Origin of the sequence: Lentzea flaviverrucosa, from assembly GCF_003350445.1 — a bacterium.
GTDB lineage: Bacteria > Actinomycetota > Actinomycetes > Mycobacteriales > Pseudonocardiaceae > Lentzea > Lentzea californiensis.
Window position 1 is genome coordinate 57,672 of sequence record NZ_QQAU01000007.1, and the last position, 57,671, is coordinate 115,342.

Genomic DNA, 57,671 nt, shown 5'->3' on the forward strand with positions numbered 1-57,671 from the left:
ACCGTGCGGCGCATCGCGGCGTCGTACTGCTCGAACAACGGCTCGGAGCAGCGGAACGTGCTGACCCGCGGCACGTCCGAGTGCACCAGGCGGCCGACCAGCTTCGGCGCCGCCGTCAGGCCGGTCACCTCGACGTAGCGGAAGCCCTTGTAGGAGAACTTCGGCTCCCACGTCTCCGTGCCCCCGGCACAGACGTACTCGTCGAGCTGACTCCGGCCACCGCTGACGAGACCATTCTCCATGCGGACGCTGCCGTCGGAGTTCAGCGTTTCTCCGTGCTTGAGCCGCACGGTCGTGCCCGCGGGAGCGGTGACGGTGAGCTGGGTCCAGCCGGACATCGTGCGGCCCATGTCGGCCACGAACACACCGGGCCTGAGCACGTTCACAGTCGGTGTGACCGACTCGATCACGCGGATCGCTTCGTGTTCCTGGGCTTTCAGCGTGCCCTTCGGTGCGGGCCTGACCGAGGTGCGCTGCCACGCGCCGTCGTCGAAGCCGGGTTTCGTCCAGTCGCGCGGGGCGAGGCGGGCGTCGTAGGTCTCGCCGGTGTAGAGCGAGTTCGACACCGTGGGACCGTCGGTCAGGCGCCACTGGTCGTCCGACGTGATGGTCGTGCGCGTGCCGTCCGGGTGGTCGATCTCCAGCTGTGCCAGCAGTTTCGGCTCGTCGTGCCACGGTGGGCGCTCCCACCGCCACGCGTTCGGCGTCTTCATGCCGTAGAAACCGCGGCCCAGCGTCACGCCGATCGCGTTGCGACCACTGCGAACCAGGCTCGTGACGTCGTGCGTCGCGTAGAGAACCGTGTTGTCGTAGTCGGTGAAGCCGGGGTCGAGCACTCGGTCGCCGACGCGGCGGCCGTTGATCTCGGTCTCGTGGTACGCGAGGCCGCTGACGTACAGCCGGGCCCGCCTGACCGGCTTGGTCAGCGCGAACTCCCTGCGCAGCAACGGTGCCGGCTGCTCCTCCACCGTGACGTTCGCACCCCACGGTCCCTGTCCGTACGGGTCGAGCACGGTCGCCGGAGTCCACGCCGAGTCGTCGAAGTCCGGTGTCTGCCAGCCGGGCTGCTCGCTCTCGGCGACCTTCCAGCCGGGACCGGTGACGACCTCGCGCTGACCGTCGGGGAGATCGACCAGCAGGCGCAGCAGGAATCCGGCCGGTCCCTCCGACCTGTTGGTGGCACGAGCCGCCAGCACGATCCGGCGTCCGGCCAGGCGGGTCACGTCGGCGCGTTGCCCGACCTTCCAGACGTCGACCTGCTCGGGCACGTGCACGACCTCGGACCCGTTGACGTGCAGGGTGAAGTCGTCGTCCGCCGTCGCGACGAGCCTGGCCCCGACCGCGTCCGCGGGAAGGTCGACCGACGTGCGGAACCACCGGCTCTCGGCCGGTGTCGTGGCCGACCAGATCCACCTCGCGCCGGCGAAACCGATCGACGTGTCCTCGGCGCCGATCCACCGCGCCTGCCACGGCGTGCCGAGCAGCGCGGTCTCCCACCAGTTCGTGGTGCTCCAGGCCGACGGCCGGTTCGCGCCGTCCCACACCCGCACGCGCCAGTGGTAGCGGGTGCGCGGCTTCAGCTCCTTGCCCGCGTAGGCGACTCCTGTGGTGCGGTCGGAGCCGACCTTGCCGGACTGCCACACGTCCGCACGTCCGGGGGCGGTGCCGACCTCGACCTGGTAGGCGGTCTGCCGGGCACCGGTGCCGTCTGCCGCGAGCACCCAGCCGAGCCGGGGAGCGGTGACGTCCGTGCCCAGCAACGTTTCCGCGTACTCCACGGTCGTGCGCACGACGCGCACCCCACCGGCTCGCTCCGGCGGTGCGGCGTTCGCCACCCCGACCGGTAGCGCGGTGGCGGTCAGCCCGACCGCCGACGTCCTGAGGAACACCCGTCTGCGCACGTCGCCTCCACCTTCGTCGCTGGATGAAACGTTTCAATCGCGGCAGCGGGCCCAGCGTGTTGGGTGCGCGGAGGCGTGTCAAGGCAGACGACAACAGGCTGTCCGCAATCGGACAGCCTGTTGAATCGTTTAAAAGCGAGGTCAGGCGACCGTGCAGGTGCTCCCGTTCAGTGTGAACGACGACGGCGCCGGGTTGGTCCCGCTGAACGTGCCGTTGAACCCGATGGTCGTGGACGCGTTCGGCGCGAGGGCACCGTTCCACGCCAGGTTGGTCGCGGTGACGGCGGCGCCGGACTGGGCGAACGTCGCACCCCACCCCGGCAGGGTCACGCGCTGGCCGTTCGCGTAGCTGAAGGCCAGCGTCCAGCCGTTGAGCGCACTCGTGCCGGTGTTGGTGATGGCGATGCTGGCGGTGAAGCCGTTGCCGCCGCCCCAGTTCTGACCCGAGTAACCGACCTTGCAGGCACCGGTGCCGCCACCCGCGCCGGTCGTCGCCGACACGATGCCGGAACTCGCCGACACGTTGCCGGCCGCGTCCTTCGCCCGCACCTGGTACCGGTAGGTGGTCGAGGGGGTCAGGCCGCTGTCGGTGAACGAGGTCGTGGCCGCCGAGCCCACCTGTGCGAAGGAACCACTGCCCACGGCACGGAGCACGTCGTACCCGGTGACGCCGACGTTGTCCGTCGAGGCCGTCCAGTTCAGCGTCAGGCCCGTGGACGTCACGCCCGACGACGTCGGGGTGCCCGGCGTCGACGGCGCCTGGGTGTCACCCGGATCGCCGCCGCCGTAGATCGTGGCCTCCTTCGAGGTCTGCCGGATTCCGTTGGCGCCGTTGAGGATCCGCTGACCCCACGAGGTCAGGCTCGCCGGGTCGAAGGAGTTGACCATGTCGAGGTACGCGACGTCGCTGCTGTTGCCGCTCCACGACCAGCCGAGGTAACCGAGGCCGCGGGCCTGCGCCTGGGCCAGGATCGTGTCCTCGTCAGGGTCACCGTCGCTGTGGTTGTGCCCGAACTCCCCCACCACCAGGGGCAGTCCCGCCGCCTTGAACGAGTCGAAGTAGGCGTTGACCTTGTCCGCGGTGTTGTAGACGCCGTACATGTGGATGGAGAACACGGTGTTGCGCTGCGGATCGGCGTTGAGCACCGACGCCGCGTTGTCGCGCATGATGTTGCCCCAGTCCTGGCCCCACATCGGTGCGTCCGCCATCAGCAGGTGCTGCAAGCCCGCTCCGCGCAGCCGGCTGATCGCGCTGCTCGTCGCACTTGCCCACGTGGCACTGACCTGGGCGTTGTTGCCGAACGGCTCGTTGCCCAGGTTGATGACGACGTAGTTCTCCTGCCCCTTGAGCGCGCTGGCCACGCTGATCCAGTAGCTGGCCGCCTGGTCGAGGGTTGCGGCGCCGCTCTGCTCGCCGTACCCGGTGGTGTCGTGGACCTCCAGCACGCAGATCAGCTTCGACTGCTTGCACAGCCCGATGACGCTCCCGACTTCCGCCGCCGGGGTCGGGCCCCACCGCTGACCGCTGCCGAGCACGACGCGCACCGTGTTGGCACCGAAGGACTTGATGTCCGCGAACGCCCTCGTCTGCGACTGGTACCAGACGTGGGCGTGGTTCACGCCCCGCATGACGAACGGGGTGCCGTTGCCCTCGACGACCCGTGCGCCCTCGACGTGCAGGCCCACGGCGGCCGGGGGTTCGGCTCCCAGCGCGGACACGAGCGCCGGGTACCAGCGGCTCTCGATCTTCTGGATGCCGGTGGAGGAGTTGGGGTGCACGCCGTCGGTGGTGTCGGCCGCGGTGCTGAACCCGGTCCACTGGTCCACCACCGTGACCGGCGAGGCCGTCGTGCTGTTCGCCCGCGCCCAGCCGGGGATCGCGGCGTTCAGGTCGGTCACCCGCTGCCCGCACGCGGAACAGTTCGACGGGTTCATCGGGATGATCTGGGCGACGATCAGCTTGATCGCCGGGTTGCTCGCCCGCATCTGGCCGAGCAAAGTGCTGTAGGCGTTCAGGATCGTGCTCGCCGGGATGTTGTTCCAGACGTCGTTGGTGCCCAGGTGCATGAGCACGACGTCCGGCCGTGCCGAGGAGAGCCAGCCGGGGAGCTGGTTGTCCCGCGCGATGCCCGTCGCGAGGTACCCGCCGTGGCCCTCGTTCTCGCCGTCGTGGGCGAAGCCGCAACCCTGCGACGGCAGTGAGCCGACGAAGTCGACGTCGGTGTACCCGGTGTCCTGCAGGTGTTTCCAGAGCAGCGCCCGCCAGCACCCCGGGGAGCCGGTGATCGAGTCACCGAGCGCCATCACTCGTGCGGGAGCGGCGGCGTTCGCCGCGGTGGGAGCGATGACCACACAGGCCGCCAGTAGCAGACCTGTCACCACCGCTCGGAGAAATCGCAAGGTCACGACGACCTCCTGGGGGAAAATGTCGGCTGTCACAAGGGTTCTGGGAGCGCTCCCGGAATTCGGACACTAGCCAGCCGATCACCGGAGGACACCGCCGAGTGGCCCACCGCCGGAGCCTGTCCGGTGCGGACAGGCGGCTGACGTCGGGTTTGTCCTGCCGACAACCTCTGTCACACCGTCGAAGGCGTCCGTCGAATCTTTCGCGAACATCCGCCAGGTGGTTGACGGCCATACGCCGTCCCCTCAGTATGTCAGCGCTCACATCATTATCAGAACGCCGTTCCCTCGAAAACACCCTGCAAAGCGGAAAGTGAGCCTGCAACAACGATGTTAACGTTCACACGCTTTCTCGTCCTAGTAGTCACCCTGAGCACCGTTACCGCATTCGGCGGCACCTCGGCCTCGGCCGGTCCCGCCCTCACGCAGAACCAGGTCCGGGTGCCTGCCGCACCGATGGGCTGGGCCTCCTGGAACACCTTCTTCGAGAACATCGACCACAGCGTGATCAAGGCACAGGCCGACGCACTGGTGTCGTCCGGGCTCGCGGCCGCCGGCTACCGGTACGTCAACATCGACTCCGGCTGGTGGAAGGGGACCCGCGACAGCGCGGGCGACATCACCGTCGACGAGAGCCAGTGGCCCGGTGGCATGAAGGCGATCGCCGACTACATCCACGGCAAAGGGCTCAAGGCGGGGATCTACACCGACGCGGGCAAGAACGGTTGTGGCTACTACTTCCCCACGCCCGGCCCTCCGCACGCCGGCACCGGCAGCGAGGGGCACTACGAGCAGGACATGCTGCGGTTCTCCCAGTGGGGCTTCGACTACGTCAAGGTCGACTGGTGCGGCGCCGACGTCGAGGAGCTCGACGCGCCCAGCACCTACCGGGCGCTCAGCGACGCGACCGCGAAGGCGAGCGCCGCCACCGGACGTGAGCTGGTGCTGTCGATCTGCGAGTGGGGCAAGAACGACCCGTGGAACTGGGCGCCGGGCATGGCCCCGTTGTGGCGCACCGGAACGGACATCGTCTTCGCGCACGAGACACCGTCGATCGACATGGTCCACGAGAACTTCGACAAGAACCAGCGGCCGACCGCTCAGCACACCGGCTACTACAACGACCCGGACATGATGATGGTCGGCATGCCCGGCCTGTCCGCCGCGGCGAGCCGGGTGCACATGAGCCTGTGGGCGGTCGGTGGTTCGCCGATGCTGCTCGGCAACGACCTGACGAAGGTGAACGACAGCACGATCTCGGTGCTGACGAACCGCGAGGTGCTCGCCGTGGGCCAGGACCCGCGCGGCCTGCCCGCCGTCGAGGTCGCGGAGGACGTCCGCGACCGGCAGGTCTACGCGAAGGTGCTGTCCGGCAACGGGCGCAGGGCGGTGGCCCTGCTCAACCGGACGTCCTCGGCGGCCACCATGACGCTCAGGCTGGCCGATCTAGGCCTCGCGGGCCGGACGGCGGCCGTGCGCGACCTGTGGAGCGGCGTCGCGACACCGGTCACCAACGGCAGCCACAGCGTCACGGTCCCCGCGGGTGACGCGGTGATGCTGTCCGTCGCCGGTGTGGAGGCGAGCGCCGCCACGTACCCCGTCGTGAACTCCCGCGCCACCGGCATCACCGCCACAACCGGCGGGCTGGCGGTCGCCACGTTCGAGTACACCAACGGCGACCGCGTCGCCCACCAGAGCACCCTGCAGGTCAACGGGAGCCAGATCCCCACCACGCTCGCACTTCCGCCGACCGCCAGGGGCACCGTGTCCGCGATCGTGTCACTGGCGAAGGGGACCAACTCCCTGACGGTGTCCGGAACCGGGGTGACGGCCGTCGAGGTGCGCGAACTCCCTGGCACGGCCGGCACCGAGGTGGTCGGTTCGCCGTCCGGCCGGTGCGCCGACATCAACGGCAACACGATCACCAACGGCACGCAGGCCCAGTTGTGGGACTGCAACGGCGGCGAGCAGCAGACGTTCACGCACACCGCACGCAAGGAGCTAGTGGTCTACGGCAACAAGTGCCTCGACGCGTGGGACCACGGCACCACCAACGGCACGAAGGTCGCCATCTACGACTGCACCGGTGGCACCAACCAGCAGTGGAACGTCAACCCCGACGGCACCATCACCGGTGTGCAGTCCGGTCTCTGCCTCGACGCCTACAACGCGGCGACGACCAACGGCACGAAGCTCGTGCTGTGGACGTGCAACGGCGCCGCCAACCAGAAGTGGACGCGCAACTGATGATCAGACCCCTGCTCCTGATCCCCGTGGTGCTGGCAGCGCTCGCCACGCCGGCACACGCCACCACCGGTGGCAGCTTCGAGGTGCTGACCTACAACGTGGCGGGCCTGCCGGAGCCGCTGTCGTCCGGCGACCCCGCCGTGAACACGCCGTTGCTCAGCCCGCGTCTCGCGCCCTACGACGTCGTCAACGTCCAGGAGGACTTCAACTACCACGCGGCCCTGTACGCGGGCGACAACCACGCCCACCGCACGCCCACCAGCGGCGGGGTTCCGTTCGGCAGCGGCCTGAACACGCTGTCGCACCGGCCCTACGGCGACCTCGAACGCACGAAGTGGTCGTCCTGCAACGGCACGGACTGCCTCACGCCCAAGGGGTTCACCTACAAGCGGATCACGCTGGCGCCCGGGGTGAGCGTCGACCTGTACAACCTGCACCCCAACGCGGGCACCGAGACCGCCGACCTCGCGGCGCGCAGGTCGAACATCACCCAGCTGTCCCGGTACATCGCCGCGAACTCGGCGGGCAACGCCGTCATCGTCATGGGCGACACCAACACCCGCTACACCCGCGAGGCCGACAACATCCGCGAGCTCGTCACCACCAACGGCCTGACCGACGCGTGGGTCCAGCTCGAACGCGGCGGCCAGGCACCCGCGGCGGGCGCCCCGGCACTCGTGTGCGACCCGGCCGCGGTCACCGACTCCTGCGAGGTCGTCGACAAGATCCTCTACCGGGGCAACCGGCAGATCACGCTGACCGCACGGGACTACCGCAACGACAACGCGGCGTTCCTCGACTCCCAGGGCAGGCCGCTGTCCGACCACTACCCGATCGCCACCCGGTTCGACTGGACGGCGGACGACGACATCCAGCTCAGCGCCGAGGCCGGCGGTCCGCACGGAAGCCCGTTCACCGACGTCGCGGCGGTCGACCTGGGGGCCGTGCGCACGCTCACATTGCGCGGTGGCAGCAGGCTGGACCAGATCTCGGCCACGCTCACGAACGGCACGACGCTCACCCACGGCGGCTCTGGCGGCACGGCCACGTCGCTCACGCTCGAGCCGGGTGAGCACTTCGTGTCCGCGACACTGAGCCAGAGCAAGTACAACGGCCGCACGCGGGTGTTCTCGGCCGCCTTCACCACCAACCGGGGGCGCACGCTCTCGGCGGGGCAGCCGACCGGGGAGACGCTCACCGCCACCGCACCCGCGGGCTGGCGCATCGCCGGGTTCACCGGCCGGTCGGGTACCGAGGTCGACCGGCTCGGCGCGATCTTCGTGCCCGCCTGAACGACCAGCTGACCGGAGACGTCGACGACGTCCGCGCCCCGTGCAGGGCGCGGACGTTCGTCACCGCGGGATGAGCTTCTCACCGAGCATCAGCTGAACGTCCTGCCGGACAGTCACCTCCGCCGCGTGTCCCTGGCACGTCACCACAACCGTCTTCTCACCGCGGAGACCTCGCAACGCGACAGCTTTCAGCTCCCCTCCGTCCCACCACAGGTCGACCACCACGCCGCCCCGCGCCCGCAGTCCGCGCACCACCCCGGTCGGCCACGCCGAGGGCAGCGCGGGCAGCAGGCGCAGCTCGCCGGTGTGGCTCTGCAACAGCATCTCCGCGATCGCGGCGGTGGCGCCGAAGTTGCCGTCGATCTGGAAGGGAGGGTGTGCGCACAGCAGGTTCCGGTACACCCCTCCCCCGTGCGGGCTGCCGTCCGTCGCCTCCGTCAGCAACATCGACATCAACGCGTGCGCCCGGTCGCCGTCGCCGAGCCGTGCCCACAGCGCGGCCTTCCAGGCCAGTGACCAGCCCGTGCCCGCGTCTCCCCTGGCGACGAGCGCGCGCCGGGCGGCCTCGGCCAGTTCCGGGGTGCGCACGGGATCGATCTGGTCACCGGGGTAGAGGCCGTACAGGTGCGACACGTGCCGGTGGTCCGGTTCCGCGTCGGGCACCTCGTCGGCCCACTCCAGCAGGCCGCCGTGCGATCCGACCGGAGGTGGCGGCAGCTCGACCTTCCGCACCTGGTCCACCACGTCGTCGTGCAACCCCAGCACCTCGGCGACCTCGACCAGACCGGAGAAGAGGTCCGCCGTCAGCGCCAGGTCCATCGTCGACCCGATGCCGGCCCCGACCGGTTCTCCCCCGGCCAGGTAGTGGTTCTCGGGGGACGTCGACGGCGCCGTCGTGAGCACGCCGTCGCGCGGGACCAGCCAGTGCAGGCAGAACTCGGCCGCGCCGCGCAGCACCGGCCAGGCGTGCTCGCGCAACCAGTCGACGTCACCGGTGAACGCGTAGTGCTCCCGCAGGTGCCGGCACAGCCACGCCGCGGCCATCGGCCAGTTCGCCCACGCCGGGTCGCCGCCGCCGTCGCCGACCGGGGTGGTGAGGCACCACGGGTCGCTGTTGTGGTGCGCCACCCAGCCCGGCGCGCCGTAGAGCGCCTTCGCGGTCGCCGCACCGGGTCCGGACAGCTGTGCGACGAACTCCAGCAGCGGCTCGTGGCACTCGGGCAGCGCGGTGACCTCGGCCGGCCAGTAGTTCATCTGCAGGTTGATGTTGAGCGTGTAGTTGCCGCGCCACGGCGGATCGGTGTGGGGGTTCCAGATGCCCTGCAGGTTCGCGGGCAGCGTGCCCGGCCGGGAGCTGGTGATCAGCAGGTAGCGGCCGTACTGGAACAGCAACGCCGGCAACGCCCGGTCGGGCCGCGCGATCCGCTCGCCGGTCGGCAGGTCCGGCACCGGGCCCAGCTGGAGGCTCACCCGGTCGAACAACGTCCGGTGGGCCTGGACGGCCTGGTCGCGGAACGTCGCCCAGCCCAGCTCGCGGGCCTGTTCGGCCCGCTCGACCGCCACGCGGGAGCATTCGGCGGGATCGTCCACCGGCGCGGCGCCGGGCCCGCGGTAGCCGGTCTCGGTGGTGACGTAGACAGTGTCGCCGTCCACCGCCACGACCGCCGCCCAGGCCATCCCGGACGGCACCACGCCCCGGACTCCCACGACCCCGCCGGACGACGTGAAGTGCTCACCGGGCAGCGACCCGCGCAGCACCGGGCTCACGCCGGTACCGGTCACCCGCAGCGCCAGGACGTGCAGGCCCGCGTGGCACACGGCCTCCCGCCGCACCACCGCGTCCCCGGTCCGGTAGGAGACCGAGTACACGCCGGTGCGCAGGTCGAGCTCGCGCCGGTAGGCCTCGGCGCGGCCGGGGTCACCGACCAGCGAGACGTCGGCCAGCGGCTGGTACTTCGCGGTGTCGGGCCCCTGGACGCGGAGCAACACCTCCTCCGCCGCACGGGGTGAGCCCGCCAGCACGTGCGCACGGGCCTGCTCCACCAGACCCGGATCACCGGACGGCGCCGGCAGCGGCGACCCCGTCCACAGCCGGTCGTCGTTGAGCTGTACCAGTTCGGTGCCGACGCCGCCGAAGCACATCGCGCCGAGCCTGCCGGTGCCCAGCGGCAACGCTTCCTCCCACGCCGCGGCGGGGGCCTCGAACCACAGGCGGGTCATCGCGGCACCACCACCGCGCCGGCGCCCCGCCGACCTCGGTGGTTCACGGAGTCGATGACGTCGATTCGACTCGTTCGACACCTCTTCCGTCGAACGGCGCCCTGAATTCGACGATCGCGCAGGAAAACGCTTTCCGCATTATGCAGCAACACATTCAGACCCTTGCGTCAGGAGCTGGACAAGGTTCATCGTAGCCGTCGTGAATCTGCGACGAGGGGTTCTGCTGCCGTTGGTGTTCACCGCCGTCCTGGCCGGGCAGCTGCCCGCGTCCGCGCACCCCACCCCCGGCGAGCGCCTCGACCGCGGGCTCGTCGCGGCGTCCGTCGACGGCGGCGTGCACCTGAGCTGGCGCCTGCTCGGCCGGGAAGCCACCGGCGCCACCGCCACCGGCCTCTCGGGACCCGGCTTCGCGGTGTACCGGGACGGGAAGCGCATCGCGACCGTCACCGACAGCACCACCTACCTCGACACCGGCGCGACTCCTGGTGCGCGGTACCAGGTCGCTCCCGTGCGACGCGGTGTTCCGCTGGGGCGCAGCAAACCCGTGACGCCGTGGGCGGCGTCCCACCACGACCTGCCGTTGCGCAAGCCCGCGGACGGCGTGACGCCGGCCGGTGAGCGCTACACCTACTCCGCCAACGACGTCAGCGTCGGTGACGTGGACGGCGACGGCCGGTACGAGTACGTCGTCAAGTGGGATCCCAGCAACTCCAAGGACGTCTCGCAGGTCGGCTACACCGGACCGGTGTACCTCGACACGTACCGCCTCGACGGCACGCTGCTGCACCGGATCGACCTCGGCGTGAACATCCGGGCGGGCGCGCACTACACGCAGTTCCTGGTCTACGACTTCGACGGCGACGGCCGCGCGGAGCTGATGACGAAGACCGCGCCGGGCACTCGTGACGGCCGCGAGCGGTTCGTCACGATGCCGCACGAGGACGTGCGCGCCGGGTACCGGCACACCGACGACTACCGGCTCAGCCCGGAGGGTTACCGCGACCACCTCGTCGGAGTGTTCCGCGGCTGGACCTCCCATCCCGAGGTGGTCGCCGGCCGGTGGCCCGCGACGCTGGAGCAGGCGTTCGGCATCGAGCAGCGGTACGCCTACCCCTTGTCCACAGAGGACGCGACCGCGCTGGTCGACCACTTCATCGACGTCTACGCGCCGTCCCGCAGCGCCAACAACAAGCTGCGCCAGTTCGCCGGTTTCATCGTCGACGGCCCGGAGTACCTGACGGTGTTCGACGGCGCCACGGGACGCGAGCTGCAGACCGTGCGCTACGAACCCGGCCGCACCGACGACGGGCTGATGTGGGGCGACTACGCGATGTCCCGCATCGAACCGGGCAACCGCGTCGACCGGTTCCTGTCGGGAGTCGCCTACCTGGACGGCAAGCGCCCGTCCGCGATCTTCGCGCGCGGCTACTACACCCGTTCCACGGTCGCGACCTACGACTGGGACGGGAGGCGGCTCAGGAAGCGCTGGCTCGCCGACAGCGGCTGGGTGCCGATGACGAACCCGTTCCGCGACTCCCCGCACGGCCGCGACGGCACGAACCCGAGTCATGCCAAGCTCACGACGCAGGGTTCGCACTCGTTGAGCGTCGCCGACGTGGACGGTGACGGCAAGCAGGAGATCGTCTACGGCGGCGCGACGCTCGACGACAACGGCTCGTTGTCGTACAGCTCGGTCGGCGTGCTGCCGCCGGGCAGCGTGGAACCAGGAGCCGAAGCGAGAGTCGGGCACGGTGATGCCCTGCACGTCACCGACATCGACCCGAACCGTCCCGGCCTCGAGATCTACATGGTCCACGAGGGCGCCCGCTCCGCCCCGTACGGCTACGCGCTGCGCGACGCCCGCACCGGCGCGACGATCTACGGCGCCTACTCCGGGATGGACACCGGCCGCGGCATGATCGGCGACGTCCGCCCGGACGTGCCCGGCCTCGAGACGTGGTCGTCCATGCCGAACGGCTCGGACTCCGGGGGCACCTGGAGCGCGGACGGCCGGCGGCTCGACACCCGTTCTCCCGGAACGAACATGAGCATCCGCTGGGCCGGTGACCTGACCACCCAGATCGTGACCGGCGCCCAGGACGTGACGCCGGCCGTCGAGGACTGGCGGCGCGGCACGCTGCTCACCGCCACCGGAACGCGCACCAACAACGGCACCAAGGGAAACCCGTCGCTCGTGGCCGACGTGTTCGGCGACTGGCGCGAGGAACTGGTCGTGCGCACGCAGGACAGCACGGCGCTGCGCTTCTACCTCAGCACCGAACCGACGAACCACAAGATGTACACGCTCATGCACGACCGCCAGTACCGCGTCGACGTCGCCCGCCAGCAGACCACCTACAACCAGCCGTCGTACCCGGGCTTCTACCTCGCCTCGGACGTCGACTGGTCGCGCGTTCCCCTGCCCTCCCACCGATTGGCCGGATCATGATCAAAGGACTTCTCGTCTCGGTGGTGGTGCTCCTGAGCACCGCGGTACCGACGGCGTCCGCCGCCACCACGAGCTCGCCCACCGACCCGAGCGTCCGGTACTTCGGCCGCTGGAACACGAGCTCGTCGAGCGCCTACGTCTCCGAGTGGGCGGGCGCCTACCTCGTCGTCGGCTTCACCGGCCGGACGGTGAAGCTCAAGCAACGTCGCGCGATCGACTTCTTCGTGAGCATCGACGGCGGGCCTGACGTGTCCTACGTGAACCGGACCGGCACGGTGGACCTCACCCCGTCACCACTGGCCGCGGGCAACCACACCCTCCGCGTCTCCTACCGCCCCATCGCGGGCTCCTACAAGGGCGACGCGGTGTACCAGGGCATCGAGATCGACACCGGCGCACGCACCTTCGCGCCCACCGTGCCGTCGAAGACCGTCGAGTTCGTCGGCGACTCGATCACGGTCGGCCAGCAGTCGTCGAAGCAGGCGCTCACCGCGTACGGCTGGCTGACCGGCGAGAAGCTCAAGACCGGCCACACGCAGATCGCGGTGGGCGGCGCGTGCCTGCACCCCGCGGCGGACGGGTGCCTGAGCATGCGCGAGGGTTTCCTGCGCACCGGCCTGGCGCTGAACGCGCCCGCGTGGAACTTCGGCCGTTACAAGGCGAACGCCGTCGTGATCAACCTCGGCACCAACGACGTCGGCCACAGCGTCACCAAGGAGGAATTCCGCTCCTCCTACGTCACGCTCCTGCGGCGTGCGCGGGAGAAGTACCCGACCGCGGCGATCTTCGCTCTCGCCACGTTCCGCAAGCGGTACGTCCCGGAGACCCAGGCGGCGGTGAAGGCGCTCACCGACGGCGGCGACCGCAACGTGCACTTCGTCGACACGCTGGGCTGGATCAACGAGGCCACTGACACGACGGACAACGTGCACCCCAACGACCAGGGTCACCGCAAGATCGCCGACAGGCTGGCACCGATCGTGGCCGCCAGGATCTAACCGGCGTTCTGTGCCTCGACCAGGTCGAGGTCGCGGACGCAGAAGCCGTGGTGCTCGAAGGTCTCGTTGAGCACCGTGCGCAGGCACTGCCGCACCGAACGGCCCCGCGCGTACGGCGGCCAGACGTCGCCGTCGGGCACGGGCGCCACCGCTGCGAGCTGCGCGGCGGTGGCCTCGTCGAGCCAGGCCTCGAGCTCGGCGGCCTGTGCGGCACGCACGCCCACGATCTCGTCGAGGGCCGGATCGAGCGACAGGTCGAGCCCGTGCGCTTCACGGTAGGGCTCGACCGTCGGTCCGATGCCCATCGGCGTGAACAGCTCCGTCGAGCCCAGGCAGCAGCGGCGGAACCACGAGTCGTGCACGAAGACCAGATGGCGCAACGTCTGCACCGCCGACCACTCGTCGTTCACGCTGCGGCGCTCGATGCCGGGCGTCCGGCGGATCCGTTCGAACGTGGCGGCCCAGCCTGCATGGAGCCGGCGCGCTGCCTCCCGCAGATCGGCGGGGTCCTCGGAACGGATCAGCACCCGCACCGGGTGACGCCGGTCCAACTCCGCCTCGACGTACGCGCTGACCTCAACGCCGTTCACCACGAGGTTCGTGACGAGCCCGTCGATCACGGCGTCCTGCAGGACGACACCGATCAGGCGCGCCCCGGTCAGATCGCACTCGCGGAACTCCGCGCCGTGCAGGTCCTCGTCCACATATCGAGTCATGCTCCGCATAGTAGGTCCGAGCACCGACAGTCCGGGCTCCGCTGCCGCTCACCAAGCAGGTGCCTTCGCCAGCACCTCGATCTCGCCGAGGGTGAGGTATCCGGACGGACGCGCGGTCAGGACGACTCGCACGGCGGTCGCGGGCGGCGAGGGGTTCAGCACGACCTCCGTCCGCAGCGCGGTGACTTCGACGTCACCACTCGCGTCGACCCACGTGCCGCCGACCGTGCGCACCTGGACCTCGAGGCTCTGGGCGATGCCGCCCTCACCGTCGCGGTGGGAGTGCACGGCCACCCGCGTGAGGTCACGGGTTCCGGGCAGGGTGAAGGTGATCGTGTCGGCGGGGTTCTTGGTGCCGGACCTCCAGTTCGACCACGCCTTCTCCTCCGTGACGCCGTTGCGCAGCCGGTCCGCGGAGTAGCCGGACTCGGTGTACGTCGCCGCGACGGTCGCGTCCAGCGCCGCGTTCACCTCGACGGGCTCGGTCACCTGGACCACCGCCGCCGCGGCCACCGTGCTGCCGTCGACGACCTGGGCGCGTCCGGTGACCGTCACCGTTCCGACGTGGTCGAACACCGCTGAGTCCCACACGACGGGAAGTTCGGCCTTGCCGCCCCGTTTGCCCACCCCCGTGACGGTGGAGGGAAGTTCGGGCCGCCCGCCGACGTAGGTCTTCGCGCGGGCGGGCAGTGTCGAGGCGATCGTGTCGACGGTGACCACGGCCAATGCGGGCAGCTTTCGGCCGAGGACGTCCGTCGCCGTGCCGTGGACGCGCACGGTCCCTGGCTGCTGCCACTGCCAGTCCGGCGGGAGGTTCCAGGCCACGGGTAGCGCGCCTCGCACTCCGTCCGGGTACACCGGCGTCACGGACTGCGGCAGCACGGGCCGAAGCTTGGGAACCGTGAACACAGCGGTGTCCTGCACCCGTTGCGCGGTCTCGTCGACCGGAGTCCAGCGCTGGCTCGCGCCGGAGGTCGGGGTCTTCGCCGACACGGCCTCCCCGGTCGCGTCGATCAACGTGCCGGTGGCGGCGTTGACGAACGTCCAGCTGCCGTCGCCGGTCGTCGACATGATCCACTGAGCCGCGGCGTCCCCGCCCGGCTGGAGCACGACGGCGTCACCCGATGCGGCCAGCCGGGTTCCGGTCACGGCGCTGACGATCTCGTAGCGCTCGCGGTTTCCGCCGCCGAAGCCCAGTTTCCGCACCGCCCACAGCTGTCGCGCACTCGCCGTGTCGGTGGTCCGGAGCACCGCTGCCGCCCAGTCGTCGGACGGCTGCAAGGACTTCCCACCAGAGGCGATTCGGTACACGTGATCGGGCTGGACGAGCGCGGCGTCGCCGGACACCCCCGCCACACCGTCGACGAGGAACGTGGTGACCGACTTCGCCGGCACGGAGAGCGTGGCCGACTTCCCCTTCACCCGCACCGGGTTGCCGCGCACGAGGGCACCGGACGCGTCGGTGACCACCGGCGTCACCTTGGCCAGCGGCGAGACGAGCCCGAACCGCGACAGGTCCAGCGTCACCGCGCGGCCGGCGTTGCCGCTGTTGACGTGCACGACCGTCGCGTCCAGACCGGACCGCTTCACCGCGGCGACGCTCGACGGGTCGTCGGTCTTGACGAACCGGTCTCCCGGCCGGACGAAGTGGGTGAAGTTGCGGATGGTGTGGAACTTGGTGTTGGTCCTGATCGGACAGGACTCCAGCGTGGCGTCCGCGGTGCAGTCGAACGGGATGTGGATGCTGCCCCAGTTCTTGCCGGCGGCCGTCTGCGGGGCGGTGTCCTCGACGGGCTGCCAGAACACCCACGCGGACGGTTCGAGCTCGCGGATGTCCTCGAGCATCCTGGTCGCCATGCCCAGACCGGGCTCCATGCTCGTGTAGTCGGTGGTGCCGTTGCCCCAGGTGCCCTCGACCTCGCTCATCCAGAGCTTCTCGCCAGCGCCCTTGGCGATGTCGCGGACGCTGGTGCGCTGGCCCGTGCCGTAGGTGTGCACGTTGAGCTGGTCGACGACGTCCCGCGCCGGGCCGTAGCGGTTCCAGTTGCGCACGAACGTTCCGGGGTTCGTCTCGTCCATCGCGGACACCTTCACCCGCGACCGCAGCTCGTCGAGCGCGCGCCGCGCGGCGAGCAGAACTTCCTGCTGCAACTCCGGTCCCGCGTGCGCGCCCTCCTGGCGTCCCCCGGCCGGCCGTCCGTCGGGGCCGATCTGCGTGCCCCAGTAGTTCGTGTTGGGCTCGTTCAACGGAGCGAGCGTGTCGAACTTGATGCCGTGCGCGCGTTCGACCTCCTGGGTCACGCGCGCCAGGTAGGTGGCGAAGTCCTCGACGCGGTCGCGGCGGATCTGGTCGATGTTCGGGTCGAACCCGCCCGAGACGTAGCCGCTGACGGTCTGGAACCACGGCGGCGAGTTGCTGAACGCCTCCCACTTGGTGACCTTGCGCTTGACCTGGTCGACCCACCAGCGCTGGTTGGCGTCCGCGGAGAAGTCCCAGTGGTCCGGGTTGTCCGGCTGCCACCAGTCCACGTCCTCGCGCGTGGTGCCGGGAGGGGCTTTCCAGAAGCCCTCCATCGTCGCGCCCTTCTTCATGTAGTCCTTGCGGACGTCGGGCGCGTTGCCGCCGCCGATGTTGTACCGCGCGATGTTCAGGCGCAGTCCGTCCTCGCCGAACAGCAGGTCGACGAGCCGGCGGCGGATCGGCTCCGGATAGCCGCCGGTGATGTTCGCGAACCACACCAGGCTGGTGCCCCAGCCCTCGAACTCCGGTTGCTGGTACGACGGGTCGACGCGCACGGTGACCGCGTTCTGCGGCAACGGGTCCGCGGCCGCGACCGGCGTGGAGAGGCCGGCGGCGACGAGGGTGAGAGCCAGCAGAAGCCTCGTCATGTCAGGCCCCCAGGCGGAAGTCGGCGACGCGGATCGGCGACGGCGTGGTGCCGCTGGAGGTCTGCTGGTACTGCACCGACAGGATGCCCTGGGACGCTAGGCGCGAGGCGTCCACGTTCACCTCGCCGAACGCCTGCAGCGACGGGCGGTCGAACAACGTCGTCCAGTCCGTCCAGCCACTCGCCTTGCTGGCCGCCACGATCTTCCCGCGCGGCAGCACGAGGTACGCGTTGTCGTCCCGGTCGAACACGATCTTCGTGCGCTGGCTGCTGTTCGGCGGGACCGGGACCTCCATCTTGGTCCACCTGCCGTCCGCGCCGCGGAAGACGTGGAACGTGCGGCCGTACTGCGTGCGTTGCTGGGCGTAGTTCGACACGCACTGGGTGAACCGGCCGGGGACGTAGCTGATCACCACGTGCGGCCTGCCCTGGGCGTCCACTGCCTGGCTCTCCTGGTTCATCAGGCCGTGGTTCGGGTCGAGCGGATCGGCGACCAGACCCGGCGAGCCGACGTTCACAGGCGCGCCCCCGGTCGTGCCCACGACGGTTCCGGCACCGTTGCGCCACGTCCGGCCGCGGTCGTCGCTGTAGACGTAGCCGGTGTCGTGGTTGGTCAGCCCGCCCGGGTTGCACAGCACACCGGCATTGCCTTCACGCCAAGTGAAGGCGGCGTGCAACCGTCCATTCCGGTCATAGGTCAAGCCGTGCAGGTACATGTTGCGGGTCGTGGACACCACGCCGTTCGGGCCGGTGTACGAACCGGTGGCGGAGGACCAGCCGCCGAGCTTGCGCCACGTGCCGCCGGAGTACTCGGCCAGCTCGTTGACACCGTTGCCGGAACCACCCGTGCGGTAGCTGAACTGCAGCCTTCCCTCGGGCGTCACCACGAACTGCGGGTACGTCATGGAACCGAGCTCGACGCCGCCGAGCGTGCGCTGCACCGCACCGAACGCGCCAGCGTTCCACTGCTGGGCGCCGGACGCGAGGCCGGGCTGGGACCGGAAGTAGAACAAGCGCGTGTTGTGCGCGTCCAACGCGACGTGGATCGTGTTGTCCTGCGGGGAGATCCCCAGCGAGATCACGTTGTGCGAGTCGTCGGTGCTGAGTTCGTGCGGCAGGACCACGCTCTCCCACCGCGTGCTGCCGACGGTCCGCCGCGCCACCACGGCGTTGCGGCTCGCGGTGTACCAGGTGGCGTACTGACGTCCCTGGTAGGTCAGGATCGCGTCCTGCTGGAACGAGTTGTTGTTCACCACCCCGTCGTAGGACACGAAGTACAGCGCCGAAGGATCGAGCAGCGTGTCGCCCACGAGGCTCACGGCCGGTGCCGCCGCGGGCGCACCCACCGCGGGTCCTGGCGACGCCAGCAGCACCGCGGTCACCAAGCACAGCACTGTCCTCTTCACGGTTCCCCCGGCTGGTCGTGGTTCGGCCTGTTCCCCGGATCGTGAGGTCGAACAAAATCGAACGCAAGCGTCGAGTTGTTCGATAACAGTGGGCACCATGTGAACGGCACGGACCTCGTGGCCTCTTGTCGCCTCTCCAGCTCGACTGTTCACTTGTGTTCAGTTCTGCCTGAACATGGAGGTTCAGCGTGCGGCGCGCGATTGTTCTTGCCACAGTGCTGTTAGTTGCGGTTGGTTCGACGACACCGATCGCCTCCGCTGTCGATCCCCCTCCGGACGTGCACGCCTACCTCGAGGACCCGAGCAGGATCGCCGAGGGACAGGAGCCGCACCACGCGTTGCTGCTGCCGCAGGCGGACCTCGCCTCGGCCGTGCGCCGCGACGAGCGCACACCGTTCACGCAGTCGCTGGACGGCAGGTGGCGGATCTCCATGGCGGACAAGCCCGCCGACGTCCCCGCGCGGTTCTACGCCGACGACCACGACACGTCCGGCTGGCGCACGGTGACCGTGCCGCACACCTGGCAAACCGACGGCCTGGACCACCCGATCTTCCGCAACATCGCCACCGAGGTGCAGCCGGACGACCCGCCCCGCGTGCCGCGCGACGTGAACCCGACCGGTGCGTACGTCCGCGACTTCGACGTGCCGGCCGACTGGACGAGGCGCGCGACGTTCGTGCGCTTCGAGGGCGTGACGTCCGCCTACTTCGTGTGGGTCAACGGCAAGTACGTCGGCTACGACCAGGGCGGCTACACCCCGGCCGAGTTCGACATCTCCTCCGCGCTGCGACCGGGCCGCAACAAGATCGCCGTCCAGGTGCACCGCTGGAGCGCCGGTTCCTACCTCGAGGACTACGACCAGTGGCGGTACTCGGGCATCTTCCGCTCGGTGTCGCTCTACTCGACGCCCGCCACGTTCATCCAGGACGTGACCCTCAAGACCGACCTCGACGCCACCTACACCGACGCGACCCTCACGGCGGACGTCGAGCTCGGCCGCAAATCCGGTGGCACCACCGGCGCGCACCGCGTCACGGCCAGCCTGCGTGACTCTCGTGGCACCGAAGTCGGTTCGGTGAGCCAGGAGACCGACGGCACCACCGCCCGTCTCACGCTGCCGGTGCGCAACCCGGCGAAGTGGACCGACGAGACGCCGAACCTCTACACCGTCGTGCTGACGCTGACCGCACCCGACGGCAAGGTCACGCACATCACCAGTGACACCACGGGTTTCCGCGAGATCGAGATCCGCGACAAGACCCTGCTGGTCAACGGCAAGCGCGTGCTGTTCAAGGGCGTCAACCGCGCGGAGACCGACCCGGACCACGGCCGGCACGTTCCGCGCGCGGCACAGGAACGCGACGTGGCGCTGATGGAGCAACTCAACGTCAACGCCGTGCGCACGTCGCACTACCCGAGCGACCCGTACTTCTACGACCTGGCCGACCAGCACGGCATCTGGGTCGACGACGAGGTCGACATCGAGACCCACAACCACGAGAACTGCGCCCGGTGGTGCCAGGCGAACCAGCCGGAGTGGCGCGACACGTTCCTGGACCGGCTGATCGGCATGGTCGAGCGCGACAAGAACCACCCGAGCGTCTTCCTGTGGGACACCGGCAACGAGGCCGGGCTCGGCGCGCACCACTACGAGATGGCGCGCTGGCTCAAGGCCAACGACCCGTCGCGACCGATCTACCACCAGTCCAACAACCCGGACGGTGACGCGCCGTTCGCCGACGTGTGGGGACCGCGCTACCCGTCGCCGGAGAGGTTCGCCGAGCAGGCGAAGAGCACGACCAAGCCGTTGATCTTCGGTGAGTACGCGCACGCCATGGGCAACAGCCTGGGCAACTTCCGGGAGTTCTGGGACATCATCCGCGCCCACCCGCAGACCCAGGGCGGCTTCATCTGGGACTGGGCCGAGCAGAACATCAAGCAGAAGACCCGCGTCGCGCCGGACAGTTCGGGCAACGACATCACCGCACTGCTCTCCGGTGCGCCGAAGCTCGTCGACGGCCACCGCGGCAAGGCGCTCTCCCTGTCGGGGCTCGACGACTTCGTCGAGGTCTACCGCGACCGCAAGCTCGACATCACCGGTACGGCGCTGACACTGGACGCGTGGGTCAAGCCCGGGAAGTGGACCGGCCAGTTCCCCATCATCGCCAAGGGCGACCACCAGTGGACGCTCAAGATGAAGAACGAGACCACGCTCGAGTTCTTCATCCACAGCGGCACCTGGCGCGCGGTGCAGGCGAAGGTGCCCGCCGACTTCTACGGCAGGTGGCACCGGGTCAGCGGTACGTACGACGGCACCGCGTTGCGGCTGTACATCGACGGCGCCGAGGTCGGCGTCCTGCCGTTCACCGGCGCGATCGACTACTCGGCGGCGGACGTGAACATCGGCCGCGACTTCGAGATGTCGTGGAACGACCCGTCGACCGTCGGCTGGATGGCCCGCGGTGAGGTCGACGACGTCCGCGTCTACGACCGGGCGTTGCCGGCCGCCGAGCTCGGCGTCTCCTCCGCCCCGGCCGGCGGTGCCGTGCTGGCGCTCGACTTCGACAGCGTCCGGGAACGCGGCACGCACCTCGCGTACGGCTCCACGCTGTCCGGTGTGGACGGCCTGATCGGCACGGACCGCAAGCCGCAGCCGGAGACCACGCAGATGGCCTGGGCGCACCAGCCGATCCGGTTCGGCTACTCCGGCGGTGTGCTGTCGGTGACCAACGAACGGCAGTTCACCGGCACCGACGACCTCACCCTGCGCTGGCGGGTCACCGAAGGCTCACGGGTGGTCAAGAGCGGTGAACAGCCGCTGCGGGTCGCCGCCGCCTCGACCGCGCCGATCTCGCTGCCGGTCCCGGTCGACGACGCCGACCGGGAACGGTTCCTCACCGTGGAGACGGTCACGTCGGCCAAGGCGCCACTGCTGCCGGCCGGGCACGTGCTGGCCCACGACCAGTTCTCACTGGGCGGCAGCCGCGTTCCCGGTCTGGACAAGGCACCTCTCGACTGGGCTGTCGTGTTCACCCACGAGGACGCCCAGAAGGTCACCGCCACGGCAGCGGGTGCCGCCTACACCGTCGACAAGAGGTCCGGCGCGCTGACGTCCATGAAGTCGTGGGGCCGCGAACTGCTCACCAGCGGTCCGAAGCTCGACGCGTGGCGTGCGCCGATCAGCAACGAGACCTACACGTGGGGCCGCGCCGAGGGCGAGGACTGGCGCAAGGCCGGCCTGGACCGCCTCGAAACCACGGTGTCCGGCGTACGGGTGGAGAAGGACGGGCACAAGACCACGCGGATCATCGTGGACAGCAAGGTCGCCGCACCCGGTGTGAGCGGGGCGTGGTTCGACCAGACGATGGTCTACGCGGTGGACTCGGCCGGTGTGCTGCGACTCGGGCACCGGGTGACGCCGCAGGGCTCCATGCGGACGCTGCCGTACCTGCCGCGCATCGGTGTCCAGCTGTCCGTGCCCGACCGCTTCTCCGAGTTCTCCTGGTACGGCAGGAAGGCGGAGAGCTACGTCGACCGCAAGGACGGCACGCCGATCGGGGTGCACTCCACCTCGGTGGCCGACCAGTACGTCGAGTACCACCGCCCGCAGGACCACGGCAACCACACCGACACCCGGTGGGCGCTGCTCACCGACGGCCGCACGTCCGGTCTGCTGGTGTCGGGGGCCCGCGAGGTCAGCGTCACGCAGTACGACGACATCGAGCGCGCCGCGTACCCGTTCATGTTGCAGCGCAACAAGGGGTACTTCACGCTGCACGCCGATCATGCCGTGACCGGTGTCGGTGACACGCCGAACCCGGTGCGGCAGCGCAGTCAGGTCCGTCCCGACAGCACCTACGAGTACACGATCACGATGCGACCGCTGACGTCGCAGGAAGCCTGGTCGGGCCTTCCGGCGGGGGCCTGACCGGTGGAGGTGGCCCCGGTGTCCGCCGGGGCCACCTCACCTTCATGCCCGCGTGCGTCCGATGTAGACGTTGCGGGCCCGGTAGTTGGTCTCCGCGGTCGGGCCCGGGCTGCCGGACGAGCCCTCCATCTGCAGGTTGATGATCACCCAGAGCGGTTTGCCGACGAAGTTCCTCGCGGTGTGCTTCGCGATCCACTTTCCGTCGAGGTAGTAGTGGATGTCGACGTCGGTGCCGTTCACCTTGGTCATCCACGCCCGGTAGGTGTGCCAGGAGCCCGGCGAGGACACACCGACGATCGAGCTCGACACGTCGCTGGACGTCCGGAAGGTGTTGAACCAGTTCCGGTTGTCGCCCTTGAACTCGAGGATGTCGCTCTCGGGCGGCCAGCTGTTGACGCCGGTCAGCCAGAACGCGGGCCAGGTGCCGCGGGTGGACGGCGCCTGGAAGTCGCCCTTCACCTCCCAGTTCGGGAACTGGTCGTTCACCACGACGTGTTCCTTCGCGTGGATCGCGCCGGAGTGGTAGCGGATGGGCAGGTGCGGATCGGCGCTGCTGTTGCCCTCGTCCCAGGAGATGCGCGTCGCCTTCACCGTCAGCACGCCGCCGGACAACGACACGTGGTTGTGGTCGCCGGAGCTCGCGTACATCCTGGCCGTGCCGTTGTGGTCGGAGCCCCACGGGTAGCGGTAGTTCCATTCCGACTCCAGCGCGCCGTAGCCGCTGAAGGCCCCCGTCCCGATCACTTCCTCCCACGCCGCCGCGTTCGCGGGGGTCGTGGAGGCGGCGGTGAGGACGATGACGAGTGCGCCCGCTGCGATTCTCATCGCCTCACTGTCCTGGACGAACTCGTTGCCGCACAACAGTTCCGTCGATTCGACGGGCGGTTCGAATCGACAGGGTCAGTCGTGCGGCGAGCCCCCCTCGGCCGGGTCGTGGACGTCGAGCCGGCCGCACATGCCGAACCGCCTCGGGCTTTCCTCGCTCATCACGTGCACGTCGGCGTCGGCGAGGTGGCCGATGTCGCCGTCGCGCAACCGGTCCAGGTGCTCACCGGTGCGTTCGGCCGACGCCAGCGCGCCCGCCCGCCACCGCTTCTCCCAGTCGCCCAGGACGTCCTGCTTCAATCGCACGGCGGAGCGGTAGAAGTCGTCCAGCGCCGCGGCCTCGCCCGCCTCGACGCGACGTCTCAGCTCCAGGAACCCATCGAGGGCCAGGTCTCTGCGCCGCCGGGCGGACTCCTCGTCACCGGCCTGGGCGTGCGCGGGGTAGCTCTCCGCGTCGGCCAGCACCTCGGCGGGGAACGTGAACACCGCGTCGCCCGCCTCGGGCAGGCCGCTGTTCTGCATCACGACGATGATCCGCAGGTCGCCGTCGTTGACCAGGCGGTGGATCGTGCCGGGCGTGAACCAGGCGACGGTGCCCTCGCGCAACGGCGTCTCGGCGAACCCGCGGCGGGTCAGGGTCTGGACGCTGCCCTGCCCGCCGATCACGTAGTAGCACTCCGAGCAGGCGAGGTGGACGTGCGGCGAACCACCGCACACCCCGTCCACCGCCGGCCAGTCGTACACCCTGAGGCCGGAGATGCCCACACCGCCCGGGAACGGCGTCACCACGGATGATCCTCCACATAGGATTCCAGTTGCGCCCTGTCCCACTCGCCGCCGGCCACGACGAGCCGGTAGCGCAGGGTCAGCGCCGCGCCCGGCGCCAGTTCCACGGTGTCGTGGAAGGCGAAGGACGGGTTGACCGCCGCGAACGGCGTGCTGCGCACGAACCAGTGCGTGTTCTTGTTGTCCGGGTGGTCCAGGAACAGCAGCGTCGACCAGCGGTCCACCTCGTCGTGCCGGCCGATGAACGCGAGCCAGCGCGCGGCCTTGCCCATCATCTCCTGCCCGGCTCCCCCGTCGGCGGCGATCACGGTGCCGTCGGTGAACGAACGCGGACCGCGCCAGAAGAACCCGGTGTAGCCGGCGAGCTCCCGCCCGTTGGTCGTCGGGCTGCCGAAGACCAACGGATCGGCACGCAGGTTCGTCATGGTGGTGGCGAAGTCCAGCGTCCACGAGTCGTCCTCGACGTCGCGCACCGTGAACGAACGCGACTCGCCGACCCAGCGCTCTCCCTCCTCGGTGAACCACGACAGGCGCTCGTCGAACCGGGCGCCGTCGACCTCGAACTCCTCGTGCCGCATGGTTCCGATGTTCGACAGCGCCGCGTAGCCCCGGTCGCGCACGTACGTGACGCCGCCCCAGAAGTTCTCCCCCGACACGTCCGTCGCGGTCATCTGCACACCCTTGTGCCAGCGGTGGTCGTGCGGCCGGAACGCCGTCACCACGTCGCCTGCGAGCGTGCGCACCGGGTGCAGGTAGGGCTTGGGCCCTTCGAACGCGGGTGTCGACGGCCGGTGGACGTACCGGAAGAGCTCGACGTCGCCCACCGACACGGCGAGCGCCTCGTCGTCCTGCCGCATGATCACCGGTTGTTCGCCCACGGGGCACCGATTCCTTCCATCGTCGCGTGGAACGGGCTGTCCGGGCCGATCTGGCCCGCCTTCACGACCGTGCCGGTGAACGCGGAGGCGTAGAGCGCCGCGATGAACTCCATCGTGTTCCTGGTGTCCGCGAGGGTCACCGGAGGTGCCTCCCCGCTGTCCAGCGCGTCCAGGAACGCCGTCAGCTGGCACCGGTGACCGCTGACGATCCCCGACGGCCCGCCACGCCAGCGCGTGACGATCTCGTCGTGGCCGGGCGCGGGGGTCACGGTCCAGTCCGCGTCGGTGTAGCCGTAGAGGTGCTCGACCTCGACGGTGGCGCGTTCGAAGTCGAACCTCAGCTGCGACGTCTCCCTGGGCGACAGCAGGGAGTTGGTCACCGAGGCGACCGTGCCGTCGGCGAACGTCACCAGCGCCATCGAGACGTCCTCGGTCTGCACGTCGCGCGCCTGCCGGACGGCCACCGCCCGGATCTCCTGCCACGGCCCCAGGACCGACAGAAGCAGGTCGAACTGGTGGATGCCGTGACCCATGGTCGGGCCGCCGCCCTCGCTGTCCCACGTCCCGCGCCACGGCACGTCGAAGTAGGCGTCCCCGCGGTACCAGAGCGTGTCGCACTTGGCGACGAACGACCTGCCGAACACGCCTTCGGAGACCAGCCGCCGCAGCCGGATCGCGGCCGGACCGAAGCGGTGCTGGAACACCGTCGCGACGCGACCGGTCGAGGCGCGTTCAGCCGCGATCAGCGTGTCGATCCCGCTCAGCGACAACGCCGGCGGCTTCTCCACCAGCACGTTCACGTTCGCGGCGAGGCACTCCAGCGCCACCGGCACGTGATGGCGTGGCGGCGTGCACACGTGCACCACGTCCAGCTCTTCCGCCTGCAGCAACGCGGCGGAAGTGGGGTGCACGCGCGGCACACCCCACTCCTCGGCGAACGCCGTTGCGCGATCGGCGTCCACGTCCACCACGGCCACGAGTTCGACGCGTTCCCCCGCCGCCCGCACCGCCTCGGCGTGGGCGGCCGCGATCGCCCCCGTGCCGACGATGGCCGCCCGCCTCACTTCGCGGCGTCCACTTCGGACTGCACTTCCCTGATGAACGCCGCCGCGGCGGCATCGGGTGTGGTCCGGCCGAACAGGACGTCCTCGGTGTGCCGCTTGAGGATCGTGTCGAGCGTGCTGGCGCCGTTCGGCGTGATCCTCGGCGGATCGCTCACCGGGACGGTGTCGAGGTACTCCTTGGCGGCCTTGTCGGTGTCCTTGAGCTGCCCGGCGATCGCCTCGCGGATCTTCTGGTTCGCGGGCACGCCGCGTTCGGTCAGCAGGACCTTGGCCGCCTCGTCGTCGTTGGCGAGGAAGCTCACGAACGCCGCGGACTCGGCCGGGTACTTCGACCGGGAGGACACCGACCAGAACATCGACGGCTTGTAGTAGGCGCCGGGTGACGAGCCCTGGGTCTCACCGGGCAGCCGCAGCAGCTTCAGCTTGGCACCGCTGGCGGCGGTCAGCGCGGTCAGCTGGGTGTTCCACCACAGGCCGAACGCCGCGGTGCCGGTCGCGGTGGCGGACTGGTTCAGCCCGGCGGACGCCTTCTCGACGCTCACCGACGGCGGCGGCGCGACACCGGACTTGGCCAGGTCGAGGATGTACTGCCAGTAGTCACGGGCGATCTCCTGCGGCAGCACCACCTTGGCGTCGGCGTCGAACATCGCCTTGCCCTGCTGCCGCGCCCGGATGCTCAGCCCGGCGGCGTCGTTGATGCCCGGCGTCTGCACGCCGAACACCTGGCCGCCGCCGGCCTTCGACACCTGCTCACCGATCTTCCTGAGGTCGTCCCACGACCACTTGGTGTCGTCGGGCACGGGAATGTTGTACTTCGCCAGCAGGTCGAGGTTGACCATGATCGAGTACATGCCCAGGCCGACCGGCAGCCCGTACTGCTTGCCGGCGATCGCACCGGTGGCGAGCGCCTTCTGGTCGAAGTTCGCGGTGTCGAGGTGTTTCTTGGCCTCGTTCAGGTCCAGCAACGCGCCGCGCTCGGCGTAGGAGGCGATGTAGAGCTCGTCCATCTGCATGATGTCGGGCGCGTCGTTGGCCGCCATGGTGGTGGCGAGGCTGTCCCAGTAGCCGTTCCACTCCTTGAACTCACCTTTGACGGTGATGTTCGGGTGCTTGCGCTGGAACATCTCGATGACCTGCTGGGTGCGCTTGTGCCGGTCGTCCGCGCCCCACCAGGTGAAGCGCAGCGTGACCTTCTCCGTCGTGAGGTCGGCACCCGCCTCCGTTCCGGAACCGCACGCCGCCAGCAGGGACGCGGTCAGCGACAGCAGGACCGCCCAGGCGGTCCCCCGGCGAACACCTCTGAGCATGAGCTGTCCTTTCGGCTACTTGCCCCCGGTCGTGGCGATCCCCTTGACGAGGTACCGCTGGCCGACGAGGAAGGCGAGGAAGATCGGGAGGAGTGACACCACGCTCATCGCGAACTGCGAGCCCCACGAGGTGGCGACGGTCGAGTCGACGAACGAGCGCAGGGCGACGGGAACCGTGTACATGTCCGGGTCCGTCAGGTAGATCAACTGGCTGAAGAAGTCGTTCCACGTCCAGATGAACGTGAAGATCGTGGTGGTGGCGAGCGCGGGCGTCATCAACGGCAGGATGATCTGGAGGAAGATCCGCGGGTGGCCGCAGCCGTCGATGCGCGCCGCCTCGTCGAGCTCGCGCGGCAGGCCGCGGATGAACTGCACCATCAGGAAGACGAAGAACGCGTCGGTCGCGAGGATCTTCGGCACGATCAGCGGCAGGAACGTGTTGACCCAGCCGATGTTCGAGAACAGCACGTACTGCGGCACGATGATCACGTGGATCGGCAGCATGATCGTGCCGAGCATGATGCCGAACCACCACCGCTTGCCGGTGAACTGCAGCCGGGCGAAGGCGTAAGCGGCCATCGAGCACGACACGAGGTTGCCGACGATGCAGCCGAGCACCAGGACCGCCGAGTTCAGCAGGTACGTGCCGAACGACGGTGTGAGCGCGTTCCAGCCCTCGGTGTAGTTCTCGGTCTGCAGGCCGTCGAGGATCAGTCCGGGACTGCGGAAGATCTCGTCGCCCGGCCGCAACGAGCTCGCGATCATCCACAGCACCGGGTACAGCATCACGAACCCGATCAGGACCAGGCCGAGGTGCTTGACGGGGGTGGTGAGCCTTCTAGTCGTCATAGAACACCCAGTACTTCGCAGCCCAGAAGTTGATCGCGGTGAACGCGGCGATGATCAGCAGCAGGAACCACGCCAGCGCCGACGCGTAACCCATGTCGAACCGGCTGAAACCCTGCTGGTACAGGTAGAGCGTGTAGAACATGGTCGAGTCGGACGGTCCGCCGGTGCCGCCGGAGACGACGAACGCCTGTGTGAACGACTGGAACGCGTGGATGATCTGCAGCACCAGGTTGAAGAACAGGATCGGCGAGAGCAGCGGCAGGGTGATCCGCCGGAACCGCGCCCACCTGCTCGCCCCGTCGATCGCGGCGGCCTCGTAGTAGACTTCCGGGATCTGCCTCAGCCCGGCCAGGAAGATGATCATCGGCGAGCCGAACGTCCACACGTTCAGCACGATCAGCGTCGACAGCGCGGTGTCCGGGTCGGAGATCCAGCCCCTGCCCTCGACGCCGAAGAAGCCGAGCAACCGGTTCACCAGACCGTCGGTGCCGAAGACCTGCGTCCACAGCACCGCGATCGCCACGCTCGACCCGAGCAGCGACGGCAGGTAGAACGCCGAGCGGTAGAACGCGAGCCCGCGCAGCCCCCGGTTGAGCAGCAGCGCGACGCCCAGCGCGCACGCCAGCTGCAGGGGAACCGAGACCAGCACGTAGGTGAACGTGACCCGCAGGGCGTTGTGCAGCCGGGAGTCGCTGAGGATGCGCGCGAAGTTGTCGAACCCGATGAACTTCGGCGGCTGGATCAGGTTGTACTTCGTGAAGCCCAGCGCGAAGGACGCGACCACCGGGCCGATCGTGACGAGGAGCAGTCCGGCGAACCAGGGCGCGAGGAACCAGAATGCGGCTCGGTTGTCGCTTTTCCGTACCTGGACGCCACCTCGGCGCAGTTGACGCAGTTCGTCTAGAGCGCTCATCGACCCCCGACCTCGCCGTCCGGAAAACGCTTTCCGGAGTCTGCATCGGTGCCTGATGAGCGTCAAGCACGCTGTCGAATGCCGTCGAACGACCCTGTCGAACGGCGTCGAACAGCGGAGTCCTTTGTAGAGATTTGGCCTGGAGGGCGAACCCTGGTCGCCCTCCAGGCTCGCTTCAGGCGTAGGGGTTGCGGCCGGACAGCCCGCCGACCTTGCACGGGCCGTTCGCCGCGTCACGGCACACGACGACGCCCATGTACGTGATCGAGTCGCCGCTGATCGACCAGGTCAGGTCGTTGTACGACGAGTAGTCCTCCTTGTCGCAGCCGGAGTGGTCGTACCGGCGCGTCGGCGTCGTGTCGGGGTGCAGCGAGCCGTTGTAGAACAGGAAGTAGGCGTAGACGGGCTTGGCGTCGCAGCCCCAGTCGGAGACGAGCAGGTCGATGTTGCGGACCGAGCCGCGCCCGGCCCAGTCGAACGTCGCCCCGGCGTAGCCGTAGTCCTGTCCCGAGTAGATGAACTCCTGGTCGGCGGCACTGGCCGAAGGCGCGGTGACGACGACGGCGGAGAGCGCGGCCACGGCGGCGGCCGCGACCCGGCCGGCGATCTTGGTGAAGGTTCTCGAAACCATGGCGGCAGTTAACAACGCGCCACCGCGGTCGCTGAAGCTTTTGCGCCCCAGCGCAAAGCCTCGTCAGCCCCTACTCCACCGTGCACTTCACGCCGTTGAACGAGAACGCGGCCGGTGCGGCCGGACGGCCGCGGGAGTCGCCGTTGAAACCGAACTGCACCGACTTGCCCGCCGTGACCTGCCGGTTGTAGCTCGTGTTCGCGGCGCTGACGACCGACCCGTACTGCCTGGCGGACGCGTCCCACATGTCGCGGACGCTCTCCCCGTTCGAGAAGGCCCACAGCAGCGACCAGCCGTTCACCGCCGCGGTACCGGTGTTGCGCACGGTCACGCCGGCCTGGAACCCGCCCTGCCACTGGCCGGTGATCCGGTAGGAGACGGCGCAGGCCTTCGCCGGAGGTGGCGCGGTCGTGGTGGTCGGAGGCGGTGGTGGCGGCGCGGGAGTCGTGGTCGTCGTGGTGAGGACGGGCTTGGAGGTGTCGGAACCCTCGCAGGGTGGACCCCACAGCCCTCGCTTGGCCGCGGACGCCTCGTCCCGGGCGTTGATCAGCGGCCCGCTCTCGACGCCCTCGGGCTTCAGGGCGCCCTGCTGCACGGCGAGCACCGCGTAGTCGGTGCCGTTCTCCAGTTCCAGGTCGACCACGCCGATCTCCAGCCCGGTGAACCGGACGGAGCTCGCCAGCAGCGTCGACCTGGCGAACGAGAGCGAGGCCTCCGCGAAGCACTCCTTCGGTTCCGCCAGTGACGCGACGCGGACCCTCGTGCCGTCGGCGAACTCGACGGTCCGCGCGTCGATCACGTCCCGCACGACGGTGAGCACGTCCTGCGGCGGCACCACCTCGTTGACCAGCGTCGGTGGTTTCAGCGGGGACTGCGGCGACGGCGACGGTGCCGCGGGTTCCGCCGAGCACGCGCCCGTGAACAGCAACAACATCACCAGCAGGTGCTTGCGCGCCACCGTCACTCCCGACCATCTCCCCGACAGGCTGTCTCCTGTGGACGACAGCACTCACCCAGCTGCTGGAATGTCGGTTGAGCTGATCACCGCGTTACGTCCGCGTCAGACGGTTCTGCCAGGTGGCGCGGAGCAGAACACCCGCGGCGTCCCCCAGGTGTTGGCGGCGTCACGGCCGGTGCGCACGTCCAGCAACGTCAGCCGGTCGACGTCCGAGATGTCGACCTCGACGTGCTGGGGTGCGTCGGCGGTGCTCGCCTGCCGGGTGGTGGCGTCCTTCTCGTCGGCCCTGATCACGAACTGACCGACCCCGTCCGCCTGGGACGACGCCGCGTCCTTGCCGATCCACACCGACAGGCGGGTGCACCTGCCCGCGGTGGACCAGGTGCGGAAGTTGGCCGGCTGGGCCACCGGCGAGACGGCCGAACCGCGGATGCGGCGGGAGAACGGCTCCTCGCCCACCCCGATGCTGATCGAGGGCACGGTCTCGTGGCCATCACCGGACTCGACCGCCTGGTAGGCGGTGAGGTCGTACCAGCCCTCGGCGGGCGGCGGAGGCGCGGCCGGTGACGTGGTGAGGACGGTGGCCGCGGGCCCGTCGGCGCTCAACACCCCGCTGACGAGCAAGGATGTCCCGATGACCAGCCCGATGACCACGGCGGCCGCGCCCGCGATCCACCGCTTGGGTTTGTGACCTGCGCCACCAGTCGTCATGCCCGGCTTCGTCTGAGACGCGAGCCTCTTCGTCACAGGGTCAGCTCCCGTTGAGCCACAGGCCGATCCAGGCGACGACGAGCAGGAACGCCACCATGCCGGCGAAGTGCCACGGCGCCAGGTCGAGGCTCTTGCGCACGCCACCGCTGTCGGACGGCGCCGGGAGCGGCCGGTGCTGCTCGATCGCCTCCCGGATGCGGGACTGCACCCGGCTGCCCCGCAACGAACTGGCCGCGGAGAAGGCTCCGACGGCGACGTTGATTCGCTCCCCCGAGGTCGTGACGAGGACGACCTCCCGCGTCGCCTCGACCGACTCCAGCTCCACCCACGGCACCCAGAACCTGCGGAACCAGTTTACGACCAGCACACCCGACTCGTGGACCTCCACCACCGAGTGCGCGCCGACCATCCACATGAACCACGTGAGCGGCGCCATGATCGCGATGAACTCCAGCTGGTGCCCGAACCCGTTGCCGGGGAACGGGTTGAGCAGCACGTACGTGCTCGTGCCGAGCGCGCCCAGCGTCACGACCCAGCTGAAGGTGCTGTCGAACTTCCTGCGCAGCACCACTGCCGCCCTGCCCCGAGTCATGCGCACACCCTAGTGGCGTGACTCGGAAGGTCGGCTGGGCGATTCACGCTCAGCAGGGCGCCTCGCGGCACCGCTCTGACCGCGAGTTCGCCCGGCAACCTTCCGAGCCACACCACTGGATCCGCGCTCAGCGGACCAGTTGCCCGAACACAGGAGGCTCCTCGGCCGCCAGGTCGTCCGGCAGCCGCAAGCCCTGCCGCCGCGGCACCAGTTCCGACTGCAGCACGATCGCCGCGGCGCCGATCGCGGGTGCCGACGCCGCCGAGGGCGACAGCCGCACGGAGATCGGGTGGGCGTCGCGCGCGATGAACGCGCTGTCGAGCTCGGCGCGCAGCACGGGCAGGTAGACCGAGCCCGCGATCGCGAAGCTCGGGCCGGTCAGCACCAGCACCTCGAGGTCCAGCACGTTCGCCAGCGTGCGCGCCGCCGCCGCGAAGTACCGGGCGGACCGTTCGAGCAACGCGACCGCACGGGTGTTGCCCTGCCGGGCCGCCCTGCTGATCGCCGCGAAGTCCGCCGCGACCGGCGTGGCCGCACGGGTGCGGCCACCGACGAGGCCCGCCGCGCGGCTCAGTGCCCGGTCGGCCCGCGCCTGCTCCACGACCGCGGCGGGACCGGCCAGCACCTCCAGGCACCCGCGCGCGCCGCACCGGCACCACGGACCGTCGATGTCGAGGCAGGTGTGGCCGATCTCGCCGGTGTGACCGCTCGGGCCCCGGTAGGTGGCGCCGCCGAGCACGACGCCCGCGCCGACGCCCGTTCCCATGAACAGCGCGGCGAACGTCGACGTCGCGCCGACGCCACCGGACCAGTGCTCGCCGATCGCCGCCGCGGTCGCGTCGTTGTCCAGGACCACCGGCAGGCCCGTCGCCCGCTCGAGCGCACGGCCGAACTCGCGGTGCTCCGACGGGCGTGCCGCCACGAGTCCCAGCCCGAGGATTCGACCGCGTTCGACACCGACGCTGTCGATCACGGCGTCGACCTCGCGAGCCACCCTGGCGACCACGGCCGACGGCTCGTCGGCACCCGCGCCCGCGCGCGAGATCCTCGCGACGACCGCTCCGCCGAGGTTCGTCAGCACGTAGGTGATCCGCGCGTCGTCGAGGTGCACGCCGACGGCGTACCGCGCGAAGTGGTTGAGCTGCAACATGACCCGGCGCTTGCCGCCGGTCGACTCGGCGTGCCCGGTCTCGGCCACCAGCCCCTCGTCGATCAGGCCGCGCACGACGGTGGAGATCGTCCCGCCGGTCAGGCCGGTGGCGTTGACCAGGCCGACGCGGCTGATCATGCCCGCCGCCCTGACCAGGTCCAGCACGGCTGCCCTGGTGCTGGCGTGGGTCACCCGCGCCGGTCCGCTCACAGCACTCCTCCGTCGAACGGCGAACTTGTCCATCGACAACCTCGGAACCAGTAAAGCATCCCGAGGCGTTGACTTTCTTTGTTTAGTAACTGAAGAATCCTCGCCGCGAACCACCCAGCCTCGGGAGGATCAACGATGTTCCTGCACAAGCGGCTCTGCGCGTTCGGTCTCACGGTCCTCGTCGCGGCCACCGCTGCCTGCTCCGGCTCCACCGGCGCGAGCCGGTCCCGCGACACGCTCGTCGTCTACACCGGCCAGGCCGGCGACTTCCAGCTGAACTTCAACCCGTACGCCCCCACCCAGATCGAGGGGCCCGGCACGATCTACGAACCGCTGTTCTTCTTCAACATCGCGAAGGACGGACCGCCGAAGCCCATGCTCGGCACCGAGTTCGGGTGGAACGCGGACGGCACCGAGTTGTCCGTCACCCTGAGAGACGGCGTGACCTGGTCCGACGGCGAGAAGTTCACCGCCGAGGACGTCAAGTTCACGCTCGACATGGTCGCCAAGACCCCGGCCGTCAACAAGACCGGCTTCAAGGGCACGACGACCGCGGTCGACGACACGCACGTGGTCGTCAAGTTCCCCGAACCGTCCTACATGGACGGACCTCAGGTGCTGGGCCAGCTGTGGATCATGCCCGAGCACGTGTGGAAGAACTACCCCACACCCGCGACCGAGGTGAACGCGAGCCCGGTCGGCACCGGCCCGTTCCAGCTCGGCGAGTTCAAGGCGCAGTCGTTCACCCTCAGGTCGAACCCCAAGTACTGGGGCGGCGAGCCGGCGGTGAAACAGGTCCGCTACCTGTCGCTGTCGGGCAACCAGGCGGGTGTCGACGCGCTCAAGGCCGGTTCGATCGACTGGCAGACCGGCCCGATCCCGGACATCAAGGACGTCGAGAAGAACTACCCCGGGTACAAGGCGGTCACGCTGCCGCTCAACCAGGTCGCGCTGTTCACGTGCTCCAACGCGCAGCTCGGCTGCCAGGGGGCGCAGACCGACCCGGCCGTGCGCCGCGCGATCTACCACGGGATGAACCGCACCCAGATCAACTCGCTGGCCTTCCAGAACACCGGCAGTGAGATGTCCCCCGGCTACACGCTGCAGCCGCGCGACTCGGCTTTGCTGTCGAGCAAGCTCACCGACCGCATGGCGCCGATGAACGCCGACGTCGCCAAGGCCACCGAGCTGCTCACGTCCGCCGGCTACGTCAAGGGTGCGGACGGCGTCTTCGCCAAGGACGGCAAACCGCTGGCGCTGACCGTGAAGGTGGTCGCCGGCTGGACCGACTACATCACCGCGCTGGAGACCCTGAGCCAGCAGCTGCTCCAGATCGGCGTCAAGATCACGCCGCAGCAGCTGTCGTGGAACGAGTGGGCCGACGCGCGCGGCCGCGGCCAGTTCGAGCTGCTGATCGACTCGGTGGAGCAGGGTCCGGCGCCGGACCCGTACTACACCTACAGCTACTTCTTCTCGACCGCGACCACCGCACCGGTCGGGCAGGCGGCCAACCCGAACTTCTCCCGGTTCAGCAACCCGGTCGTGGACGCGGCGCTGGCCGAGCTCAAGAAGACCGACCGCGGCAACCCCGCGCGGCAGTCGCACTACGACACCATCCAGGTCGAGCTCGAGAAGTCCATGCCGTACATCCCGGTGCTGACCGGCGGCGTGCCGAACGAGTACAACGACAAGGCGTTCACCGGCTGGCCGACGAAGGACGACCTCTACGCGTTCCCCGCCGTGTGGAAGCGGCCGGACGCCTCGCAGGTGTACGCGAAGCTCAAGCCCGCAGGGTCCTGACGATGGGCTACCACCTGCGCAAGGTCGCCTTCTACCTGGCGGCGCTGTGGGCGGCGGTGACGCTGAACTTCGTCATCCCGCGGCTGCTGCCGGGCAACCCGGTGGACATCCTGATGGCCAAGCTCCAGCAGCGCGGCGGGTCCGTCGACCCCGCCGCGCGCCAGGCCTACGAGACGTTGCTCGGCACCGGCGGGCGCGACTCGTTCGCCCAGGAGTACCTGGCGTACCTGGGGAACCTGCTGCGCGGGGACCTCGGGGTGTCGGTCAGCGCGTTCCCGGCGAAGGTCTCCGACGTGATCGGCGACTCGCTGCCGTGGACGATCGTGCTGGTCGGGCTCGCGACCCTGATCTCGTTCGTGCTCGGGGTCGGGCTCGGCGCGCTCGTCGGCTGGAAGCGCGGCACCTGGCTCGACTCGCTGGTGCCCGCGACCACGATGCTGTCCGCGGTGCCGTACTTCTGGCTGGCGCTGATCCTGGTCGCGCTGCTGTCGTCGGGACTCGGCTGGTTCCCGCTCAACGGCGGCTACGACGTGGTCCTGGATCCCGGTTGGAGTCCGGAGTTCCTCGGTTCCGCGCTCTACCACGGCACGCTGCCCGCGTTGACGATCGTGCTCTCCTCGATCGGCGGCTGGCTGCTCGGCATGCGCAACATGATGGTGTCGGCCATGTCGGAGGACTACGTGCTCACGGCACGGGCCAAGGGCCTGACCGGCAGCCGGGTCATGGTCCGGTACGCGGCGCGCAACGCCGTGCTGCCCTCCGTCGCCGGGTTCGCGATCTCGCTCGGGTTCGTGGTGTCCGGGTCGATCGTCACCGAGCAGGTCTTCTCCTACCCCGGCATCGGCTCGAAGCTGCTGCAGGCCGTGCAGAACAACGACTACGCGCTCATGCAGGGGATCTTCCTGGTGATCACGATCGCGGTGCTCGGCGCGAACCTGGTCGTCGACCTGCTGTACGGGCTGATCGACGCCCGCACGAGGGATCGGAGCACGGCCTCATGACCTGGTCCGGAAAACTCCGCGCCGGCCTCGGCCTGGCCGGCCTGATCGTCCTCTTCGGACTCGTGGGTCCGCTGCTCACCGGTGATCCCGCCACGATCAGGGACATCGGGCTCACCCCACCCGGCGGCGAGCACCTCCTGGGCACCACGATCATCGGCCAGGACGTACTCGCCCAGCTCACGCACGCCACCCGCGGCTCGTTGTGGATCGGCGTGCTGGTCGGGGTCATGGCGACCGTCCTGTCCGCGATCTTCGGCATCGTCGGCGCGTACGCCGGTGGCGTCGTGGACGAGGCGTTCTCGTTGTTCTCCAACGTGATGCTGGTGATCCCCGGCCTGCCGCTGGTCATCGTCATCGCCGGGTTCGTGCCCGCCGACCAGCGCGGCACGTGGACGATCTCCCTGGTTCTCGCGATCACCGGGTGGGCGGCGGCCGCGCGGGTGCTGCGCGCGCAAACGTTGTCGTTGCGCAACCGGGACTACGTGGCCGCGGCTCGGGTGTCCGGCGAGAAAACGTGGCGGGTGATCTGCGTGGAGATCCTGCCGAACCTGTTGCCGATCCTCGCCTCCCAGTTCGTGTTCGCCGTCGTCCTCGCGATCCTGAGCGAGGCGGGCCTGTCGTTCCTCGGGCTGGGAGCGGCCGACTCCTCGACGCTCGGCACGATGCTCTACTACGCGCAGAACGGCTTCGCGCTGCAACGCGAGGCGTGGTGGTGGTTCGTCCCGCCGGGACTGGTCATCGCCCTGTTCGGCGGTGCGCTCTCCCTCGTCAACTTCAGCATCGACGAGATCATCAACCCCGCGCTGCGCGACCGGGTCCGGCGCCGGAGCGACGTCGTGGCCTCCACTCCCGTGGCGGAACCCGTGGACGAGGACGCGGTGCTGACGGTCAGCGACCTCACCGTCGTCTACCAGGGCGCCACACCCGTGCACGCCGTCAAGAACGTGTCGCTCACGTTGCGGCGCGGCGAGATCCTCGGACTCGCCGGTGAGTCCGGATGCGGCAAGACCACGCTCGCCTACGCGATCAACCGCCTGCACCGGCCGCCGGCCGAGGTCACCTCGGGGTCCGTCGTGTTCGACGGCGTCGACGTGCTGGCATTGGGCCCGCAGGAGCTGCGGGAGTTCCGGTGGGTCAGGCTGTCCATGGTCTTCCAGGGCGCCATGAACTCCCTGAACCCGGTCACCCCGATCCGTGCGCAACTGCTGGACGTCCTGCGCACGCACCGCCCGTCGATGTCCACTTCGGACCGCGAGGCGCGGTGCGCGGAGGTGCTCCGGCTCGTCGGCGTCGACCCGGCCAGGCTCGGCTCCTACCCGCACGAACTGTCCGGCGGCATGCGGCAACGCGTGATGATCGCCATGGCGCTGTTGCTCGAACCGCAGGTCATGATCATGGACGAGCCCACCACCGCTCTCGACGTGCTGGTGCAGCGCGAGATCCTCAACGAGATCAAGCGCCTGCGCGACGAGCTGCGGTTCGCGGTCGTGTTCATCACGCACGACCTGCCGCTGCTGCTGGAGCTGAGCGACCGGATCGCGGTGATGCGCGAGGGCGAGGTCGTCGAGTACGCGACGGCCGAGGAGATGTACCTGCGGCCGCAACATCCCTACACGCGGCAGCTGCTCGCGTCGTTCCCCAGCCTGACCGGCGAGCGAGGAGCCCTGATCCGATGACCACGCTCGAGGTCCGCGACCTCACCAAGACGTTCCACCGGCACCGCGCGGTCGACGGTGTCTCCTTCACTCTCACCCCGGGCCGGACCGTCGCGCTGGTCGGCGAGTCCGGGTCGGGCAAGTCGACGATCGCGAGGATGATCGCCCGGCTGGTCCGCCCCACCTCCGGCGAGATCACGCTGACCGGCCAGTCCGGCGAACCGGTGCCGCGGCGGGCGTACCGCGACCAGGTGCAGATGATCTTCCAGGACCCGTTCGCCTCGCTCAACCCGTTCCACACCGTCGAGCACCACCTCGCGCGGCCGCTGCTCCTGCACGGGCGCTCGCGCGCGGAGGTGCCCCACCTGCTGGAGCGCGTGAGCCTCACGCCGGACCTCGCCCGCCGCCGGCCGCACGAGCTGTCCGGCGGGCAGCGGCAACGGGTGGCGATCGCCCGCGCGCTCGCACCGGGCGCGAAGGTGATCATCGCCGACGAACCGGTGTCCATGCTGGACGTCTCGATCCGGCTGGGCGTGCTCAAGCTGCTCGACCGGCTGCAACGCGAGGAGGACCTCGCGGTCCTCTACATCACGCACGACCTGGCCACCGCCCGGCACTTCTCCGACGAGGTCCTGGTCATGCACAGGGGCCGCATCGTCGAACGAGGGCCTGGCGACGACGTGCTCCTGCGCCCGCAGGACCCCTACACCCGCCGGCTCGCCGCCGCCGCGCCGAACCCGGAAGCCCGTTTCCGACCAGGAGGACAGCCTTGATCCGCCAGTACCTGCACGACGGCTGGCAGCTGACCGCGGCCACGAACGAGGTGCCGGACAACGTCCGGGGCCGCACGGTGCCCGCCGCGGTACCCGGCAGCACCCACCTCGACCTGCTCGCGTCCGGGCTGATCACCGACCCGTTCCTCGACCGGGCGGAGGAGGAGCTCGCCTGGATGCACCGCGCGGACTGGCGCTACAGCACCACCTTCCTGGCTGCTACGGCCAGGCCGGGCCAGCGGGTCGACCTCGTGTTCGACGGCCTCGACACCATCGCCACCGTCGAGCTGAACGGGCACGTGGCCGGGCAGACGGCGAACATGCACCGCGGCTACCGGTTCGACGTCCGCGAGTTCCTGGTGGACGGTGGCAACGACCTGACGGTGTCGTTCTCGTCCGCGCTCGCGCACGCCGAGAAGGTCGAGGCCGCTCTCGGCAGCCGGGCGCACGTCAACGCGCACCCGTTCAACATGGTCCGCAAGATGGCGTGCAGCTTCGGCTGGGACTGGGGCCCGGACCTGCAGACCGCGGGCATCTGGCGGCCGGTGCGGCTGGAGCGCTGGCACACCGCCCGGCTCGCGCGGGTACGCCCGGTCGTCACCGTCACCGGCACGACCGGGCAGGTCGAGCTGCACGTGGACTTCGAGTGGGCCGTCCCGGAGGACCTGACGCTGCACATCGCCGTGGGCGGCGCCGAGCGCACGGTCACCGTCCCCGCCGGACAGGAGGGCCTGGTCGCGCGCGTCGACGTGCCCGACGTCGCGCTCTGGTGGCCGGTCGGGCACGGCGGACAGCCGCTGTACGACCTGGAAGTGGTGCTGCGGGGGAAGTCCGGCGTCCTGGACAGCACCTCGAAGCGGATCGGGTTCCGCACGATCGTCGTCGACACGGTCCCGGACGAGCACGGCACCCCGTTCACCGTCGTCGTGAACGACAGGCCGCTCTTCGTCAAGGGCGCCAACTGGATCCCCGACGACCACTTCCTCACCCGGATCACCCGCGAGCGGCTGGTGCGGCGGGTGGACCAGGCCGTGGCAGCGCACGTCAACCTGCTGCGGGTGTGGGGCGGCGGGATCTACGAGTCCGACGACTTCTACGACGTCTGCGACGAACGCGGTGTCCTGGTGTGGCAGGACTTCCCGCTCGCGTGCGCCGCGTACCCGGAGGAGGAGCCGATCCGCGGCGAGCTGGAGGCGGAGGCACGCGAGAACGTCACGCGCCTGATGTCGCACGCCTCGCTGGCGTTGTGGAACGGCGGCAACGAGAACCTCTGGGGGTTCGCCGACTGGGGCTGGCCGGAGCAGCTGGACGGCCGGACGTGGGGCCTCGGCCACTACGACGAGCTGCTGCCCCGCATCGTGGCCGAGCTGGACCCGACCCGGTTCTACTGCCCCAGCAGCCCGTACAGCCCGGTGGACGGCGTACACCCCAACGACGAGCACCACGGCACGCGCCACGACTGGCACGTCTGGAACGAGGCCGGCTACCAGCACTACCGCGACCACGTGCCGCGGTTCTGCTCGGAGTTCGGGTTCCAGGGCCCGCCGGCGTGGGCCACGCTCACCCGCTGGATCCACGACCGGCCGCTGTCCCCGGAGTCGCCGAGCTTCCTGGCGCACCAGAAGGCCGAGGACGGCAACGGGAAGCTCGCGCGCGGACTGGCGGGGCGCCTGCCCCTGCCGGAGCGGTTCGAGGACTGGCACTGGGCGACGCAGCTCAACCAGGCGCGGGCGGTGGGCTTCGGCATCGAGCACTTCCGCTCGTGGTGGCCGCGCACGGCCGGTGCGGTCGTGTGGCAGCTCAACGACTGCTGGCCGGTCACGTCGTGGGCGGCGATCGACAGCGAGGAACGGCTCAAGCCGCTGTGGTACGGCCTGCGGCACGCCTACGCGCCGCGGCTGCTCACCTTCCAGCCGCGTGACGGGAGGCGCGTGCTCGTCGCCGTCAACGACCACGACGAGCCGTGGGACGCGCACCTCACCCTCGACCGGCAGACGTTCCGGGGTGTCACGCTGCACCTGACTAGACTGCGCCGGACGGTGCCACCCCGCTCGGTCCTGGCCCTGGACCTGGAGGACGCGCTGCTGCAGCCCACGAACGACGACGCGGAGGTGATGGTGGCGACCACCGCCGAGGCCCGCGCCATCCTGCCGTTCCGGGAGGACGTCGAGCTCTCCTACGACCCGCATCCCCTTGCCGCGCAGGCAGAGGCCGTGCACGGCGGGTACGAGGTCGAGGTGCGGGCCGGCTCGTTCGCGCGGGACGTCGCCGTCCTGGCCGACCGGGTGGCGCCGGACGCGGTCGTGGACGACTCGCTCGTGCCGATGCTGGCCGGGGAGGTGCGCGTGTTCCACGTCCGCACGGACGCCGTAGTGGACCCGGCCGCGTTCACCGATCCGCTGGTCCTGCGCTGTGCCAACGACCTCCGCGCGGTGCCCGATGTCCGCTGAACCGACCGGTGCGGTGGGCCTGGTCCTCGCGAGGCCCGCACGCCTGCTCGGGGTCGAGCCGTTCTTCATGGAGTTCATCGCGGGCATCGAGGAACGGCTCGCCGAGCGCGACCTGTCCGTCCTGCTGCACGTCGTGGCGGACCACGAGGCCGAGATCGCCGCGTACCGCCGCTGGGCGAGCCGCGGCCTGGTCGACGCCGTCGTGGTGGTGAACCCGGTGGCGGGCGACCCGCGCCCGGCCGTGCTCGCGGAGATCGCGCTGCCCGCCGTGGTCGTCGGGGACGATCCCCGGCTGCCCTCGGTCCGCACCGACCACGCCGGGCCGGTCACCGAGGCGCTCGGGCACCTGCTCGACCTGGGGCACCGGCGGATCGCCAGGGTCACCGGCCCCTCGGCGTTGCTGCACACGCAGGCCCGCACGGACGCGCTGCTGGCCGGGTGCGCACGGGCGGGTGTCGACCCGGTGATCATCGAGGGCGACTACTCCGAGGAGGCGGGCGCCAAGCTCACCACCGCGCTCCTGACCGGGCCGGAGCCGCCCACGGCCATCCTCTACGACAACGACGTGATGGCCGTGGCCGGACTCGCCGCGGCCGCCGAGCTCGGTGTCGCGGTACCGGAGCGCCTCAGCCTGGTGGCCTGGGACGACTCGACGCTGTGCCGGCTCGCCTCCCCCGCCCTCACGACGATGAGCGTCGACGTCCACCAGTTCGGCGTGTCGGTGGCGGAGTCGGTGCTGGAGCGGATCGACGGCGGCCAGGTCACGCCGCGCTGGTCGCCGACCGCCCGCTACCTCCAGCGCGGCACGACGGCACCCGCGTCCACTTAGTACGGGTCGAGGGGCGCCACCCGGCGGGTTGCGGGCCTTGGCATGATGGCCGGGTGGCCACCGATGCCGATGCCCGGTCGATCGTCCTGCGCCGTTACTGGCAGCACGTCATCGAGTTCGCCCTCCTCGTCGTCGCCGCCGTCGTGAGCCTGGTCCTCGGCGTCCTGCTGTCGTTGCCGCTGATCAAGCTCGGCATGACGCCGGAGGTCTTCAAGGTGCTGCCGTTCGCGACGGTGGCGGTGGTGTCGTTGCTCGGGGTGCTGTGGATCGAGGTGTGGTACCCGCACCGGCACGGCGGTTCGACACCGGCGATGCGGTGGCTGGGCCTGAGGATCACCACGCTGCGCGGCGGCGAGCCCTCGTTGCGGGCCTACCTCGTGCGGTGGTTGCTGATGGCGGTGGACGGGTTGCTGCTGGGGCTGGTCGGCGCCGTGCTGATCGCCGTGACGCCCCGCAACCAGCGACTCGGCGACATGGTCGCCGGCACGGTCGTGGTGCGCCGCACCGTCACCTGAGCAGGCCGTTGCGCCACGCCCAGATCGCGATCTCGGTGCGGTTGCGCGCGCCGATCTTGTCGCCGGCGTTGGCCAGGTGCGACTTCACCGTCGACAGCGAGACGTTCAGGTGACCCGCGATCTCGGCGTTGGTCAGACCTCGTGCCACGGCCAGCACGGCGTCGAGCTCGCGGCCGGTCAGCGGGGTGCCTGCGTGTTCGCGCCCGTTGCCCGCGGTGAAGTGCGCGAGCAGCCGCACCGTCACGGCGGGCGACACCAGCGCCTCACCCCGCACCGCGGCGTGCACCGCCTCCACCAGCAACCGCGGCCGGGCGTCCTTGACCAGGAACCCGCAGGCCCCGGCGAGCAACGCGGCGTAGACGTTCGCGTCGACGTCGTAGGTGGTGACGACCAGCACCCGCAACGGGTCCTCGACGCCCGGTCCCGCCAGCAGCTCGGTGGCCCGCAGACCGTCCAGCTTCGGCATGCGGATGTCCATCAGCGTCACGTCGGGACGCAGCTGCCGCGCCATGCGCACCGCCGCCTCCCCGTCGGCGGCCTCGCTGATCACCTTGATGCCGGGCTCGGCGTCGAGGACCAGCCGGAAGCCGGTGCGCACGAGGGTCTGGTCGTCGGCGATCAGCACGCGGATCGTCATCAGATCCCCCTCGGCAGGCCGTCGAAGTCGTCCGGCACCCGTGCGGCCACCCGCCAGCCGCCGTCCCCGTGCGGGCCCGCGGTGAGCTCGCCGCCCACCGCGGCCATGCGCTCGGTCATGCCGATGATGCCGTGCCCGTGCTCGGCCGCGGCACCGGGCGGCACACCGTCGTTGTCGACCTCCAGCACCAGAAAACCCTCCTCGGACCGCGCCACGACCCGCACGAGGGTGGGACGCGCGTGGCGCCGGACGTTGGTCAGCGCCTCCAGCAACACCCGGTGCAGCGCGACGGAAACCTGTGGTGGCAACGGAAGCGACTCGACGTCGGCGGCCACGTGCACCGGCGCCTCCCCCGCCGCCGCGCGCACCACGTCACCGAGCGCGAGGCTCGGGGACGGCAGCGGTTCGTCGCTGCGCAGCACGCCGACCAGGCCGCGCGTGGCGGTCAGGGCCTCGGCCGCCGCGTGTTCGATATGGTCGTAGAGCTCGGCGGGGTCCTGGACGGGCGCCGCCGGGTTGGCGGCCAGCGCCTGGGCCGCGCGGGTCCGCACCACGATGCCGGTGACGTGGTGCGCCACCAGGTCGTGCAGGTCCCGCGCGAGCTGCAGCCGGTCCTCGTTGCGGACGCGTTCCAGCTCGCGGCGGTGCCGGGCGTCCGCGTCGCGCAGGATCAGGCCCAGCACCAGCGCGGCGCCCCAGGCCACCGCGGCGGCCACGGGGAACACCGAGTCGAGGCCGTAGCGCACGACGGGAGCGAGCACGACGGTGACGCAGGCGGCGATGGCGAGCACCGCCGCCCGCGCCGGAGGGAGCCGGCGGCAACCGGCGGCGGCCAGCAACAGCACCGCCAGCACCTCCGTCACCGGCGGCCGCACGGGAGCCCGTTCCACGAACTCCGCGACCGCCGTGCCCAGCAGCGACAGTCCCACGACCGCGCCCGCCAGCAGCTCGATCCGCCGGGGGAACCGGCGCCGCAGGACCGCGAGGATCGCGGCGGCCTCGCCCGCGTACGGCACGACCGTGGCGATCAGCGGGCCGAGCACACCCCGGGCACCGTCCCCGCGCACCGCCAGGACCGAGTCCACCACCACCGCCACGACCAGCGCTGCGACCTCGGCCACGAACACGCTCCGCCGCGCCGGCGTTCCCCCTGCGGTCATACCGGCATTCTGGCCCCGGTCCCGGCGCGGGATGCCGCTACCCCGCCCGCTTGACCGTGTCGACGTAGACGTTGGAGGCGGGCAGGTAGCTCGCCACCACCGCCATCGCCGCGACCGCCGCACCGCCGTACGCCGGAAGCGTCGCGGTTCCCTCGCCGATGAACAGCGATGCCACCTGGAACACCGTGAACACGGTCAGCAGGATCCTCGCCCAGTTGCGGCCGGACCTGAGCTTGAACGCGAGCCACAGCTGCACCAGTGCGATCACCAGCGCGATGCCCGCGAACAGCACCTGGGTGAACGTGGCCGCGCTCTGCAGTTGCTCCTCGGTCATCGCCGTACCGGACGCCCTCAGCGCCTCCACCAGGTCGTCGCGCGTGCCGACGAGCACGCCCACGGACGTCACGGCGAAAACGCACGACGCGAGGAACCCGACGAAGGCCGCGATGATGGTGCCCGGCGGCGTGGTCCTGCCCGTTGCAGTAGTCATGATCGTGACGCTAGGGCGCCGGGAAAGCGGTTGCCCCACGCCGGATCGTCATCTCGTACTTTCGGACTAGAGCCCGGTTGCGGCGGTGTGCCGGGACCGCCAGCATGCCGGGCTCCCCGTCCGCCCCCTCAGCGGGTCAGCGCCACGCGGGTGAAGTCGACCGGGACGTCCAGGGCGACGTTGACGTAGTTGGTGAACACGTTGAGGGCCACGTGCGCCACCGTCTCCACGATCTCCTCCTGGCTCAGCCCGGCGTCGCGCGCGGCCTGGACGTCGGCGTCGGCGATCTGGCCGCGCTTCTCGACCAGGGTGGTGGCGAGCGTCAGCACGGCGGCGGTGCGCGGGTCGTCGGACTCGCCGTTCTGGGCGCTGCTCATCTCCTCGGCGGTGGCACCCGCCTTCTTGCCGAGCATCGTGTGCGCGGAGAGGCAGTAATCGCACCGGTTCTGGTCGGCCACGGCGACCGCGACCATCTCGCCGAGCTTGGCGCCGAGCGCGCCCTTGCCCAGCGCGCCGAACTGCGCCCACATGCTCTGCAGCGCGGCGGGCGAGTGGGCGACGGCCTTGAACATGTTGGGCACGACGCCGAAGGCGCCCTTGATCTGCGCGAGGGTCTCGGCGCGCTCGTCGGTGATCTGGTCGGGGTTGGTGAGTTCGACGCGGGACATGGTGGTTCTCCTCTGGACGTGGGACGGGGTGGATCAGGTGCAGGTGCCGTCGATCGCGCAGACCGCGGGCGGTACGGCGCCGTCGAGCAACCTGGTGACGGCCGAGGCGAGCGACATGTCGTCGACCGGGCCGAGTTTCTGGCCGCGCAGCATGCCGTCGCGGTCGATGAGGACCGTGGTGGGCGTGCCCTGCATGCGGTAACGGCTGAAGGTGACCGGTGCCGGGTGCGCGCTGCGCAGCGCGTCGACACCGACGGGGAACGGGATGCGGTACTCGTGCAGGAACGCCTTGAGGCTCGCCGGTGTCATGGCCTGGTGGTGTTCGAACACGGTGTGCAGGCCGATGACGGCCAGTTCGTCACCGAAGGTCCTGGACAGCCGCACGGCCTGGGGAAGGGCGTGGCTCACGCAGCTGGGACACAGCATCTGGAGCGCTTCGAGCACCACCACGCGGCCGTGCAGCTGGGCCAGGTTCAACGGTTCGCTGTTGAACCATTCGGTCGTCTCCCAGGGCAGGGCCGGTGTCAGGAGTCCGCTCGACGGGGACAGCAGGAGGCTCACGGCGTCACCAGGCCCGGCCGGCGTAGGGCTGCGACCAGAGCGCGACCTGCAGCGTGACCGCCTTGAACCAGGCCTGGAACATCGCGTCGACCTGCTCGTCGTCGTGGCCACCGGCGGCCAGGAACGGCCGGATCGTCGCGGTGATCGGGTAGACGAACGCGATGATGTGGCGCAACGGGATGAGCGGCACCGAATCGGCCGCGTCCGTGAGGTTCTTCTTCACGTCGGTGTGCCGCAGGGCGATCTCGTGCTGGTAGGCCAGCCAGCGCTCGTCGTACGGGCGGGTGCAGGTGTCGATGATCCAGTGCCCGAACCGTGCCCTCACCCGCGCCAGGTAGTCGTCGATCGGCGTGCCGTCCGGCGTGGAGAAGTAGGCGAGCAGGTGCGGGTGGGAACCGACGAACCCGTACCAGACGTCCAGCACCTGCTCGATCTGTCCACTGAGGACCTCACCGGCCGTGCGCAACGCCTGCTGGTCCGCCGGTCCGAAGAGGACGCTCGCCTTCAGCAGCTTGAGGTCGGCCGCGGAGACCGGTGACGGCGCGAGGCCGGGGTCGTCGTGGGTGTAGCCCGGAACGGGATCGGGAGACGTCATGTCGCTTCCTTCACGAGGTGGAGTTCCGCGGTGGGGTGACCACAGACTGCCACAAACTAGGTAGGAGTCCTACCCACTTTGGCTGGAGGTGATCCAGGTCTCAACGCGACCGGCACGTACCATCGCCGTGGAAAGTCCCACTGGCGAGGCGGATCGCATGACTGACACCGACGGCACGGCCGGGCTCGACCGGCGGCTGGCCGACGCGCTCGAGCGGCTCGGGCACGGCATGCGTTCACTGGCCCAGCGCACCGCCAGGGAGCACGGGCTCTCGCCGTTGCAGCAGCAGGTCGTGCTGGCGCTGGCGCGGCACTCCCAGGCGCGCGGCGAGGTGGCCGCGCTCGCCGCGGAGTTCGACGTCACCACCCCGACGATGTCCGACGCGGTGACCGCGTTGGAGCGCAAGGAACTCGTGACGCGCTCGCCCGGCACGGACGGCCGCCGCCGCTCACTGGCGCTGACCCCCACCGGCCAGGAGGTCGCGCGAGGACTGTCCTCCTGGGACGATCTGCTGACGGCCGCGCTCGCCGGGATCTCCGAACAGGACAGGGCGATCACGCTGCACACGCTCCTGCGCGCGATCGCGGACCTGCAGCGCGCGGGCGTGGTGAGCGTGACGCACACGTGCACGACGTGCCGCTTCTTCGGGCGCGACGAGTACCCCGAGCCGGACGCGCCCCACCACTGCCACCTGCTGCGCATTCCACTGCCACTGGCGGACCTGCGCACGGACTGCCCGGAGCACGAACCGGCGATCACACCGGCCCGGCGCAAGCGCGGCTGAGGCCGCTCAGCCCTCCAGGCGGGCGCCCTGGCCCTCGAGGTCGCCGTCGATGCGCCGACGCAGGAGCTTCACCCACGACTCGGGAAGCACGTACGCGTGCCGGAGCAGTCGCCGCACGGCGACCTCGTCGTCGCGGTCGACGTTGAGCACTCGGTGCACCTCGGCCGCGGTGATCCCGTGCGACGGCCTGGTCGTGAGCTCCAGCGCGTCACCCGCCGCGAGACTTCCCGCCCGCAGGACCCGGCAGTAGAACCCCGTGCGTCCGCTGCGCTGGGTGCGCACGGCCATGTCCGCGATCCCGTGGTGCGCGGCGAGTTTGTAGCAGGGCCGGCGGGGCTGGCTGACCTGCAGCAGCACGGAGCCGGCCGAGTAGACGGACCCGAGCACGACGTCGCTCTCCAGCAGTCCGGACGTGGTGAGGTTCTCGCCGAACGCGGGCATGGCGAGTTCGCCGACCTCCTCCGCCCATGCCGCGTAGTGCTCGCCGGGGTAGAGCAGGACCGCCTTGTCGGGTCCACCGTGGTTCTCGCGGTCGCCCTGCTCGTCGCCCGCCAGCCCGAGCGGGCCGACCTCGACGGACCCGGACACCGGCGACTTCGCGATGGCGGAGGTCACCGGACGTCCCCGCCAGGGCACCGGCCGCGCCGCACCGGTGGACACGACCGCCACGTGAGCACCACTCATGGAGGACCTCGTTCCTGGAACCGTTCTTGTCTTCGGGACACCCAGCATGCCACAGTGTAGGTAGGAGTCCTACCTACTTGGAGTTCTCGTGTCCACAGCCGACCCGGCCGCCGCGTTGCGCGGGGCCTCGCTCAGGGTCACGAAACAACGGATCGCGGTGCTGGCCGCGCTCAGGCGTCATCCGCACGCCGACGTGGAGCTGCTGGGACGGATGGTCCGCGAGGACATCGGTTCCGTCTCCACCCAGGCCGTCTACGACGTCCTGACGGCGCTGGCGGACGCGCGGCTGGTGCGCCGGATCGAGACGGGCCCGCGGGCCCGCTTCGAGCTGCGCGCTCACGACCACGACCACGTGGTGTGCCGGGGCTGCGGGGCGATGGCCGACGTCGAGCCGGGCGTCACCGCCACTGTCCCGGAGTTCGCGCAGGCGCACGGGTTCCACGTCGACGAGACCGAGGTCCTGCACCGGGGGCTGTGCCCCTCGTGCCGGCCCGGCGTTCAGTTCCCCTGACCGGAGAAGGTTCCCCTGATGGCGTTCGAAGACAACACCGATCCGTTGACCACCGCCGCCGGTGCTCCGGTGCCCGACAACCAGAACAGCCTCACCGCCGGAGCGCGCGGGCCCGTGCTGCTGCAGGACGTGTGGCTGCTGGAGAAGCTCGCCCACTTCGACCGGGAGGTCATCCCCGAGCGCAGGATGCACGCGAAGGGCTCCGGCGCGTTCGGCAGGTTCACCGTGACCGGGGACCTCACCGCCTACACCAGCGCCGCGTTGTTCAGCGCGATCGGCAACCAGTGCGAGACGTTCGTGCGCTTCTCGACGGTGGCGGGCGAACGCGGCGCCGCCGACGCCGAGCGGGACATCCGCGGTTTCTCGACCCGCTTCTACACCAGCGAGGGCAACTGGGACCTGGTCGGCAACAACACGCCGGTCTTCTTCTTCCGCGACCCGCTGAAGTTCCCGGACCTCGCGCACGCCGTGAAGCGCGATCCCAGGACCAACCTGCGCAGCCCGGAGAACAACTGGGGGTTCTGGACGAACCTGCCCGAGGCGCTGCACCAGGTGACGATCGTGATGAGCGACCGGGGAATTCCCAAGTCCTACCGGCACATGCACGGCTTCGGCTCGCACACCTTCAGCATGGTCAACGCCGGCGGAGCCCGGCACTGGGTCAAGTTCCACCTGCGCACCCAGCAGGGCGTCGAGAACCTGACCGACGAGCAGGCGGCCGCGCTGATCGGCCGCGACCGCGAGTCCCACCAGCGCGACCTGCACGAGGCCGTCGAGCGAGGCGACTTCCCGGTCTGGAAGCTCTACGTGCAGGTCATGCCCGAGGCCGACGCGGCCGGATACCGCTTCCACCCCTTCGACCTCACGAAGGTGTGGAGCAAGGAGGACTACCCGCTGGTCGAGGCGGGCGAACTGCGGCTCGACCGCAATCCCGGCAACTACTTCGCCGACGTCGAGCAGGCCGCCTTCAGCCCGGCCAACGTCGTGCCCGGCATCTCCTTCAGCCCGGACAGGATGTTGGCCGGACGGTTGTTCTCCTACGGCGACGCCGCGCGGTACCGGCTGGGCGTCAACCACCACCAGATCCCGGTGAACCACCCGAACGGCGCGCGGCAGGTGAACAGCTACCACCGCGACGGCGCCATGAGGGTCGACGGCAACCAGGGAGGGGTGCCCGGTGTCGAGCCGAACAACTTCGGCCGCTGGCCCGAGCAGCCCGCGTTCGCCGAACCGGCCCTGCGCGCCGGCGCCACCGCGGACCGGTTCGACTTCCGGGAGGACGACGACAACTACTTCGAGCAGCCAGGAGACCTGTTCAGGTTGATGACGGGCGAGCAGCAGCAGGCGTTGTTCGACAACACCGCGCGAGCCATCAAGGGCGCCCGCAAGGAGACCGTCGAACGGCACATCGCCCACTGCGGCAAGGCCGATCCGGCCTACGGCGAGGGCGTCCGCAAGGCCTGCGAGGCGGTCGGCGCGCTGTGAAGCGCCGCTCTGTGAACGCTAACAGGTATTGACCGATCGAGACATGAGAGATGCTTCCGGTAGCGACGTTGCTCAAAGTTAACGCTCACATTGAGCGTTGACCTGTCGGCAACGACGTGGCTACATTCCGTTGCGCGCCGCGACTGCAGTTTCGCCGAGCCACTGGAGCATCCTCATGTCCTCATCGTTGAGTCGACGCAGGCTCTTCCAAGCCGCGGGTGTGGCCGCCATCGCGACCACGGCGCCGTCACTGGTGGCGGGTTCCGCGCAGGCGGCCTCGGTGCCGCCGGTGCGCGCCGACGCCGGCGTGTCGGCCTACCCGTTCGACCTGTCCGAGGTCCGGCTGACGTCGGGCCGGTGGCTGGACAACCAGAACCGGACGCTGTCCTACCTGCGTTTCGTCGACGTCGACCGCCTGCTCTACAACTTCCGCGCCAACCACCGGCTGTCCACGAACGGCGCCGCCGCGCTGGGCGGGTGGGAGGCCCCGAACTTCCCGTTCCGCACGCACAGCCAGGGGCACTTCCTCACGGCCTGGGCGCAGGCGTGGGCTGTCCTGGGCGACACGACGTGCCGGGACAAGGCGAACCAGATGGTCGCGGAACTGGCCAAGTGCCAGGCGAACAACGCGGCGGCCGGGTTCAACACCGGTTACCTGGCGGGCTTCCCCGAGTCGGACTTCGACGCGCTGGAGAACGGCTCCCCCAAGGCCGTCTCGTACTACTCGCTGCACAAGACCCTCGCCGGGTTGCTGGACGTGTGGCGCCACATCGGCAACACCCAGGCGCGCGACGTGCTGCTGCGCCTCGCCGGATGGGTGGACTGGCGCACGGCCCGGTTGTCCTACAGCCGCATGCAGTCCGTTCTGGGCACCGAGTTCGGCGGCATGAACGCCGTGCTCGCCGACCTGTACCAGCAGACGGGCGACTCCCGCTGGCTGACGACGGCCCAGCGGTTCGACCACGCCGCCGTGTTCGACCCGCTGGCGTCGAACCAGGACCGCCTGAACGGCCTGCACGCCAACACCCAGGTGCCGAAGTGGATCGGCGCGGCACGCGAGTACAAGGCGACGGGGACCACCCGCTACCGCGACATCGCCCTCAACGCCTGGAACATCACCATCGGCGCGCACACCTACGTCATCGGCGGCAACAGCCAGGCCGAGCACTTCCGCTCCCCCAACGCCATCGCCGCCTACCTCAACACCGACACGTGCGAGGCGTGCAACACCTACAACATGCTCAGGCTGACCCGGGAACTGTGGCTGACCGACCCCGGCAGGGCGGCCTACTTCGACTACTACGAGCGCGCCCTGCTCAACCACCTGATCGGCCAGCAGAACCCGGCGGACCCCCACGGCCACACCTGCTACTTCACCGGCCTCAACCCCGGTCACCGGCGTGGCGAGACCGGCCCTGCGTGGGGCGGCGGCCACTGGAGCACGGACTACGGCACGTTCTGGTGCTGCCAGGGCACCGGGCTGGAGACCAACACCAAGCTCGCCGACTCGATCTACTTCTTCAGCGGCAGCACCCTCACCGTGAACCTGTACGCGCCGTCGGTCCTGACGTGGTCGTCGCGGGGCATCACCGTCACCCAGACCACGAGCTACCCGGCGAGTGACACCACCACGCTCACCGTCACCGGCAACGCGGCCGGCTCGTGGACGATGCGGTTGCGCATCCCCGCCTGGACCACGGGCGCGACCGTCAGCGTCAACGGCGTGGCGCAGAACGTGACCACGACACCCGGCACCTACGCGTCCCTGACGCGCTCGTGGACGTCCGGCGACGTGGTGGCGCTGCGGATGCCGATGCGCGTGATCGCCCAACCCGCCAACGACAACGCCGGTGTCGTCGCGCTGACCTACGGCCCGGCGGTGCTCGCCGGCAACTACGGCGACACCAAGCCGTCCGGGCTGCCTTCGCTGGACGTCGGCTCCGTCACGCGCACCAGCACGACGTCCTTGGCGTTCACCGCGACCGCGAACGGGACGCGGGTGAACCTCGGGCCGTTCCACGACGCCCACGGCTTCAACTACAACGTCTACTGGAACACCGGCGCCGCCACCGCGAGCCACCGGCTGGTCAACGCGGGCACCGGCATGGTGCTGGGCGTCCAGAACATGTCCACGGCGGACGGTGGCCTCGCCGTGCAGTGGCACGACAGCGGAACCGCCGACCACAACTGGCAGATCATCACCGACGGGTCCGACGTGCGGCTGCGCAACGTCCACAGCGGCAAGGTCCTCGGCGTGGAGAACATGTCCACCGCCGACAACGCCCGCGTCCTGCAGTGGTCCGACAACGGCACCGCCGACCACAGGTGGACGCTCGTCTCCAACGGAGACGGCACCTACAAGGTCCGCAACGCCCACAGCGGCAAGCTGCTCGGCGTCCTCAACGGCTCCACCACCGCGGGGGCGCAGGTCGTGCAGGACTCCGACAACGGCTCCGCGGACAACCGCTGGCGCCTGGTCGCGAACTGAACGCGTGGTGCGTGTCCCCGGTGGTTCCCGGGGACACGCACCACGTCGGCTCTTAGCCGAAGTTCACGTCACTGCACCACATGTACGCCTGGTCCAGGTGTGAGGCCTGCCAGATCGTGAACACCACGTGGTGGCCGCGGTACGCGCCGGAGGTCTGGACGTTGAACCTGATGTCCTTGGCCGGGGCGAACCTGCCGGTCTGCGTGATGAAGTCCAGGTTGCCCCAACCCAGGCGCTGGGTGGTCGGGTCGAACCCGTTCTTGCTGATGTAGACGCGCAGGAAGTCAGCTCCGTGACTGGCCTGGTCGTGCAGGTGCATCGAGAAGCTGCTGCCCAGGCTGGTGGTCTTCCACCGGCCGGGCGTGTTCAGGGAGTTGTTGCGCGTCAGGGCGTTGCTGCAGAGCTGCCCGTCCGGCGTGGCCCCCTGGTAGTTCCTGCCCAGGCCGTCCCGCAGCGCGCTCATCCAGTTCCACATGGTGTCGGAATTGGCCTGGAAGGCCTGGTAGCACATGGGGTCCTGTTGCTGCATGGCCGGGTTCGTGTGCTGGCTGCCCCACGTCTGCCAGCACTGGTAGGCACGGGTGGCCGGTCCGACGATCGTGCCGTGGGCGGACGCCGTGGGCGTCCAGAGGAACGTGCAGACCAGCGCGCTGATGACGAGTGCGATGAAGCCCCGCCGTCTGGTGCGCGACCCGAAGGTGCTGTTGCGCGTGCGCATGAATGAGCCTCCGATCTCCGATGATCGACGTTCACACAGCAGCGGCGGATTGGGAGCGCTCCCAGATCATTAACCCTACAGATGACTCTGCGAGATCACAAGGGCACGCGGAGTGATCACTTGTCCGGCGAATCCATCAAGCGGACGCTCCGGGGCGCACTTAGCGTGGGGAGCATGTCCCTGATCTTCTCCAGCGTGGTCGACGCTCCCCTCGACGAGGTGTTCGGCTGGCACGCGCGGCCGGGCGCCATCCACCGGCTCTCGCCGCCGTGGCAGCCGGTGGGAGTCGTGAGCGAGGCGAGCACCCTCGACGGCGGCCGCGCCGTGCTGGGGTTGCCGCTCGGACTGCGCTGGGGCGCACGGCACACCGGCTTCGAGCCGCCGCACCGGTTCGTCGACGAACTGGACTCCGCGCCGCTGAGCTGGGCGCTGAAATGGCGGCACACCCACGAGTTCGCGGCGGAGGGCGAGCGGACGCGGATGACCGACCGCGTGGAGACGCCTGTTCCCGGTGCGCTGCTGCGGTCGATGTTCGCCTACCGGCACCGCCAGCTCGCCGCCGACCTGGCAGCTCAGGCCTCGGCACGGAAGGCGGGCGACCGGCCGCTCACGGTGGCGATCACCGGCGGCAGCGGGTTCGTGGGCACGGCGCTGTGGTCGTTCCTGAGCACGGCGGGCCACCGGGTGGTGAAGCTGGTCCGCCACTCCCCCGCCGCCCCGGACGAGCGGCGCTGGGACACCGATCGCCCGGCACCCGACCTGCTGTCCGATGTGGACGCTGTGGTCCACCTGGCGGGCGCGTCGATCGCGGGCAGGTTCACCGAAGCGCACCGGCGGGCGATCCGTTCGTCCAGGATCGGACCGACCAGGGCACTCGCCGAACTGGCCGCCGCCACCGGTGTGCCGGTGTTCGTCAGCGCGTCCGCGATCGGCTTCTACGGCCCTGACCGCGGCGACGAGGAGCTCACCGAGGACAGCGAACGAGGCGAGGGTTTCCTCGCGGACCTGGTCGCCGGCTGGGAGGCGGCCACCGAACCGGCCGCGTCGGCCGGGGTGCGCGTGGTGAACGTCCGCACCGGGCTGGTCCAGTCCCCCGACGGCGGCACGCTGCGGCTCTTCCACCCGCTGTTCGCCGCCGGGCTGGGCGGGCGGCTCGGCGACGGGCGGATGTGGCAGTCCTGGATCGGCATGGACGACCTCGTCGACGTCTATCACCGCGCGCTCTACGACAGCGAACTCAGCGGCCCGGTCAACGCCGTCGCCCCCGATGCCGTGCGCAACAGCACCTACGCCGCCACGCTCGCGAAGGTGCTGCACCGTCCCGCGCTGCTGCCGGTGCCGTCGTTCGGGCCGAAGCTCCTGCTGGGTGAGCAGGGCGCGCGCGAACTGGCCGAGGCGAGCCAGCTGGTCCGGCCCGCCGCGCTGGCCAAGGCCGGTCACAGGTTCCGGTACCCGGACCTGGAACCGGCATTGCGGCACGTGCTGGGCCGCGTGCCCTTGAACTAAGCGGATCGGGCGCGCACGAAGACGTCGTCCGCGCCCAGCCTGGCGAACAGCTCCTGGTTGGCCGAGTCGCGGACCGCCGCGACGATGATCGCCGACGGGTTGAGGCCGCGCGCGGCCATGGTGATCAGCAGGCCGTCCCTGTCGTCGGGGACGGCGACGACCACCCGTGCCGCGAACTGCGCCTGGGCCTGCCGCAACGCGCAGATGTCCCGTCCGTCGCCCCGCACGACCCTGGCGCCGTTGGCCAGCGCGGCGGTCAGCGCGATCGCGTCGGGGTCGATCACCACGACGTCGGGTTTCTCGACGTGCAACGGGAGGTGCCGCAGGACGTCCAGCGCCGCGTCCCCGTAGCCGACCACCACCGTGAGTCCGATCACCGCGGCTCCTCGATCGCGCGGCGCGTCCGTTCGAGGCGCTGCGGCTTCTCGGCCTTGCGCGGCGGCCGGTCGTTCGCGATGAGGACGGCCATCCACGGCAGCGGAACGGACAGCAGGATCAGGATGAGAGCGAGCCACCAGATCTTCGCGAACACGACGGCCAGCACGATGCACGGGATGCGCAGGCTCATCATCAGGGCGTACCTGCGGCGCCGCGCGGCGAGCTGTTCCTGGTACGACGGGGCGGCCGAGGTGATCAGCACGGGGTCTTCTCGCCTCTGCGAGTTCACAGCAACACCTCCGTTCTCCTGGACGTTCGCATCGGCGGCCGATCGGGTTCGTGTCTGCTGGGTCACGTCGGCTGGTTGACTCGACGCACGAACACGGCAGGGGATGCCCCGGTGCGACTGAGGTTGAACGACTTCATGGACCCGGAGCTGGCGCGGCACGTCGAGGAGCTGCGGAGGTGAGGCCCGCGACGCTCGGCGTCGCGGTCGTCGCCGGAGCAGTGGCTCGCCGCCCGCTTCTCCTGGACTCCGTGAAACTGAAGATCGACACGAGGTGGCGGCATGAAGCTGGGCGATGTCACGCGGACCACTCTGGCCTGCGTCCGGATCTTCAACGGTGCCCTCGGCCTGGTCGCCGCGGACCGGATGGCGAAGAGCCTGGGTGACGAACTGGGCGACGACAGGAGGTTCGTCTACCCCGCCCGCATGTTCGGCATCCGCACGCTCGTCCTGGGTGTCGACCTGCTGACGCTCAAGAGCACCGATGCCCACGCCCGCCGGGTCCTGCGCCAGGCCGTGCTGATCCACGCCACGGACACCGCCGCCGCCGTCTACGCCGGAAGGCGCGGCGAACTGCCGCCCAAGGCGGCGAAGCTGACCACGATCATCTCCGCCGTCAACACCGGGCTGGCCGTCGTGTCGCTCCTCTCCGTCGCGAAGGACAGCTGAGGCCGTGACCATGACGCAGCTGACCGTGCGTCTGGGGCACCGGGCCTCCGCGGCGATCGCGCGCCGCGCTGCACGGCTACCTCTCCCGCCTGCGCGAGCACCTGCGACCAGGGACATCCACGGGCGCGAACGACACCCTGGCCCGGGAAGTCTGACTCCTGCAACAGCAACACGAGGAGCGGACGACATGCCCACCATCACCCTGACCCAGCAGACCACCGCGACGCCCGAGGAGTTCGTCGCCGGGCTCACCGACTTCGGCCCCGGCCGCGCGGACCTCTTCCCCAACAGCGCCGACGCCGACCTGCGGGTGCACGAGCGGGGCGACACGTTCGCGGACGTGACCGAGGGGTCCGGCGGCATCTGGGAGCGCCTGCGCTACGACTGGTCCGACCCCGGCCGCGTCGTGCTGACCACCGTGGACTCCAACGTGTGGGGCGGGCGGTCCGGCCACACCTACACGTTCACGAAGCAGGCCGGCGGCACGACCCTCGTGCACGCCGAGGTGGTGCGGGAAGGCAAGAACCTCAAGGGGAAACTGCTCGGTCTCTCGCTCGGGCTGCTCGGGCGGAAGGTGCTCGGCGGGGCTCTGGAGAAGACCGTGCGGGCGATCGAGGTAAGGGTGCCCTGACCGAACGGGCCGGACGGGAGCTAACGTAGCCCGTCGTGAGCATGGTCGTGGAGCAACGCGGGCACGAGGCCGCACCTGGGGAGAGCCCGCACCGGCGGCGCCGGCTCGGGCTGGCGGGCCTGCTGGTGCTGCTCGCCGCAGGGGCGGTGCTCTCGCTGGTGATCGGCGCGCGGTCGCTCACCCCGGCCGAGGTGTGGCAGGGGTTGTTCGGTGACCCCGGCGACGACCAGCGGCTCGTCGAGATCACGCTGATCGTGCAGACGCTGCGCGTGCCGCGGACGGTGCTCGCGATCGTGGCGGGCATCGGGCTCGGTGTCGCGGGCGCGTTGATCCAGGGGCACACCCGCAACCCCATCGCGGACACCGGCCTGCTCGGCGTCAACTCCGGGGCGTCGTTCGCCGTGGTGCTCTCGGTCTACCTGTTCGGCCTGCAGAACCCGGTCCAGTACATGTGGTTCGCGTTCCTCGGGGCCGCGGTGGCGGGCGTGGTGGTGTTCGGGCTCTCGAGCCTCGGACGCGGCGCGGGCAACCCCCTCACGCTCGCGCTGGCCGGGCAGGGCGTCACGGTGTTCCTGGCCGCGATGACGACCGCGGTCGCGCTGGGCGACAAGCAGACGCTCGACGTGCTGCGGTTCTGGAACGCGGGCTCGGTGCAGGGCGTCGGGTTCGACGTGATCACGGTCGCGTCGATCTTCATGGGCGTCGGTCTCGTGCTGGCGCTGATCAACCTGCCGGTGATCAACCTGCTCAACCTCGGTGACGACGTCGCGCGCGGCCTCGGCGTGAACATCGCGGCCGGCCGCACGGTCGGCGTCCTGGCCGTCACGCTGCTCGCGGGCGCGGCCACGGCGGCGTGCGGGCCGATCGCCTTCCTCGGCCTGATGGTCGCGCACGTCGCGCGGTGGCTCACCGGGCCGGACTACCGCTGGCTGGTGCCGTACGCGGGGTTGCTCGGCGCGGGCGTGCTGCTGCTCGGCGACATCGCGGGCCGGCTCGTCGTGCGTCCCGCCGAACTGCAGGCAGGCATCGTCATCGCACTCCTCGGCGCCCCGTTCTTCGCGGTGCTGGTCTGGC

The 57,671-nt window shown here is 70.0% G+C and carries 48 protein-coding genes (2 of these 48 cut by a window edge); 20 read left to right on the top strand and 28 right to left on the bottom strand.

The features are described 5' to 3' along the window. Together DFR72_RS22525 and DFR72_RS22530 are read right to left on the bottom strand one after the other, a co-directional pair. A protein-coding gene (locus DFR72_RS22525; protein WP_090064726.1) for a family 78 glycoside hydrolase catalytic domain crosses the window boundary here: on the bottom strand, nt 1-1,901 show its 5' portion. The gene continues 1,219 nt to the left of window position 1, outside the view; only the first 1,901 of its 3,120 coding nucleotides appear in the window; its start codon is at nt 1,899-1,901; its stop codon lies beyond the left edge, outside the window. 141 nt (nt 1,902-2,042) lie between these two features. Beyond that, nucleotides 2,043-4,307, bottom strand: a complete 2,265-nt coding sequence (locus DFR72_RS22530) for a cellulase family glycosylhydrolase (RefSeq protein ID WP_090065212.1) — start codon at nt 4,305-4,307, stop codon at nt 2,043-2,045. A 438-nt stretch (nt 4,308-4,745) separates the two neighbouring features. Here DFR72_RS22530 and DFR72_RS22535 point away from each other — a divergent pair, with 438 nt between their 5' ends. Then, entirely contained in the window at nt 4,746-6,551 is a 1,806-nt protein-coding gene (locus DFR72_RS22535) for a ricin-type beta-trefoil lectin domain protein (protein ID WP_245983367.1), read from the top strand. Further along, nucleotides 6,551-7,843, top strand: a complete 1,293-nt coding sequence (locus tag DFR72_RS22540) for a jacalin-like lectin (RefSeq protein WP_090065213.1) — start codon at nt 6,551-6,553, stop codon at nt 7,841-7,843. Before DFR72_RS22535 ends, DFR72_RS22540 begins: the two co-directional genes overlap by 1 nt. Nucleotides 7,844-7,903: 60 nt before the next feature. Here DFR72_RS22540 and DFR72_RS22545 read toward each other — a convergent pair whose 3' ends face one another. Further along, complete coding sequence (locus tag DFR72_RS22545) at nt 7,904-10,063, bottom strand: glycosyl hydrolase family 95 catalytic domain-containing protein (protein ID WP_090064728.1); 2,160 nt, start codon at nt 10,061-10,063, stop codon at nt 7,904-7,906. Nucleotides 10,064-10,262: 199 nt separating this feature from the next. Here DFR72_RS22545 and DFR72_RS22550 point away from each other — a divergent pair, with 199 nt between their 5' ends. Together DFR72_RS22550 and DFR72_RS22555 are read left to right on the top strand one after the other, a co-directional pair. Next, nucleotides 10,263-12,512 (top strand): rhamnogalacturonan lyase, encoded by a 2,250-nt coding sequence (locus DFR72_RS22550; protein ID WP_090064729.1) that lies wholly within the window; start codon nt 10,263-10,265, stop codon nt 12,510-12,512. Then, the gene (locus DFR72_RS22555; RefSeq protein ID WP_090064730.1) at nt 12,509-13,510 is read left to right on the top strand and encodes an SGNH/GDSL hydrolase family protein; all 1,002 of its coding nucleotides are present in this window, start codon (nt 12,509-12,511) and stop codon (nt 13,508-13,510) included. Before DFR72_RS22550 ends, DFR72_RS22555 begins: the two co-directional genes overlap by 4 nt. Here DFR72_RS22555 and DFR72_RS22560 read toward each other — a convergent pair. The 3 genes from DFR72_RS22560 to DFR72_RS22570 are packed head-to-tail and all read right to left on the bottom strand — an operon-like array spanning nt 13,507 to nt 18,520. Further along, nucleotides 13,507-14,226, bottom strand: a complete 720-nt coding sequence (locus tag DFR72_RS22560; RefSeq protein ID WP_170176353.1) for a DinB family protein — start codon at nt 14,224-14,226, stop codon at nt 13,507-13,509. The two genes, DFR72_RS22555 and DFR72_RS22560, sit on opposite strands and share 4 nt — an antisense overlap. A 48-nt stretch (nt 14,227-14,274) precedes the next feature. After that, nucleotides 14,275-17,115 carry a glycoside hydrolase gene (locus DFR72_RS22565; RefSeq protein ID WP_177224526.1) on the bottom strand — a complete coding sequence of 947 codons (2,841 nt, stop codon included), beginning with the start codon at nt 17,113-17,115 and terminating at the stop codon, nt 14,275-14,277. Nucleotide 17,116: 1 nt separating this feature from the next. Next, nucleotides 17,117-18,520, bottom strand: coding sequence for a BNR repeat-containing protein (locus DFR72_RS22570; RefSeq protein ID WP_245983368.1), 1,404 nt, complete (start codon nt 18,518-18,520; stop codon nt 17,117-17,119). 278 nt (nt 18,521-18,798) lie between these two features. Between DFR72_RS22570 and DFR72_RS22575 the strand changes: the two genes are divergently transcribed. Continuing rightward, nucleotides 18,799-22,449, top strand: a complete 3,651-nt coding sequence (locus DFR72_RS22575; RefSeq protein ID WP_245983369.1) for a glycoside hydrolase family 2 TIM barrel-domain containing protein — start codon at nt 18,799-18,801, stop codon at nt 22,447-22,449. A 42-nt stretch (nt 22,450-22,491) separates the two neighbouring features. Here the strand turns inward: DFR72_RS22575 and DFR72_RS22580 are convergent, their stop codons facing one another. The 12 genes from DFR72_RS22580 to DFR72_RS22635 all read right to left on the bottom strand — a co-directional run bounded on the left by DFR72_RS22580 (nt 22,492) and on the right by DFR72_RS22635 (nt 33,323). Continuing rightward, nucleotides 22,492-23,274, bottom strand: a complete 783-nt coding sequence (locus DFR72_RS22580) for a glycoside hydrolase family 16 protein (RefSeq protein ID WP_090065215.1) — start codon at nt 23,272-23,274, stop codon at nt 22,492-22,494. Nucleotides 23,275-23,349: 75 nt separating this feature from the next. Next, a complete protein-coding gene (locus tag DFR72_RS22585; RefSeq protein ID WP_090064734.1) occupies nt 23,350-24,063 on the bottom strand; it encodes a cupin domain-containing protein in 714 nt (237 codons plus the stop codon). Further along, nucleotides 24,057-24,938: a DUF6807 domain-containing protein gene (locus tag DFR72_RS22590; protein ID WP_245983370.1), complete on the bottom strand. Its 882-nt coding sequence runs from the start codon at nt 24,936-24,938 to the stop codon at nt 24,057-24,059. The genes DFR72_RS22585 and DFR72_RS22590 overlap by 7 nt, the downstream gene beginning before the upstream one ends. Next, nucleotides 24,920-26,002 (bottom strand): Gfo/Idh/MocA family protein, encoded by a 1,083-nt coding sequence (locus DFR72_RS22595; RefSeq protein ID WP_090064735.1) that lies wholly within the window; start codon nt 26,000-26,002, stop codon nt 24,920-24,922. Before DFR72_RS22595 ends, DFR72_RS22590 begins: the two co-directional genes overlap by 19 nt. Further along, nucleotides 25,999-27,309, bottom strand: a complete 1,311-nt coding sequence (locus DFR72_RS22600; protein ID WP_090064736.1) for an ABC transporter substrate-binding protein — start codon at nt 27,307-27,309, stop codon at nt 25,999-26,001. The genes DFR72_RS22595 and DFR72_RS22600 overlap by 4 nt, the downstream gene beginning before the upstream one ends. A gap of 15 nt (nt 27,310-27,324) precedes the next feature. Beyond that, nucleotides 27,325-28,158: a carbohydrate ABC transporter permease gene (locus tag DFR72_RS22605; RefSeq protein WP_090064737.1), complete on the bottom strand. Its 834-nt coding sequence runs from the start codon at nt 28,156-28,158 to the stop codon at nt 27,325-27,327. Then, on the bottom strand, nt 28,148-29,071 hold the full coding sequence (locus DFR72_RS22610) for a carbohydrate ABC transporter permease (protein WP_090064738.1): 924 nt from the start codon (nt 29,069-29,071) through the stop codon (nt 28,148-28,150). The genes DFR72_RS22605 and DFR72_RS22610 overlap by 11 nt, the downstream gene beginning before the upstream one ends. 175 nt (nt 29,072-29,246) lie before the next feature. After that, complete coding sequence (locus DFR72_RS22615; protein WP_090064739.1) at nt 29,247-29,702, bottom strand: hypothetical protein; 456 nt, start codon at nt 29,700-29,702, stop codon at nt 29,247-29,249. Between the two features lie 70 nt (nt 29,703-29,772). Beyond that, nucleotides 29,773-30,660 carry a cellulose binding domain-containing protein gene (locus DFR72_RS22620; RefSeq protein WP_143086674.1) on the bottom strand — a complete coding sequence of 296 codons (888 nt, stop codon included), beginning with the start codon at nt 30,658-30,660 and terminating at the stop codon, nt 29,773-29,775. Between the two features lie 102 nt (nt 30,661-30,762). Further along, nucleotides 30,763-31,371, bottom strand: coding sequence for an NPCBM/NEW2 domain-containing protein (locus DFR72_RS22625; protein WP_114773731.1), 609 nt, complete (start codon nt 31,369-31,371; stop codon nt 30,763-30,765). Between the two features lie 40 nt (nt 31,372-31,411). Further along, nucleotides 31,412-31,963, bottom strand: coding sequence for a PH domain-containing protein (locus tag DFR72_RS22630; protein WP_114773732.1), 552 nt, complete (start codon nt 31,961-31,963; stop codon nt 31,412-31,414). Between the two features lie 127 nt (nt 31,964-32,090). Next, nucleotides 32,091-33,323 carry an ROK family protein gene (locus tag DFR72_RS22635; RefSeq protein ID WP_090064743.1) on the bottom strand — a complete coding sequence of 411 codons (1,233 nt, stop codon included), beginning with the start codon at nt 33,321-33,323 and terminating at the stop codon, nt 32,091-32,093. Between the two features lie 135 nt (nt 33,324-33,458). Between DFR72_RS22635 and DFR72_RS22640 the strand changes: the two genes are divergently transcribed. Genes DFR72_RS22640 through DFR72_RS22670 form a run of 7 tightly spaced genes read left to right on the top strand, consistent with a single transcriptional unit; the run spans nt 33,459 to nt 42,346 of the window. Further along, a complete protein-coding gene (locus DFR72_RS22640) occupies nt 33,459-35,123 on the top strand; it encodes an ABC transporter substrate-binding protein (protein WP_090064744.1) in 1,665 nt (554 codons plus the stop codon). Nucleotides 35,124-35,125: 2 nt separating this feature from the next. Continuing rightward, complete coding sequence (locus DFR72_RS22645) at nt 35,126-36,124, top strand: ABC transporter permease (RefSeq protein WP_090064745.1); 999 nt, start codon at nt 35,126-35,128, stop codon at nt 36,122-36,124. Further along, entirely contained in the window at nt 36,121-37,800 is a 1,680-nt protein-coding gene (locus tag DFR72_RS22650; RefSeq protein WP_090064746.1) for a dipeptide/oligopeptide/nickel ABC transporter permease/ATP-binding protein, read from the top strand. The genes DFR72_RS22645 and DFR72_RS22650 overlap by 4 nt, the downstream gene beginning before the upstream one ends. Continuing rightward, nucleotides 37,797-38,552, top strand: coding sequence for an ABC transporter ATP-binding protein (locus DFR72_RS22655; protein WP_090064747.1), 756 nt, complete (start codon nt 37,797-37,799; stop codon nt 38,550-38,552). The genes DFR72_RS22650 and DFR72_RS22655 overlap by 4 nt, the downstream gene beginning before the upstream one ends. Continuing rightward, nucleotides 38,549-41,002, top strand: a complete 2,454-nt coding sequence (locus DFR72_RS22660) for a glycoside hydrolase family 2 protein (protein WP_090064748.1) — start codon at nt 38,549-38,551, stop codon at nt 41,000-41,002. Before DFR72_RS22655 ends, DFR72_RS22660 begins: the two co-directional genes overlap by 4 nt. Next, nucleotides 40,992-41,831, top strand: a complete 840-nt coding sequence (locus tag DFR72_RS22665) for a LacI family DNA-binding transcriptional regulator (protein WP_090064749.1) — start codon at nt 40,992-40,994, stop codon at nt 41,829-41,831. The genes DFR72_RS22660 and DFR72_RS22665 overlap by 11 nt, the downstream gene beginning before the upstream one ends. Before the next feature lie 53 nt (nt 41,832-41,884). Beyond that, nucleotides 41,885-42,346, top strand: coding sequence for an RDD family protein (locus tag DFR72_RS22670; RefSeq protein ID WP_170176354.1), 462 nt, complete (start codon nt 41,885-41,887; stop codon nt 42,344-42,346). Here the strand turns inward: DFR72_RS22670 and DFR72_RS22675 are convergent. The 6 genes from DFR72_RS22675 to DFR72_RS22700 form a co-directional block, all read right to left on the bottom strand. Continuing rightward, nucleotides 42,339-42,983, bottom strand: a complete 645-nt coding sequence (locus DFR72_RS22675) for a response regulator (RefSeq protein ID WP_090064750.1) — start codon at nt 42,981-42,983, stop codon at nt 42,339-42,341. The two genes, DFR72_RS22670 and DFR72_RS22675, sit on opposite strands and share 8 nt — an antisense overlap. Continuing rightward, complete coding sequence (locus DFR72_RS22680; RefSeq protein WP_245983371.1) at nt 42,983-44,143, bottom strand: sensor histidine kinase; 1,161 nt, start codon at nt 44,141-44,143, stop codon at nt 42,983-42,985. The genes DFR72_RS22675 and DFR72_RS22680 overlap by 1 nt, the downstream gene beginning before the upstream one ends. 37 nt (nt 44,144-44,180) lie before the next feature. After that, on the bottom strand, nt 44,181-44,633 hold the full coding sequence (locus tag DFR72_RS22685) for a hypothetical protein (protein ID WP_090064751.1): 453 nt from the start codon (nt 44,631-44,633) through the stop codon (nt 44,181-44,183). 128 nt (nt 44,634-44,761) lie between these two features. Further along, the gene (locus DFR72_RS22690) at nt 44,762-45,301 is read right to left on the bottom strand and encodes a carboxymuconolactone decarboxylase family protein (RefSeq protein WP_090064752.1); all 540 of its coding nucleotides are present in this window, start codon (nt 45,299-45,301) and stop codon (nt 44,762-44,764) included. 33 nt (nt 45,302-45,334) lie between these two features. Continuing rightward, nucleotides 45,335-45,862 carry a thioredoxin domain-containing protein gene (locus DFR72_RS22695; protein ID WP_211335491.1) on the bottom strand — a complete coding sequence of 176 codons (528 nt, stop codon included), beginning with the start codon at nt 45,860-45,862 and terminating at the stop codon, nt 45,335-45,337. Nucleotides 45,863-45,866: 4 nt separating this feature from the next. Next, on the bottom strand, nt 45,867-46,457 hold the full coding sequence (locus tag DFR72_RS22700; protein WP_090064753.1) for a protoglobin domain-containing protein: 591 nt from the start codon (nt 46,455-46,457) through the stop codon (nt 45,867-45,869). Between the two features lie 157 nt (nt 46,458-46,614). Here DFR72_RS22700 and DFR72_RS22705 point away from each other — a divergent pair, with 157 nt between their 5' ends. Further along, the gene (locus DFR72_RS22705; protein ID WP_090064754.1) at nt 46,615-47,241 is read left to right on the top strand and encodes a MarR family winged helix-turn-helix transcriptional regulator; all 627 of its coding nucleotides are present in this window, start codon (nt 46,615-46,617) and stop codon (nt 47,239-47,241) included. A gap of 6 nt (nt 47,242-47,247) precedes the next feature. Here the strand turns inward: DFR72_RS22705 and DFR72_RS22710 are convergent, their stop codons facing one another. Beyond that, a complete protein-coding gene (locus DFR72_RS22710) occupies nt 47,248-47,925 on the bottom strand; it encodes an MOSC domain-containing protein (protein WP_090064755.1) in 678 nt (225 codons plus the stop codon). An 88-nt stretch (nt 47,926-48,013) separates the two neighbouring features. On the opposite strand from DFR72_RS22710, the gene DFR72_RS22715 reads away from it, so the two are divergent. The 3 genes from DFR72_RS22715 (at nt 48,014) to DFR72_RS22725 (ending at nt 52,409) form a co-directional block, all read left to right on the top strand. After that, nucleotides 48,014-48,436, top strand: coding sequence for a Fur family transcriptional regulator (locus DFR72_RS22715; RefSeq protein ID WP_090064756.1), 423 nt, complete (start codon nt 48,014-48,016; stop codon nt 48,434-48,436). A gap of 18 nt (nt 48,437-48,454) precedes the next feature. Further along, a complete protein-coding gene (locus DFR72_RS22720; RefSeq protein ID WP_090064757.1) occupies nt 48,455-49,921 on the top strand; it encodes a catalase in 1,467 nt (488 codons plus the stop codon). 175 nt (nt 49,922-50,096) lie between these two features. Beyond that, nucleotides 50,097-52,409 carry a beta-L-arabinofuranosidase domain-containing protein gene (locus DFR72_RS22725; protein WP_090064758.1) on the top strand — a complete coding sequence of 771 codons (2,313 nt, stop codon included), beginning with the start codon at nt 50,097-50,099 and terminating at the stop codon, nt 52,407-52,409. Between the two features lie 52 nt (nt 52,410-52,461). Here DFR72_RS22725 and DFR72_RS22730 read toward each other — a convergent pair whose 3' ends face one another. Beyond that, entirely contained in the window at nt 52,462-53,127 is a 666-nt protein-coding gene (locus DFR72_RS22730; protein WP_090064759.1) for a lytic polysaccharide monooxygenase auxiliary activity family 9 protein, read from the bottom strand. A 174-nt stretch (nt 53,128-53,301) separates the two neighbouring features. Here DFR72_RS22730 and DFR72_RS22735 point away from each other — a divergent pair, with 174 nt between their 5' ends. After that, on the top strand, nt 53,302-54,633 hold the full coding sequence (locus DFR72_RS22735) for a TIGR01777 family oxidoreductase (RefSeq protein WP_090064760.1): 1,332 nt from the start codon (nt 53,302-53,304) through the stop codon (nt 54,631-54,633). Here the strand turns inward: DFR72_RS22735 and DFR72_RS22740 are convergent. Both DFR72_RS22740 and DFR72_RS47050 read right to left on the bottom strand, forming a co-directional pair. Beyond that, a complete protein-coding gene (locus DFR72_RS22740) occupies nt 54,630-55,010 on the bottom strand; it encodes an NAD(P)-binding protein (protein ID WP_170176355.1) in 381 nt (126 codons plus the stop codon). The two genes, DFR72_RS22735 and DFR72_RS22740, sit on opposite strands and share 4 nt — an antisense overlap. Continuing rightward, the gene (locus DFR72_RS47050; RefSeq protein WP_114773747.1) at nt 55,007-55,300 is read right to left on the bottom strand and encodes a DUF3099 domain-containing protein; all 294 of its coding nucleotides are present in this window, start codon (nt 55,298-55,300) and stop codon (nt 55,007-55,009) included. The genes DFR72_RS22740 and DFR72_RS47050 overlap by 4 nt, the downstream gene beginning before the upstream one ends. A 279-nt stretch (nt 55,301-55,579) precedes the next feature. Between DFR72_RS47050 and DFR72_RS47055 the strand changes: the two genes are divergently transcribed. The 3 genes from DFR72_RS47055 to DFR72_RS22760 all read left to right on the top strand — a co-directional run. Further along, on the top strand, nt 55,580-55,966 hold the full coding sequence (locus DFR72_RS47055) for a hypothetical protein (RefSeq protein WP_114773734.1): 387 nt from the start codon (nt 55,580-55,582) through the stop codon (nt 55,964-55,966). 187 nt (nt 55,967-56,153) lie between these two features. Further along, nucleotides 56,154-56,597, top strand: coding sequence for a hypothetical protein (locus DFR72_RS22755; RefSeq protein ID WP_090064763.1), 444 nt, complete (start codon nt 56,154-56,156; stop codon nt 56,595-56,597). A 41-nt stretch (nt 56,598-56,638) separates the two neighbouring features. Next, nucleotides 56,639-57,671 carry the 5' portion of a FecCD family ABC transporter permease gene (locus tag DFR72_RS22760; protein WP_090065219.1) on the top strand. 23 nt of this gene lie beyond the right edge of the window, so 1,033 of the gene's 1,056 nt are visible here — the first part of the coding sequence; its start codon is at nt 56,639-56,641; its stop codon lies beyond the right edge, outside the window.

Excerpts from the sequence above, each read along its gene's own strand:
- DFR72_RS22540 (WP_090065213.1), top strand. The coding sequence starts at position 6,551 with ATGATCAGACCCCTGCTCCTGATCCCCGTGGTGCTGGCAGCGCTCGCC.
- DFR72_RS22545 (WP_090064728.1), bottom strand. The coding sequence starts at position 10,063 with ATGACCCGCCTGTGGTTCGAGGCCCCCGCCGCGGCGTGGGAGGAAGCG.
- DFR72_RS22555 (WP_090064730.1), top strand. The coding sequence starts at position 12,509 with ATGATCAAAGGACTTCTCGTCTCGGTGGTGGTGCTCCTGAGCACCGCG.
- DFR72_RS22560 (WP_170176353.1), bottom strand. The coding sequence starts at position 14,226 with ATGACTCGATATGTGGACGAGGACCTGCACGGCGCGGAGTTCCGCGAG.
- DFR72_RS22565 (WP_177224526.1), bottom strand. The coding sequence starts at position 17,115 with ATGACGAGGCTTCTGCTGGCTCTCACCCTCGTCGCCGCCGGCCTCTCC.
- DFR72_RS22580 (WP_090065215.1), bottom strand. The coding sequence starts at position 23,274 with ATGAGAATCGCAGCGGGCGCACTCGTCATCGTCCTCACCGCCGCCTCC.
- DFR72_RS22600 (WP_090064736.1), bottom strand. The coding sequence starts at position 27,309 with ATGCTCAGAGGTGTTCGCCGGGGGACCGCCTGGGCGGTCCTGCTGTCG.
- DFR72_RS22605 (WP_090064737.1), bottom strand. The coding sequence starts at position 28,158 with ATGACGACTAGAAGGCTCACCACCCCCGTCAAGCACCTCGGCCTGGTC.
- DFR72_RS22610 (WP_090064738.1), bottom strand. The coding sequence starts at position 29,071 with ATGAGCGCTCTAGACGAACTGCGTCAACTGCGCCGAGGTGGCGTCCAG.
- DFR72_RS22615 (WP_090064739.1), bottom strand. The coding sequence starts at position 29,702 with ATGGTTTCGAGAACCTTCACCAAGATCGCCGGCCGGGTCGCGGCCGCC.
- DFR72_RS22625 (WP_114773731.1), bottom strand. The coding sequence starts at position 31,371 with ATGACGACTGGTGGCGCAGGTCACAAACCCAAGCGGTGGATCGCGGGC.
- DFR72_RS22630 (WP_114773732.1), bottom strand. The coding sequence starts at position 31,963 with ATGACTCGGGGCAGGGCGGCAGTGGTGCTGCGCAGGAAGTTCGACAGC.
- DFR72_RS22640 (WP_090064744.1), top strand. The coding sequence starts at position 33,459 with ATGTTCCTGCACAAGCGGCTCTGCGCGTTCGGTCTCACGGTCCTCGTC.
- DFR72_RS22645 (WP_090064745.1), top strand. The coding sequence starts at position 35,126 with ATGGGCTACCACCTGCGCAAGGTCGCCTTCTACCTGGCGGCGCTGTGG.
- DFR72_RS22650 (WP_090064746.1), top strand. The coding sequence starts at position 36,121 with ATGACCTGGTCCGGAAAACTCCGCGCCGGCCTCGGCCTGGCCGGCCTG.
- DFR72_RS22655 (WP_090064747.1), top strand. The coding sequence starts at position 37,797 with ATGACCACGCTCGAGGTCCGCGACCTCACCAAGACGTTCCACCGGCAC.
- DFR72_RS22665 (WP_090064749.1), top strand. The coding sequence starts at position 40,992 with ATGTCCGCTGAACCGACCGGTGCGGTGGGCCTGGTCCTCGCGAGGCCC.
- DFR72_RS22675 (WP_090064750.1), bottom strand. The coding sequence starts at position 42,983 with ATGACGATCCGCGTGCTGATCGCCGACGACCAGACCCTCGTGCGCACC.
- DFR72_RS22680 (WP_245983371.1), bottom strand. The coding sequence starts at position 44,143 with ATGACCGCAGGGGGAACGCCGGCGCGGCGGAGCGTGTTCGTGGCCGAG.
- DFR72_RS22685 (WP_090064751.1), bottom strand. The coding sequence starts at position 44,633 with ATGACTACTGCAACGGGCAGGACCACGCCGCCGGGCACCATCATCGCG.
- DFR72_RS22690 (WP_090064752.1), bottom strand. The coding sequence starts at position 45,301 with ATGTCCCGCGTCGAACTCACCAACCCCGACCAGATCACCGACGAGCGC.
- DFR72_RS22700 (WP_090064753.1), bottom strand. The coding sequence starts at position 46,457 with ATGACGTCTCCCGATCCCGTTCCGGGCTACACCCACGACGACCCCGGC.
- DFR72_RS22705 (WP_090064754.1), top strand. The coding sequence starts at position 46,615 with ATGACTGACACCGACGGCACGGCCGGGCTCGACCGGCGGCTGGCCGAC.
- DFR72_RS22710 (WP_090064755.1), bottom strand. The coding sequence starts at position 47,925 with ATGAGTGGTGCTCACGTGGCGGTCGTGTCCACCGGTGCGGCGCGGCCG.
- DFR72_RS22720 (WP_090064757.1), top strand. The coding sequence starts at position 48,455 with ATGGCGTTCGAAGACAACACCGATCCGTTGACCACCGCCGCCGGTGCT.
- DFR72_RS22725 (WP_090064758.1), top strand. The coding sequence starts at position 50,097 with ATGTCCTCATCGTTGAGTCGACGCAGGCTCTTCCAAGCCGCGGGTGTG.
- DFR72_RS22730 (WP_090064759.1), bottom strand. The coding sequence starts at position 53,127 with ATGCGCACGCGCAACAGCACCTTCGGGTCGCGCACCAGACGGCGGGGC.
- DFR72_RS22735 (WP_090064760.1), top strand. The coding sequence starts at position 53,302 with ATGTCCCTGATCTTCTCCAGCGTGGTCGACGCTCCCCTCGACGAGGTG.
- DFR72_RS47055 (WP_114773734.1), top strand. The coding sequence starts at position 55,580 with ATGAAGCTGGGCGATGTCACGCGGACCACTCTGGCCTGCGTCCGGATC.
- DFR72_RS22755 (WP_090064763.1), top strand. The coding sequence starts at position 56,154 with ATGCCCACCATCACCCTGACCCAGCAGACCACCGCGACGCCCGAGGAG.